The 57,671-nt window shown below is 61.3% G+C and carries 47 protein-coding genes, 1 tRNA gene and 2 pseudogenes (1 of these 50 running past the window's edge); 28 read left to right on the top strand and 22 right to left on the bottom strand.

Annotated elements, in window-relative coordinates:
• On the bottom strand, nucleotides 1-334 hold the start of the coding sequence (locus CQ041_RS00255; protein WP_105520923.1) for an ATP-binding protein. 929 nt of this gene lie to the left of the window's left edge; only the first 334 of its 1,263 coding nucleotides appear in the window; its start codon is at nucleotides 332-334; its stop codon lies off the left edge, out of view.
• 205 nt (nucleotides 335-539) lie between these two features.
• Between CQ041_RS00255 and CQ041_RS00250 the strand changes: the two genes are divergently transcribed.
• The 11 genes from CQ041_RS00250 to CQ041_RS00200 all read left to right on the top strand — a co-directional run bounded on the left by CQ041_RS00250 (nucleotide 540) and on the right by CQ041_RS00200 (nucleotide 17,513).
• Nucleotides 540-1,250, top strand: a complete 711-nt coding sequence (locus CQ041_RS00250; RefSeq protein WP_105520924.1) for an SIMPL domain-containing protein — start codon at nucleotides 540-542, stop codon at nucleotides 1,248-1,250.
• Nucleotides 1,251-1,445: 195 nt separating this feature from the next.
• Entirely contained in the window at nucleotides 1,446-4,808 is a 3,363-nt protein-coding gene (locus CQ041_RS00245; RefSeq protein ID WP_146116044.1) for a dermonecrotic toxin domain-containing protein, read from the top strand.
• Between the two features lie 97 nt (nucleotides 4,809-4,905).
• Nucleotides 4,906-6,507, top strand: a complete 1,602-nt coding sequence (locus tag CQ041_RS00240; protein ID WP_105520925.1) for an ABC transporter substrate-binding protein — start codon at nucleotides 4,906-4,908, stop codon at nucleotides 6,505-6,507.
• Nucleotides 6,508-6,765: 258 nt separating this feature from the next.
• Nucleotides 6,766-8,394 carry an ABC transporter substrate-binding protein gene (locus CQ041_RS00235; protein WP_105520926.1) on the top strand — a complete coding sequence of 543 codons (1,629 nt, stop codon included), beginning with the start codon at nucleotides 6,766-6,768 and terminating at the stop codon, nucleotides 8,392-8,394.
• A gap of 329 nt (nucleotides 8,395-8,723) precedes the next feature.
• The gene (locus tag CQ041_RS00230) at nucleotides 8,724-10,301 is read left to right on the top strand and encodes an ABC transporter substrate-binding protein (RefSeq protein WP_371923000.1); all 1,578 of its coding nucleotides are present in this window, start codon (nucleotides 8,724-8,726) and stop codon (nucleotides 10,299-10,301) included.
• 170 nt (nucleotides 10,302-10,471) lie between these two features.
• Nucleotides 10,472-11,875 (top strand): OprD family porin, encoded by a 1,404-nt coding sequence (locus CQ041_RS00225; protein ID WP_105520928.1) that lies wholly within the window; start codon nucleotides 10,472-10,474, stop codon nucleotides 11,873-11,875.
• 80 nt (nucleotides 11,876-11,955) lie between these two features.
• Nucleotides 11,956-13,554: an ABC transporter substrate-binding protein gene (locus CQ041_RS00220; RefSeq protein ID WP_105520929.1), complete on the top strand. Its 1,599-nt coding sequence runs from the start codon at nucleotides 11,956-11,958 to the stop codon at nucleotides 13,552-13,554.
• A gap of 76 nt (nucleotides 13,555-13,630) precedes the next feature.
• Complete coding sequence (locus CQ041_RS00215; protein ID WP_003171721.1) at nucleotides 13,631-14,641, top strand: ABC transporter permease subunit; 1,011 nt, start codon at nucleotides 13,631-13,633, stop codon at nucleotides 14,639-14,641.
• A gap of 10 nt (nucleotides 14,642-14,651) precedes the next feature.
• Nucleotides 14,652-15,563, top strand: coding sequence for an ABC transporter permease subunit (locus CQ041_RS00210; protein WP_105520930.1), 912 nt, complete (start codon nucleotides 14,652-14,654; stop codon nucleotides 15,561-15,563).
• 10 nt (nucleotides 15,564-15,573) lie between these two features.
• A complete protein-coding gene (locus tag CQ041_RS00205) occupies nucleotides 15,574-16,542 on the top strand; it encodes an ABC transporter ATP-binding protein (RefSeq protein WP_105520931.1) in 969 nt (322 codons plus the stop codon).
• Complete coding sequence (locus CQ041_RS00200; RefSeq protein WP_025856265.1) at nucleotides 16,542-17,513, top strand: peptide ABC transporter ATP-binding protein; 972 nt, start codon at nucleotides 16,542-16,544, stop codon at nucleotides 17,511-17,513. Before CQ041_RS00205 ends, CQ041_RS00200 begins: the two co-directional genes overlap by 1 nt.
• Nucleotides 17,514-17,693: 180 nt before the next feature.
• Here the strand turns inward: CQ041_RS00200 and CQ041_RS00195 are convergent, their stop codons facing one another.
• Nucleotides 17,694-17,939, bottom strand: coding sequence for a hypothetical protein (locus CQ041_RS00195; protein ID WP_105520932.1), 246 nt, complete (start codon nucleotides 17,937-17,939; stop codon nucleotides 17,694-17,696).
• Between the two features lie 155 nt (nucleotides 17,940-18,094).
• Nucleotides 18,095-19,678, bottom strand: a complete 1,584-nt coding sequence (locus CQ041_RS00190) for a peptide chain release factor 3 (protein WP_105520933.1) — start codon at nucleotides 19,676-19,678, stop codon at nucleotides 18,095-18,097.
• Nucleotides 19,679-20,009: 331 nt separating this feature from the next.
• On the opposite strand from CQ041_RS00190, the gene CQ041_RS00185 reads away from it, so the two are divergent.
• The 5 genes from CQ041_RS00185 to CQ041_RS00165 all read left to right on the top strand — a co-directional run bounded on the left by CQ041_RS00185 (nucleotide 20,010) and on the right by CQ041_RS00165 (nucleotide 25,101).
• Nucleotides 20,010-20,726 (top strand): ABC transporter permease, encoded by a 717-nt coding sequence (locus CQ041_RS00185; protein ID WP_025856261.1) that lies wholly within the window; start codon nucleotides 20,010-20,012, stop codon nucleotides 20,724-20,726.
• Between the two features lie 20 nt (nucleotides 20,727-20,746).
• Entirely contained in the window at nucleotides 20,747-21,643 is an 897-nt protein-coding gene (locus CQ041_RS00180; RefSeq protein WP_105520934.1) for a glycine betaine ABC transporter substrate-binding protein, read from the top strand.
• 11 nt (nucleotides 21,644-21,654) lie between these two features.
• Nucleotides 21,655-22,308 (top strand): ABC transporter permease, encoded by a 654-nt coding sequence (locus CQ041_RS00175; protein ID WP_105520935.1) that lies wholly within the window; start codon nucleotides 21,655-21,657, stop codon nucleotides 22,306-22,308.
• Nucleotides 22,305-23,462: a betaine/proline/choline family ABC transporter ATP-binding protein gene (locus CQ041_RS00170; protein ID WP_003171711.1), complete on the top strand. Its 1,158-nt coding sequence runs from the start codon at nucleotides 22,305-22,307 to the stop codon at nucleotides 23,460-23,462. Before CQ041_RS00175 ends, CQ041_RS00170 begins: the two co-directional genes overlap by 4 nt.
• A 475-nt stretch (nucleotides 23,463-23,937) precedes the next feature.
• Complete coding sequence (locus tag CQ041_RS00165; protein ID WP_105520936.1) at nucleotides 23,938-25,101, top strand: type III PLP-dependent enzyme; 1,164 nt, start codon at nucleotides 23,938-23,940, stop codon at nucleotides 25,099-25,101.
• 54 nt (nucleotides 25,102-25,155) lie between these two features.
• Here the strand turns inward: CQ041_RS00165 and CQ041_RS00160 are convergent.
• The 3 genes and pseudogenes from CQ041_RS00160 to CQ041_RS00145 form a co-directional block, all read right to left on the bottom strand.
• Nucleotides 25,156-25,353, bottom strand: a pseudogene (locus CQ041_RS00160) (type II toxin-antitoxin system RelE/ParE family toxin); the annotation flags it as partial.
• A 180-nt stretch (nucleotides 25,354-25,533) separates the two neighbouring features.
• Nucleotides 25,534-26,277, bottom strand: coding sequence for a tetratricopeptide repeat protein (locus CQ041_RS00150; RefSeq protein ID WP_105520937.1), 744 nt, complete (start codon nucleotides 26,275-26,277; stop codon nucleotides 25,534-25,536).
• A gap of 1 nt (nucleotide 26,278) precedes the next feature.
• Entirely contained in the window at nucleotides 26,279-26,959 is a 681-nt protein-coding gene (locus CQ041_RS00145; protein ID WP_105520938.1) for a Fe2+-dependent dioxygenase, read from the bottom strand.
• 205 nt (nucleotides 26,960-27,164) lie between these two features.
• Between CQ041_RS00145 and CQ041_RS00140 the strand changes: the two genes are divergently transcribed.
• Nucleotides 27,165-29,465, top strand: coding sequence for a TonB-dependent siderophore receptor (locus CQ041_RS00140; RefSeq protein ID WP_105520939.1), 2,301 nt, complete (start codon nucleotides 27,165-27,167; stop codon nucleotides 29,463-29,465).
• Between the two features lie 134 nt (nucleotides 29,466-29,599).
• Nucleotides 29,600-32,125, top strand: coding sequence for a sulfite reductase flavoprotein subunit alpha (locus CQ041_RS00135; protein ID WP_105520940.1), 2,526 nt, complete (start codon nucleotides 29,600-29,602; stop codon nucleotides 32,123-32,125).
• Nucleotides 32,126-32,162: 37 nt separating this feature from the next.
• Here CQ041_RS00135 and CQ041_RS00130 read toward each other — a convergent pair whose 3' ends face one another.
• Genes CQ041_RS00130 through ptsP form a run of 4 tightly spaced genes read right to left on the bottom strand, consistent with a single transcriptional unit; the run spans nucleotide 32,163 to nucleotide 39,249 of the window.
• The gene (locus CQ041_RS00130; protein WP_105520941.1) at nucleotides 32,163-33,704 is read right to left on the bottom strand and encodes an alkaline phosphatase; all 1,542 of its coding nucleotides are present in this window, start codon (nucleotides 33,702-33,704) and stop codon (nucleotides 32,163-32,165) included.
• Nucleotides 33,705-33,748: 44 nt separating this feature from the next.
• The gene (locus CQ041_RS00125; RefSeq protein WP_105520942.1) at nucleotides 33,749-35,458 is read right to left on the bottom strand and encodes a PTS fructose-like transporter subunit IIB; all 1,710 of its coding nucleotides are present in this window, start codon (nucleotides 35,456-35,458) and stop codon (nucleotides 33,749-33,751) included.
• A gap of 11 nt (nucleotides 35,459-35,469) precedes the next feature.
• Nucleotides 35,470-36,390, bottom strand: coding sequence for a 1-phosphofructokinase (gene pfkB, locus CQ041_RS00120; protein WP_105520943.1), 921 nt, complete (start codon nucleotides 36,388-36,390; stop codon nucleotides 35,470-35,472).
• Nucleotides 36,391-39,249: a phosphoenolpyruvate--protein phosphotransferase gene (gene ptsP / locus CQ041_RS00115; protein WP_105520944.1), complete on the bottom strand. Its 2,859-nt coding sequence runs from the start codon at nucleotides 39,247-39,249 to the stop codon at nucleotides 36,391-36,393.
• 293 nt (nucleotides 39,250-39,542) lie between these two features.
• Here ptsP and cra point away from each other — a divergent pair, with 293 nt between their 5' ends.
• Both cra and CQ041_RS00105 read left to right on the top strand, forming a co-directional pair.
• Nucleotides 39,543-40,538, top strand: coding sequence for a catabolite repressor/activator (gene cra, locus CQ041_RS00110; RefSeq protein ID WP_105520945.1), 996 nt, complete (start codon nucleotides 39,543-39,545; stop codon nucleotides 40,536-40,538).
• Between the two features lie 2 nt (nucleotides 40,539-40,540).
• A complete protein-coding gene (locus CQ041_RS00105; RefSeq protein WP_105520946.1) occupies nucleotides 40,541-41,317 on the top strand; it encodes a TatD family hydrolase in 777 nt (258 codons plus the stop codon).
• Here the strand turns inward: CQ041_RS00105 and CQ041_RS00100 are convergent.
• From CQ041_RS00100 to CQ041_RS00080, 6 genes and pseudogenes are all read right to left on the bottom strand, one after another.
• Entirely contained in the window at nucleotides 41,264-41,695 is a 432-nt protein-coding gene (locus CQ041_RS00100; RefSeq protein ID WP_105520947.1) for a hypothetical protein, read from the bottom strand. The genes CQ041_RS00105 and CQ041_RS00100 overlap by 54 nt on opposite strands.
• A gap of 125 nt (nucleotides 41,696-41,820) precedes the next feature.
• Nucleotides 41,821-42,525, bottom strand: coding sequence for a methyl-accepting chemotaxis protein (locus CQ041_RS26710; RefSeq protein ID WP_371922999.1), 705 nt, complete (start codon nucleotides 42,523-42,525; stop codon nucleotides 41,821-41,823).
• A gap of 153 nt (nucleotides 42,526-42,678) precedes the next feature.
• Nucleotides 42,679-42,882 (bottom strand): annotated as a pseudogene (locus CQ041_RS26705) (HAMP domain-containing protein); the annotation flags it as partial.
• Nucleotides 42,883-44,019: 1,137 nt separating this feature from the next.
• Nucleotides 44,020-44,856 carry a regulatory signaling modulator protein AmpE gene (ampE, locus tag CQ041_RS00090; protein WP_105520949.1) on the bottom strand — a complete coding sequence of 279 codons (837 nt, stop codon included), beginning with the start codon at nucleotides 44,854-44,856 and terminating at the stop codon, nucleotides 44,020-44,022.
• Entirely contained in the window at nucleotides 44,853-45,416 is a 564-nt protein-coding gene (gene ampD / locus CQ041_RS00085) for a 1,6-anhydro-N-acetylmuramyl-L-alanine amidase AmpD (protein ID WP_105520950.1), read from the bottom strand. Before ampD ends, ampE begins: the two co-directional genes overlap by 4 nt.
• Before the next feature lie 61 nt (nucleotides 45,417-45,477).
• A complete protein-coding gene (locus tag CQ041_RS00080) occupies nucleotides 45,478-47,613 on the bottom strand; it encodes a DUF1631 domain-containing protein (RefSeq protein ID WP_105520951.1) in 2,136 nt (711 codons plus the stop codon).
• A 190-nt stretch (nucleotides 47,614-47,803) separates the two neighbouring features.
• Here CQ041_RS00080 and nadC point away from each other — a divergent pair, with 190 nt between their 5' ends.
• Entirely contained in the window at nucleotides 47,804-48,652 is an 849-nt protein-coding gene (nadC, locus tag CQ041_RS00075) for a carboxylating nicotinate-nucleotide diphosphorylase (RefSeq protein ID WP_105520952.1), read from the top strand.
• Between the two features lie 38 nt (nucleotides 48,653-48,690).
• Here the strand turns inward: nadC and CQ041_RS00070 are convergent, their stop codons facing one another.
• The 4 genes from CQ041_RS00070 to CQ041_RS00055 form a co-directional block, all read right to left on the bottom strand.
• Entirely contained in the window at nucleotides 48,691-48,996 is a 306-nt protein-coding gene (locus CQ041_RS00070) for a DUF6388 family protein (protein ID WP_105520953.1), read from the bottom strand.
• A gap of 136 nt (nucleotides 48,997-49,132) precedes the next feature.
• Nucleotides 49,133-49,205, bottom strand: a tRNA-Thr gene (locus tag CQ041_RS00065).
• 48 nt (nucleotides 49,206-49,253) lie between these two features.
• The gene (locus CQ041_RS00060; RefSeq protein WP_105520954.1) at nucleotides 49,254-50,645 is read right to left on the bottom strand and encodes an O-antigen ligase; all 1,392 of its coding nucleotides are present in this window, start codon (nucleotides 50,643-50,645) and stop codon (nucleotides 49,254-49,256) included.
• Between the two features lie 35 nt (nucleotides 50,646-50,680).
• Nucleotides 50,681-51,094: a pilin gene (locus CQ041_RS00055; RefSeq protein ID WP_105520955.1), complete on the bottom strand. Its 414-nt coding sequence runs from the start codon at nucleotides 51,092-51,094 to the stop codon at nucleotides 50,681-50,683.
• 200 nt (nucleotides 51,095-51,294) lie between these two features.
• Here CQ041_RS00055 and CQ041_RS00050 point away from each other — a divergent pair, with 200 nt between their 5' ends.
• Genes CQ041_RS00050 through yacG form a run of 4 tightly spaced genes read left to right on the top strand, consistent with a single transcriptional unit; the run spans nucleotide 51,295 to nucleotide 54,183 of the window.
• Nucleotides 51,295-52,503, top strand: coding sequence for a type II secretion system F family protein (locus tag CQ041_RS00050; RefSeq protein ID WP_105520956.1), 1,209 nt, complete (start codon nucleotides 51,295-51,297; stop codon nucleotides 52,501-52,503).
• Complete coding sequence (locus CQ041_RS00045; protein WP_105520957.1) at nucleotides 52,500-53,366, top strand: A24 family peptidase; 867 nt, start codon at nucleotides 52,500-52,502, stop codon at nucleotides 53,364-53,366. The genes CQ041_RS00050 and CQ041_RS00045 overlap by 4 nt, the downstream gene beginning before the upstream one ends.
• Nucleotides 53,363-53,986, top strand: coding sequence for a dephospho-CoA kinase (coaE, locus tag CQ041_RS00040; protein ID WP_105520958.1), 624 nt, complete (start codon nucleotides 53,363-53,365; stop codon nucleotides 53,984-53,986). Before CQ041_RS00045 ends, coaE begins: the two co-directional genes overlap by 4 nt.
• Nucleotides 53,983-54,183 carry a DNA gyrase inhibitor YacG gene (yacG, locus tag CQ041_RS00035; RefSeq protein ID WP_003188437.1) on the top strand — a complete coding sequence of 67 codons (201 nt, stop codon included), beginning with the start codon at nucleotides 53,983-53,985 and terminating at the stop codon, nucleotides 54,181-54,183. The genes coaE and yacG overlap by 4 nt, the downstream gene beginning before the upstream one ends.
• On the opposite strand, the gene CQ041_RS00030 is transcribed toward yacG, so the two are convergent.
• Nucleotides 54,180-54,395 (bottom strand): hypothetical protein, encoded by a 216-nt coding sequence (locus CQ041_RS00030; RefSeq protein WP_105520959.1) that lies wholly within the window; start codon nucleotides 54,393-54,395, stop codon nucleotides 54,180-54,182. The two genes, yacG and CQ041_RS00030, sit on opposite strands and share 4 nt — an antisense overlap.
• Before the next feature lie 64 nt (nucleotides 54,396-54,459).
• Entirely contained in the window at nucleotides 54,460-55,149 is a 690-nt protein-coding gene (locus CQ041_RS00025) for an energy-coupling factor ABC transporter permease (RefSeq protein WP_105520960.1), read from the bottom strand.
• Between the two features lie 101 nt (nucleotides 55,150-55,250).
• Between CQ041_RS00025 and CQ041_RS00020 the strand changes: the two genes are divergently transcribed.
• The 3 genes from CQ041_RS00020 to CQ041_RS00010 are packed head-to-tail and all read left to right on the top strand — an operon-like array spanning nucleotide 55,251 to nucleotide 57,467.
• Nucleotides 55,251-55,880 carry a DUF1780 domain-containing protein gene (locus tag CQ041_RS00020; RefSeq protein WP_105520961.1) on the top strand — a complete coding sequence of 210 codons (630 nt, stop codon included), beginning with the start codon at nucleotides 55,251-55,253 and terminating at the stop codon, nucleotides 55,878-55,880.
• A 54-nt stretch (nucleotides 55,881-55,934) separates the two neighbouring features.
• Nucleotides 55,935-56,108 (top strand): DUF3094 family protein, encoded by a 174-nt coding sequence (locus tag CQ041_RS00015; protein WP_044286631.1) that lies wholly within the window; start codon nucleotides 55,935-55,937, stop codon nucleotides 56,106-56,108.
• 60 nt (nucleotides 56,109-56,168) lie between these two features.
• Nucleotides 56,169-57,467: an NAD(P)/FAD-dependent oxidoreductase gene (locus tag CQ041_RS00010; protein ID WP_105520962.1), complete on the top strand. Its 1,299-nt coding sequence runs from the start codon at nucleotides 56,169-56,171 to the stop codon at nucleotides 57,465-57,467.
• The last annotated feature ends 204 nt before the right edge of the window (nucleotides 57,468-57,671 follow it).

The raw sequence follows: 57,671 nt of genomic DNA, 5'->3' as shown, positions 1-57,671 counted from the left end.
TCAGTGGCACCAGGTAGTACGAAACAAACGGGTTGGTGGAACCACCGGAGAAATACAGCAACACACTGTGGATAAACAGGTCGCAGGCCAGTTGCAGGGCGTATTCCAGCTCGGTTACCGGCCACGTGGTGCGTAGGCGGATCGCGGTGAACGCGCACAGTACCGTTGAGAAACCCAGGGTCACGCCCAGTTGCAGCCACGGCAGCGGCAGCAGGTCGAACCAATAGGCAAGCCCCACCGAGCCAGCCTGCGCGGCCAGAACCAGGGTACGGATGAACGTCAGGCGCCAGAGGTTCTGGCGGGTGGCGGAAGTCAGTTTTACGGCGGCGAGCATGAGCTCTCCCGATGAGCGCTGCAGGCGGATCGGCACGAGTATAAACGATGCCGGCCCGCTGGCACGGCGCGTGTGGCTCTTTGCCGCAGGCCGAGCCAATGACCGTTCGTCGCCATGCCGACAACTTGTTGTGAATGTGTAAACCCGAAGAACCCGATACCACCGTCTACAGTCATATCGAACACGACTACCTCAAGGAGCTTCCATGTCTCGTTTCACTCGCAGTGCAGCCGTCATCACTCTCAGCGTCGGCACCCTGGTCAGCCTGCCTGCACTGGCCGCTGACGCACTGAACTACAACCAGATTTCCCTGCGCGCCGAGGTCAGCCAGGAGGTTGCCCGCGACAAAATGATCGTGACCCTTTACACCGAATCCCAGAATGCCGACCCGGCCAAGCTCGCGGCCGAAATCACCACCACCATGAACAAGGCCCTGGGCCAGGCCCGTGAAGTCAAAGGCGTGACCCTGCGCCAGGGCAGCCGCAACAGCTACCCGATCTACGACAACAAGAACCAGAAGATCACCGGCTGGCGTGAACGCGCCGAAGTGCGCCTGGAAAGCGCGGACTTCCCGGCGCTGTCCAAACTCACCGGCGAACTGCTGAATACCCTGAAGATGGACAGCATGGACTTCGCCATTGCCGACGCCACCCGCAAGTCCAGCGAAGACGCGCTGCTCAAGGACGCCGTCGCGGCCTTCAAGGCTCGCGCCCAACTGGCCACCGATGCACTGGGCGGCAAGGGCTACAAGATCGTCAACCTGAACTTCAATACCAACGGCTACCCGCAACCCTACGCCCGTGGCGGCATGATGATGAAAGCCGCCATGGCCGATTCAGCACCGACACCGGAAGTGGAAGCCGGGACCAGCCAGGTCAACATGAGCGCCGACGGGGTGATTGAAGTCTTGCAATAACCACCGCTCCCGCTGATAGAAAAGGCGCTCTCTTCATAGGATTGCGCCTTTTTTCATACAGAACTTTTACCCATCGCCTTCCAGATCTCGCGGCCTATTCGCCGGAATCATTCACCCGGTTTTCGCGACCCAAACAATGCCGCAGCCACAGGGAGTGCTGCCTGGGCATTCGTTTACCTCACGAGAACCGACATCATGCATACCGCTCCCGTTCACGCTGCGCCTTCTGTGCTCCAACACCAGCGTTTCTCGATCCCATCCCCCACCGTTCAGGCGCCAATCACTCAACCCCGCCCCACGGACTCACCTCACGAAACCGCGCTGCTCCATGCCTACCTTGAAGCCGTGCAACGCAAAGTGCTGCACAACAACGCCGGCCTCATAAAAGTCCCACCCGAGAGCACATTGGGCCAATGGCTTGGACTGTACCGGGCCTTCGTTGAGCACCCTGTGGTACAGGGCTGGTTGCGCGAGCAGAAAATCGATGCGTCGGCCCTGCTTTCCATCGACCCATTCAAAGGCACGTTGTCCGCCGAGGCAGACGGTAAAACAAAAACCTTCCACCTTTCGGACACATCGGGCTGGGCGCAGGTGTCAGGCCCCCTGCTGGCCGCGGCAAAGGTGATCGCCCCCGAAGACAAAGGCCCACTGCGTGTGCGATTCGGTGAGGGTTTCACACAGGTCAGCGCAAAGGACGTCGCGAATTTCCAGGGCATACCGCTTCCTTCGCGTCGCGCCCAGGCCAATGAGCAAATCAGGCACCTGGAGCAGCAGAAAGCCTTCGACCCTATCGCGGCGGACGATCGTACGCGCCCAGCCAGTAGCCGTTCAGCGCAGGCCTTGGCCGTGCACCAACAGAATGCAGCCAAGTTCTATGGCAGCGCGCCTCAAGCGTTGGAGTACAAGCGCCTGGCCGTCGGTGTTGCCACTCACCTGCCCAACACGCGGGCAGAAGCGAAGAAGTGGGCGGAGGCAATGATTTTCAAGTTGACCGGCAAACAGGTCGACGCGGACACCCTCTATTTCAATCGCTTCGACAACTACAACACCCCCCTGTATGGAGCCACCGCCTCGGGCACCGAGCATCTCGACGATGAGCCAAAATCGTCCTTGCGCCTGCCCGATGCGCTGCTGAAAAACTTCTCCGCACATGACGGAATTCCAGGTGAACTGGATACTCACTCCGGCCTGTATACCGTTGGCTACGGCGCCGGTGCTAAAGGAGGCTATGGTGCCCGCAACGAATTCCCGCTGGCCCCGTCCAAGCTCATGCACGAGAGCTGGAAAACCGATTTCCAGGGCCAGATGGACAAGAAAATCGAGAGTTTCTGGCGCACTCATACTGAAAACTATGAGGCCGCCATCAAAGGAGAATTCACCTATCAAGCCCGCAAGCAATTGAAGGCGGCCGAGGCCAGGCCCGCGGCAGAACAAGCGGTGCAGCCGCCCGAACTGCGATTTACGCGCGAAGACTACCGACTGATCATGGGCGCCGTGTCCAACCTGCCACTCGACGAAAACGCACCGCTGAGCGTCGAGCAGCTCAGGGCCAAGGCTGCGGTCAATGCAACGGTGCAAGCGCACGCCCTCGACATCCATGGGATCGCGTCCAGCGATATTCTGCGATTCAGTGCGCAGGACGGGCGCCGGCAAGTGCTCTACATACCGGGCGCCGAGCCGGCTTTTCTGAGATTTGATTCTCTGGACACGTTGAACGAGTGGCTCAGCGAACAAGCCAGGAACCCCAAAAAACGCGAGGCCTTGGCGGCTCATTTTCCGCTGGCAGCTCGGCAAGACCACGCACATAAACCTGGCCTGGCTGAAAGCATGCTGGAGGGACTTATCCCCGTTGCCTCCCTTGCGGGAATGGGAAGAAAGACGAAAGGCCTGGACACCTTACTCGACGAAATGGCGAGCGCAAGCTTGAACGCACCGGCTGTCACTGCCGGCCGTTCCAAGATCGAAGGCGATGTGTTTTCCACCCTGGCCTCCGCCACCAAGGCGCGCATGAGCAGCGATGCCGACGTCGTGATCAAATCCAACAGCGAGGTGATCCGGGACACTTGGCTGAACGACATTACCGTGGCTGCGGGATTGCTGGCCAAGCTTGCCCCCATCGCGGCCCCGGTCGCCGCTGCGGCAGTCATCACGGGTTTGACCGAAGTCGCGCTGGGAGAGGAAAAAGCATACTCAGGCGACAATCAGGCTGAGCGCAAAGACGGTGCATCCAAGGCATTTGATGGCCTGTTGAACACGTTGTTTTCCATTGGGGCCAGCGCCCGTCCTGAAGACCCTTTCGCGATCGCGCCCGAGAGCGGATCAACCCCTCTGAAGCCGCGTGTCCAACCCGAACGCCCTGTCATCGAGGAGCCGCAACCGGGGACCTCCCGCGGCAACCGCGTTATCGATGAACCGGCCAAGGCGCCCCTGCCAAGGTCCATTTCACTCATCCCCATGGCGCAATACGCCGTCGCCGACGGTGAGGCATTGATCAAGAATGCCACCCGCGATGCACAGGGGGTTTACCGAATAACGGATAGCACCGGTGCGCCGCGCCAGTTTGTGCGCTTTACCGATGAGACTGGGAAAAGCAACGTATATGAAATCTCGGGCCAATACAGATCGGGCAATCCATGGGCAAAAATCATGAATCCAGAGAATGGCGCAGGATTAATGGTGGTAACGCCTGGACGCAATGGCGAATGGGCCCGCGCCCCGGGCGACGGTGGTGCGTGGTGGAAACGCGCCGCTCCACCCTCGCCGAGCGCCGAGCCCAAAGCGCCACCACGCCTATCGGACGAATTCCTTGAACTCAATGGTTCGAAAATGAAAGGTGCCGATACGCTGGACAACTATTTCAGACTGGATGAAAACCACACCTACACCTACGGGATCACCCTGACAGAACAGGGCGAAACCGTGCCGCAAATTTCCTGGGTATCCGAGGAAAACCCGGAATGGGCAACACAGCCGCCTAAAGCCAACACGCCGGGATTCGGGACGAATGACTACAGCGACCAATTTATCAAAGATCTAAATCGAAGCAGATTGACGATAAAAAAACCTGACGGCAGCCAGTTGGAAATTGACGTCGGCGAAGATATAAAAAATTTCCAAGCGCTTAAAGGCACCCTCGCATCGGAGGAAGAAATCGATGCAATCAAACAGCAAAACATTGAAGCATTGGAGCGGTTCATGCCTGACCCGGCGCTGAGAGCGCGGGTGTCTGAAGTCGCCAACCAATGGCTGCTGGCCCCAATTCCGGAGGAGTTCAGGACACCCCGATTGAAAGAGCCGATGCTCTCCAGCGGCGGCGAGCAGCACTACTACGTCAACTATGATCCGGCCAGCGCGACGACTACCGTCACCGGTGAAACCGACTTCAAACTCTCCCGGCTCAACACGGAGAATGGCGAGCTTGAGCCGCTGACAGACATCACGACCCACACATCAAGAACGGTCACTTTCCGTGCCAGCAATGACATCGACAGCGATGGGTATGTGATGGATAAGTCCGCGCCCATACGCATACAGATCACACCTAAACTGAACGGATAACCGCTGCTCCTCTACCAGGCCTCCCTGAACGGCGGTAACCTCGGTTATCGCCGTTTTTATAGCCAGCTTATAAATGCCTGCCACTTCAGGGGTCTCCATGGAAAGAATTGCCTTAAAACCGCTCCTGCTCGCCGCAGGCCTGTTGGCCTTCATGCCTATGGCCCACGCGGCCAGCACTCTGGTCTACTGCTCTGAAGCCAGCCCTGCCGGTTTCGACCCCAGCCAATACACCAGTGGTACTGATTTCGACGCCTCTGCCGAAACCGTGTTCAACCGCCTGACCCAGTTCAAGCGGGGCGGTACCGAAGTCGAACCGGGCCTGGCGACGAACTGGGAGGTGTCCAATGACGGCCTGGCGTATACCTTTCACCTACGCGATGGGGTGAAGTTTCATACCACGGACTTCTTCACGCCGACCCGCGACTTCAACGCCGACGACGTGCTGTTCACCTTCAATCGATTGCTGGATGCACAAAGTCCGTTCCGCCACGCCTACCCGTCCGAGTCGCCCTACTTCACCGATATGGGCCTCAACACCACGATCAAGCGCGTCGAAAAACTCGACGACCACAGCGTGCGCTTCAACCTCAATAACGTGGACGCCGCCTTCGTGCAGAACCTGGCGATGAGCTTCGCCTCGGTGCAGTCCGCCGAATACGCGGCGCAGTTGATGAAGGAAGGCAAGGCCTCCGACATCAACCAGAAACCGGTCGGCACCGGGCCGTTCGTGTTCAAGCGCTACCAGAAGGACTCGCAGATTCGCTACGTCGCCAACAAGCAGTACTGGAAACCCGAGGACGTGAAGCTCGACAACCTGGTATTCGCCATCACTCCCGACGCCGCCTCGCGCCTGCAAAAGCTCAAGGCCGGTGAGTGCCAGGTCAGCGGCTACCCGCGCCCGGCCGATATCGAGGTGATGCAGCAGGACCCCAACCTGCGCGTGCTGCAACAAGCCGGTTTCAACCTGGGGTTCCTGGCCTACAACGTGACCCATCCACCGCTGGACCAACTCAAGGTGCGCCAGGCCCTGGACATGGCGATCGACAAGCCGGCGATCATCAAGGCCGTGTACCAGAGCGCCGGGCAATTGGCGCAGAACGCCCTGCCTCCGGCGCAGTGGTCTTATGACCCAACCATCAAGGACGCGCCCTACGATCCGACCAAGGCCAAGGCGCTACTAAAAGAAGCAGGGGTTGCACCTGGCACCACTCTCGACCTGTGGGCCATGACCGTACAGCGCGCGTCCAATCCGAACGCGCGCATGTCGGCGCAAATGATCCAGCAGGATTGGGCAAAGATCGGCATCAAGGCCAACATCGTCAGCTATGAGTGGGGTGAATACATCAAGCGCGCCAAGAACGGCGAGCACGACGCAATGATTTACGGCTGGACCGGTGACAACGGCGACCCGGATAACTGGCTCGGCGTGCTCTACAGTTGTGCTGCGGTGAAGGGCAGCAACTACGCCAAGTGGTGTAACCCGGCCTACGACAAATTGGTGCAGCAGGCCAAGGTCAGCAGTGACCGCGAGCAACGCATCAAGTGGTATCAACAGGCGCAAAAAATCCTTAAAGAACAGGTACCTATCACGCCCATTGCGAACTCGACGGTGTTCCAGCCGCTGCGCAAGGAAGTCCAGGATTTCAAAATCAGCCCGTTTGGCCTGACGCCCTTCTACGGCGTGAGTCTAGATAAGTAACAGAGCAGCCCCAACCGAGTGCGCCAGACGCCTCGGTTGAGCTTTTTTGGTGCGCCGTCTGCACCGAAAAAACCCTCCAAACTGTCACAATCATGTCGAAAGTTTCATAATTGCGACATTCTTGTACGCTCGTACCACTGTTTCACCCTCGCAACAGTTCAACATCTTGCAATGGGTATGGCGCCTGCATAAGTATCCGCAGGCCGGCTCACGAGGTCGCCCTCACCACCAAAAATGACAACAAATCATGAGGCCAACATGCTTAAACACGCAGTCCTTCCGTTATTAGTGAGCGCAGGCCTTTTGGCCGCCGCCCCATTCGCCCACGCGGCGACTAACCTGGTGTTCTGCTCCGAAGGGAGCCCGGCCGGTTTTGACCCAGGCCAGTACACCACCGGAACAGACTTCGATGCCTCGGCCGAAACCATGTTCAACCGCCTGACCCAGTTCGAACGCGGCGGCACCGCTGTGATTCCTGGCCTGGCGACAAAATGGGACGTCTCTGAAGACGGCCTGACCTACACCTTCCACCTGCGCGAAGGCGTCAAGTTCCACACCACCCCGTATTTCAAACCGACCCGTGCCTTCAATGCCGATGACGTGCTCTTCACGTTCAACCGCATGATCAACAAGGACGATCCGTTCCGTAAGGCCTACCCCACTGAATTCCCGTACTTCACGGACATGGGGATGGACACCAACATCAAGAAAATCGAGAAAGTCGATGACCATACCGTCAAGTTCACCCTTGGCACCGTGGACGCCGCTTTCATCCAGAACCTGGCAATGAGTTTCGCGTCGGTCCAGTCGGCTGAATACGCCGCCCAGCTGTTGAAAGACGGCAAGCCTGCCGACATCAACCAGAAGCCAATCGGCACTGGCCCGTTCGTGTTCAAGAGCTACCAGAAAGACTCGAACATCCGTTACACCGGCAACAAGGACTACTGGAAACCTGAGGACGTGAAGATCGACAACCTGATCTTCGCCATCACCACTGACCCGTCGGTGCGTATCCAGAAGCTCAAGAAAAACGAATGCCAGATCACGCTGTTCCCACGTCCGGCCGACCTCAAGGCGCTGGAAGCCGACAAGGACCTGAAACTGCCGAACCAAGCCGGTTTCAACCTGGGCTACGTGGCCTACAACGTGATGGACAAGGTCAAGGGCAGCGACCAGCCAAACCCGCTGGCTGACCTGCGCGTGCGCCAGGCGCTGGACATGTCGGTGAACAAGCAGCAGATCATCGACTCCGTATACCAGGGCGCCGGCCAACTGGCGGTCAACGCCATGCCGCCGACCCAGTGGTCCTACGACACCACCATCAAGGACGCCAAGTACGACCCTGAGAAAGCCAAGGCGCTGCTCAAGGAAGCCGGCGTCAAGGAAGGTACCGAGATCGTGCTGTGGGCCATGCCGGTTCAGCGTCCGTACAACCCGAACGCCAAGCTGATGGCCGAAATGCTGCAGAACGACTGGTCCAAGATCGGCTTGAAGGTCAAGATCACCAGCTACGAATGGGGCGAGTACATCAAGCGTTCCAAGGGTGGCGAGAACCAGGCCATGATCATTGGCTGGAGCGGTGACAATGGTGACCCGGACAACTGGCTGAACGTGCTGTTCGGCTGCGACTCGCTGGCGGGCAACAACTTCTCCAAATGGTGTGACAAGAAATTCGACGGCATCGTGAAAGAAGCCAAGGCCACGTCGGACGTCGCCAAACGCACCGAGCTGTACAAGCAGGCGCAACATATCCTTAAAGATGCAGTCCCGATGACACCTATCGCGCACTCGACGGTGTATCAACCCATGCGCAACACCGTGCAGGACTTCAAGATCAGCCCGTTTGGCTTGAACTCCTTCTACGGCGTGAGCGTCAGCGGCAAGTAAGGGCCCGTGACGGCGACGTTTCCTAACGTCGCCGTTATTGCGTCCGCCTGGGCCTTAGGAAACAGACCACATTCGCTATCGATGCTTCCTACAGCAACGAACTGCGCTTTATGTCTCCGTTGCCTACAAGGTCAGTCAGACTTTTCGCATTTACTGCCAGCGCCACGACCCATAACGTCGTAGGACGGCAGCGCTATCAGTCTGGGAAGGCATTTGCCGTATCTGGGATCAGTGATATCCCCAGCCCGGGTGGCTGGGTGATCGCTCGCTGATGACAACTAGAAATAAGGATCGGGATCGTCATGCGCCATACCACCGTTCTATCCGCAATGTTCGCCACCAGCCTGCTGGCTGTGGCCACGATGGGCCAAGCGGCCGAAAAGCAGAGCCTGGTGTTCTGCTCCGAAGGCAGTCCGGCCGGTTTTGACACCGCGCAATACACCACCGCCACCGACAACGATGCGGCGGAACCCTTGTACAACCGCCTGGTGGAGTTTGAAAAAGGCGAGACCAACGTAGTGCCTGGGCTGGCAACCAAGTGGGATATTTCCGAAGACGGCCTGACCTACACCTTTCACCTGCGTGAAGGGGTGAAATTCCACAGCAACAAGGAATTCAAGCCGACCCGGGACTTCAACGCCGATGACGTGCTGTTCACCTTCAACCGTATGCTTGACCCCGAGCACCCGTTCCGCAAGGCCTACCCCACGGAGTTTCCGTACTTCAACGGGATGAGCCTGAACAAGAACATCGCCAAGGTTGCCAAGACCGACCCGCACACCGTGGTGATGACCCTGAACACGGTAGACGCCGCGTTTATCCAGAATATCGCCATGAGCTTCGCGGCGATCCTGTCGGCCGAATACGCCGAGCAACTGCTCAAGGCCGGCAAGCCCAGCGACATCAACCAGAAGCCCATTGGCACGGGCCCGTTCGTGTTCCAGCGCTATCAGAAAGACTCGCAGATCCGCTATGTGGGCAACAAACAGTACTGGGACCCGAGCCGCGTAAAGCTCGACCAACTGATCTTCGCCATCAACACCGACGCCTCGGTGCGGGTGCAGAAGCTCAAGGCCGGCGAATGCCAGGTGACCCTGCATCCGCGTCCGGCTGATGTCGACGCCCTCAAGGCCGACCCCAAGTTGCAACTGATGAGCAAGCCGGGTTTCAACCTCGGCTATATCGCCTACAACGTGCGGCACAAGCCCTTCGACCAGCTCGAAGTGCGTCAGGCGCTGGACATGGCCGTGAACAAGCCAAGCATCCTCAACGCCGTATACCAGGGCGCGGGGCAACTGGCGGTGAACGCCATGCCGCCAACGCAGTGGTCCTACGACGACACCATCAAGGACGCCGCCTACAACCCGGAAAAAGCCAAGGAGTTGCTCAAGGCCGCCGGCGTCAAGGAAGGCACCGAGATCACCCTGTGGGCAATGCCGGTGCAACGTCCTTACAACCCCAACGCCAAGCTGATGGCCGAGATGCTGCAAAGCGACTGGGCCAAGATCGGCCTCAAGGTCAAGATCGTCAGCTACGAATGGGGTGAATACATCAAGCGCACCAAGAACGGTGAGCACGATGTCAGCCTGATTGGCTGGACTGGCGACAATGGGGACCCGGACAACTGGCTGGGCACCTTGTACAGCTGCGACGCCATCGGCGGGAACAACTACTCCATGTGGTGCGACCCGGCCTACGACAAGCTGATCAAAGAAGCCAAGGTCGTCACCGACCGCGAACAACGGACTGTTCTGTACAAACAGGCGCAGCAACTGCTCAAGCAGCAGGTGCCGATCACGCCAGTCGCCCACTCGACGGTCAACCAACCGTTAAGCGTGAAAGTCGAGGGCTTCAAAGTGAGCCCCTTCGGCCGGAACGTGTTCTCGGGCGTCAGCATCACCCCATAAGAAAATAACCGGATTGCAGGAGAGCGTAATGGGCTCTCCGGCAAACGTGCGGCCTTTTTGCGGGAATTTTCCTACGGCAAACGTTTGCAATGGCTTGAACGAGTTCCACACCCAATAGCCGGTCCACCTAAAAAGACCGGCATAAAAAAAGAACCAAAGGAGCTTCACCCATGAAACTGAGCAGCAAAGCGCTTCTGGCCCTGGCCATCAGCAGCATCACGGCCACCGCCTACGCGGAACCGGCCGGTCAGAACTTCGTTCCGACCACCCTGGCCGGCGCCAGCGCCCAAAGCGAAGCAAAAGGCTTCATCGAAGATTTCAGCCTGGGCGGCACCACGCGCAACTGGTACTCCCACGAAAGCAAATACCGTGGCGGCGTCTACGAATACAGAAAGAACGGCCAGACCCTGACCGACCGCAACCGTACCAACTGGGTGCAGGGCACCATCATCAACGCCAGCTCGGGCTTCACCCAGGGCACCATCGGCGTCAAGACCGAAGTGGCCGTGTACAACGCCCTGGTACTGGACCGCAGCCGTCGCGATATCAAAGGCGGTTCCAACCGCACCCTGGCCCACTCCAACGGTGATGCCGTCGACCAGTGGAGCAAACTGGGCCTGGCCAACGTGCAGTTCCGTGCGTCCAACACTGTCCTGACTGCCGGTCGCCAGAACTTCAGCACGCCGATTGTCGACAACATCGGTAACCGTGCCCTGCCGTCGAGCTTCCAGGGCGTGAGCTTTGACAGCAAAGAGTTCAGCAACCTGTCGTTCCAGGGTGGCGTGTTCGATCGCGTTTCCCCACGTACCGAACAGAGCCTGTCGAAATTCCGCACCGAGTACAGCGCTGGCGGCGCACGCGGCGCGACCACTGACAAGGTCTACACCCTGGGTGCCAACTACCAGCCGTTCGAGAGCCTGAAGACCAGCATCTTCGGTGCCAACGTGAAGGACTTCTGGAACCAGTACTACTTCGGCGCAACCCACGAGCTGGGCGACAGCCAGACCCTGTCCCTGACCACCGGTCTGAACTACTACAAGACCGTGGACGAAGGCAAAAAGCTGATGGGCGAAATCGACAACGACACGTACTCGCTGTCGCTGGGCCTGGCTCACAAGGCCCACAGCCTGACCTTCGCCTACCAGGAAGTGAACGGTAACGAGTACTTCGACTACCTGCACGAAACCAACGGCATCTACCTGGCCAACTCCCTGACGTCGGACTTCAACGGCCCGAACGAGAAGTCCTTCCAGGTCGCCTACGCCATCAACATGGCCGAATACGGCGTGCCAGGCCTGAAGTTCAACGTCTACTCGGCACGCGGCTGGGGCATCGACGGTACTCACTACCGCAGTGGCAACGGCGCACTCGGCTACGGCGCTGACATCTTGAAGCAGGACGGCGAGAAGCATCAGGAGTACGGTGTAGGCGCAGGCTACGCGGTTCAGAGCGGCCCGCTCAAGGCCACCGCGATCCGTGCCACGTATGTTGAGCACCGCGCCAGCGCCAACCAGTCCGACGGCAGCATCAAAGAGTTCCGCCTGGTCACCACCATCCCGTTCAACATCCTTTAATCACCACCCGCTGGACGCAGGGCTCATGACGAGCCCTGCGTCTACGCTTGTCTGGCCCTATGGATTTCGGAGGTCTGCGAATGAAAATGCTCCCACTACAAGCCGCCATGGCTGCTGCGCTGTTAAGCGTGGCGGTCGGCATTTCGGCCAAGCCGCTGGTGGTCTGTACCGAAGCCAGCCCGGAGGGTTTCGACCCGGTGCTGTACACCACGGCCGTGACCGCTGATGCCGCTGCCGAAACCATGTTCAACCGCTTGGTGGACTTCAAGCCTGGCACCACCGAAGTGGTTCCTGCACTGGCCAAGGATCTGCCCGAGATCAGCGCCGATGGCCTGACCTACACGTTCCATCTGCGTGACGACATCAAGTTCCACACCACCGACTATTTCAAACCCACGCGTAACCTGAATGCCGACGACGTGCTGTGGAGCTTCCAGCGCCAGCTGGACCCGAATCACCCGTGGCATAAAAAGTCCCTCGTGGGTTACCCGTACTTCGAAAGCATGGGCTTCAAGGAACTGCTCAAGAGCGTAGAAAAGACTGACGATCACACCGTCGTTTTCAACCTGACCCGTCCTGAAGCGCCGTTCCTGGCTGACCTGGGCATGGCATTCTCTTCCATCCATTCGAAGGAATACGCCGACCAGTTGCTCAAGGCCGGCAAGACTGAAGACCTCAACGCCAAGCCCATCGGCACTGGCGCGTTCATCTTCACCCGTTATCAGAAAGACGCCCAGGTGCGGTTCAAGGCCAACCCGGACTACTTCCGTGGCAAGCCGCAAGTCGACCCGTTGATCCTGGCGATCAGCACCGACAACAACGTGCGCCTGCAGAAGCTCAAGGCCAACGAGTGCCAGATCGCGTTGTTCCCCAAGCCGGATGACATTCCTAGCATCAAGAAAGACCCGAACCTGAAAGTCGACGAACTGGCGGCGATGACCACCAGCTACACCGCAATGAACACCACCCATAAGTACATGAGTGATGCGCGGGTCCGTCACGCGATCAATATCGCGTTCGACAAGGCCGGTTACACCGAAGCCCTGTTCGGCAAAGGTAATGCCGTGGTGGGCACCGGCCCTTATCCGCCGACCTTGCTGGGTTTCAGCGACAAGCTTAAAAACCCTCCCCGCGACCTGGACAAGGCCCGTGCCCTGCTCAAGGAAGCCGGTGTACCGGAAGGCACTGAGTTCAGCCTGTTCACCCGTAACGGTGGCGGCCCGACCAACCCCAACCCGATGCTCGGCGCCCAGCGCATGCAGGCCGACCTGGCGCAGATCGGCCTGAAAGTGAATATCAAAGTCATGGAATGGGGCGAGATGCTCAAGCGTGCTAAAAACGGTGAGCACGACATGGTTTCCGCGGGCTGGGTGGGCGATAACGGCGACCCGGACAATTTCCTCACGCCGATCCTGAGTTGCGATGCGGCGAAAAACGGCGAAAACTACGCCCGCTGGTGTAACAAAGAGTTTCAGGACTTGATCGACAAGGCGCGCGCCGTCGCTGAACCCGCCCAGCGCGCTGCACTCTATGAACAAGCACAAGACGTTTTCGAAAAAGACCAACCATGGCTTCCCATGGCTTACCCGAAACTGTTCACAGCAATGCGCAAAAACGTAGAAGGCTTCAAACAAAGCCCTCTAGGTACAAATAACTTCGCCACCACCCAGGTGAAGTAAATAAGAAAAACGCTCGGCGCCGTCGACATGGACGGTGCCGGACCTGCCTAACCGGCTGATTGAGGTACACCACAAGATGTTTAGTTTTATTGCCCGCCGATTGGGGTTATTGATCCCCACGTTTTTCGGCATCACGTTGCTCACGTTTGCGTTGATTCGCATGATCCCTGGCGACCCCGTCGAAGTCATGATGGGCGAGCGGCGCGTCGACCCCGAGATGCACGCACAGGCAATGGAGCGCCTTGGCCTTAACAAGCCGCTGTATGCGCAATACCTGGACTATGTCGGCAAGCTCGCCCAGGGCGATCTTGGCGAGTCCCTGCGCACCCGCACCAGCGTGTGGACCGAATTCACCGCCCTGTTCCCCGCGACCCTGGAATTGTCCATGGCCGCCCTGTTGTTCGCCGGCATCCTGGGCCTGTTGGCCGGGGTGATCGCGGCCTTGAAGCGAGGATCCCTGTTCGACCACGGAGTGATGGGCATCTCCCTCGCGGGATATTCGATGCCGATCTTCTGGTGGGGCCTGATCCTGATCATGTTCTTCTCGGTCAGCCTGGGCTGGACGCCAGTTTCCGGGCGCATCGACCTGCTCTACGACATCGAGCCGCGCACCGGCTTCATGCTGATCGACACCCTGCTGGCTGACGAGCCGGACGCGTTCTGGGACGCACTGCACCACCTGATCCTGCCGGCCATCGTGCTCGGCACTATCCCGCTGGCGGTAATTGCGCGGATGACCCGTTCGTCGATGCTCGAAGTGCTGCGCGAAGACTACATCCGCACCGCCAAGGCCAAGGGCCTGTCGCCGGCGCGCGTGGTGTTCGTCCACGGCCTGCGCAACGCGTTGATTCCGGTACTGACCGTGGTCGGCCTGCAAGTCGGCACGCTGCTGGCCGGTGCGGTCCTGACCGAAACCATCTTCTCGTGGCCCGGCATCGGCAAATGGCTGATCGAAGCCATTGGCGCGCGGGACTACCCGGTGGTGCAAAACGGCATCCTGTTGATCGCCTGCCTGGTGATCCTGGTGAACTTCGTGGTGGATATCCTCTACGGCTTCGCCAACCCACGCATCCGTCATCAGCGCTGAGATCAAGACCATGACCACACCTACTCCCGTGTCAGCAGTCGATCAAAGCCTGCTGTATCCGTCCCCGTACAAAGAATTCTGGCAAGCCTTCTCCAAGAACAAAGGCGCGGTTGCCGGCCTGGCGTTCATGTTGCTGATCGTGTTCTGCGCGATCTTCGCCCCTTGGGTGGCACCGCATAACCCCAGCGAGCAATACCGCGACTTCCTGCTGACCCCGCCAGCCTGGCTGGAAGGTGGGCAGATCCAGTTCCTGCTCGGCACCGATGAACTGGGCCGGGACCTGCTCTCGCGCCTGATCCAGGGATCGCGCCTGTCGCTGCTGATCGGCTTGTCGTCGGTGGTGATGTCGCTGATCCCGGGCATCCTGCTGGGCCTGTTCGCCGGGTTCTTCCCGCGTCTGCTCGGCCCGACCATCATGCGTCTGATGGACATCATGCTGGCCCTGCCCTCGCTGCTGCTGGCCGTGGCCATCGTCGCAATCCTCGGCCCTGGCCTGATCAACACCGTGATCGCCATCGCGATCGTTTCGCTGCCGTCCTACGTGCGTCTGACCCGTGCTGCGGTGATGGGCGAACTGAACCGTGACTACGTGACTGCCGCCCGCCTCGCCGGTGCCGGCCTGCCACGCCTGATGTTCATCACCGTGCTGCCCAACTGCATGGCGCCGCTGATCGTTCAAGCGACCTTGAGCTTCTCTTCCGCGATCCTCGATGCCGCGGCCCTGGGCTTCCTCGGCCTTGGCGTACAACCGCCAACCCCGGAGTGGGGCACCATGCTGGCCTCGGCCCGTGACTACATCGAACGCGCCTGGTGGGTCGTGAGCCTGCCGGGTCTGACCATTTTGCTCAGCGTGCTGGCAATCAACTTGATGGGTGACGGCCTGCGCGATGCGCTGGACCCGAAACTCAAGAACGCCGCCTGAGGAGATTCCCATGTCACTGTTAGAAATCAAGAATCTCAACGTTCGCTTCGGCGACAAGACCGCCGTGCCAGTGGTCGACGGCCTCGACCTCAAGGTCGACAAAGGCGAAGTCCTGGCCATCGTTGGCGAGTCGGGCTCGGGTAAATCCGTGACCATGATGGCGTTGATGGGCCTGATCGAGCACCCCGGCATCGTCACCGCCGACGCGCTGACCTTCGACGGCAAGGACATGCTCAAGCTGAGCAACCGCCAGCGCCGCCAGATCGTCGGCAAAGACCTGGCGATGGTGTTCCAGGACCCGATGACCGCGCTGAACCCCAGCTACACCGTGGGTTTCCAGATTGAAGAAGTGCTGCGCCTGCACCTGAAGATGTCAGGCAAACAAGCGCGCAAGCGTGCCATCGAGCTGTTGGAAAAAGTCGAAATTCCGGGCGCTGCCAGCCGTATGGATGCCTACCCGCACCAACTGTCCGGCGGTATGAGCCAACGCGTCGCCATCGCCATGGCGATTGCCGGCGAGCCAAAGCTGCTGATCGCGGACGAGCCGACCACAGCATTGGACGTGACCATCCAGGCCCAGATCATGGAGCTGCTGCTGGCCCTGCAAAAAGAGCAGAACATGGGCCTGGTGCTGATCACTCACGACCTCGCCGTCGTGGCTGAAACCGCCCAGCGCGTGTGCGTGATGTACGCCGGCCAGGCCGTTGAGGTTGGCCAGGTGCCGCAACTGTTCGACATTCCGGCGCACCCGTACAGCGAAGCGCTGCTCAAGGCAATTCCCGAGCACAGCCTCGGCGCCACGCGCCTGGCCACGCTGCCGGGGATCGTGCCGGGCCGTTATGACCGCCCACAGGGTTGCCTGCTGTCGCCGCGTTGCCCGTACGTGCAGGACACCTGCCGCACCCAACGCCCAGGGCTCGATCCGAAAACCAACAGCCTTGCACGCTGCTTCTACCCCTTGAACCAGGAGGTGGCGTAATGGCCGTCGTTCTTACCGCCCGCGACCTCACCCGTCACTACGAAGTGTCCCGTGGCCTGTTCAAGGGTCACGCCACCGTGCGCGCCCTGAATGGCGTGTCCTTCGAGCTGGAAGCCGGCAAGACCCTAGCCGTGGTGGGCGAGTCGGGTTGCGGCAAATCCACCCTGGCCCGTGCGCTTACGCTGATTGAAGAGCCGTCTTCAGGCTCATTGAAAATCGCCGGCCAGGAAGTCGCCGGCGCCGACAAGGCCCAGCGCAAACAACTGCGCAAAGACGTGCAGATGGTATTCCAGAGCCCATACGCCTCGTTGAATCCACGGCAGAAAGTTGGTGATCAACTGGGCGAGCCGCTGCTGATCAACACCAACCTGTCCGCCGCCGAACGCCGCGAAAAAGTGCAGGCGATGATGAAGCAAGTGGGCCTGCGCCCTGAGCATTATCAGCGCTACCCGCACATGTTCTCCGGTGGCCAGCGCCAGCGGATCGCGTTGGCCCGGGCGATGATGCTGCAACCTAAAGTGCTGGTGGCGGATGAACCGACCTCGGCACTCGACGTATCGATCCAGGCCCAGGTGCTCAACCTGTTCATGGACTTGCAGCAGGAATTCAACACCGCCTACGTGTTCATCTCCCACAACCTCGCGGTGGTGCAACACGTCGCCGACGACGTGATGGTGATGTACCTCGGCCGCCCGGTGGAAGTCGGTCCCAAGGAAGACATTTACGCACGTCCCCTGCACCCGTACACCCAGGCGTTGCTGTCGGCCACCCCGACCATCCACCCGGACCCGAACAAACCGAAAATCAAGATCGTCGGCGAACTGCCCAACCCGCTGAACCCGCCGCCGGGCTGTGCGTTCCACAAGCGTTGCCCGTATGCGACGGCGCGGTGCAGCACCGAGGAGCCGCAGTTGCGCGCGTTGGATAACCGCCAGGTGGCGTGCCACTACGCGGAGCAATTCGTGGCCTGATCGCCCTGTAGGAGCGAGCTTGCTCGCGAAGAACGCAAGGACGCCGCGTTAGATCAGGATGCACGCGTTATCGTTGACGTTTTTCGCGAGCAAGCTCGCTCCTACAGTAAACAGCGTTCTACAGCCCCTCCCGTCAGGTTGCGCATCAGCCTGGAGGGAGGGGCTTTCTTTTGGGCGCCGTTAACTGTCGCCGTCATCGTAAGTTTCGCTGTCTTCCCCTTCGTTGTAGGGGTTTTCGGCGTCTTCCTTCGGCGCAGGCTGGGCCTGGGGCTGCCAACTACCGGAGTTGACCTCCTGCTGTTTTTTCTTGGTGACGGGGCCGGTGTCTTTCCACTGGGGCGTTCCGGCGTCGGCCATGGCGGAGGCGGTGGGTAGCGCCAGGCCAGCGAGCAGTATCAGGCGGATCAAGCGTTGAACACTACGCACGGCAGCCTCCTTCTTAGTGATTGGGTAAAAACTAGACCTGATGTACGGTTCTCGCCAATACATCGACGTATGGAGCTCCCACAGTTTTGATCTGTGTTGGACATAAAAAAGGGCGAAGCCATCACAGCTTCGCCCTTCTCTCTACCGCTCAGACCTTAGTGGTGTTCACGCGTCGCGCGGAATTTCACATCCGGCCAGCGCTCTTCCATCAACGCCAGATTCACCCGCGTCGGTGCCAGGTAGGTCAGGTGACCACCGCCGTCGACCGCCAGGTTTTCCACGGCCTTGTTGGAGAACTCTTCCAGCTTCTTCTTATCGCTGCAATCGATCCAGCGCGCGGAGTACACGGTGATCGGCTCATACGAGCACTCGACCTTGTATTCCTCTTTCAAGCGGCTCGCGACCACGTCGAACTGCAGCACACCGACGGCGCCGAGGATGATGTCGTTGCTGCGCTCGGGGAAGAACACCTGGGTGGCGCCCTCTTCTGCCAATTGCTGCAGGCCCTGGCGCAGTTGCTTGGATTTCAGCGGGTCGCGCAGGCGGACGCGGCGGAACAGTTCCGGGGCGAAGTGCGGGATGCCGGTGAAACCCAGCACTTCGCCTTCGGTGAAGGTGTCACCGATCTGGATGGTGCCGTGGTTGTGCAAACCGATGATGTCGCCGGCGTAGGCTTCTTCGAGCTGTTCACGCTCGGAGGAGAAGAACGTCAGGGCGTCGCCGATGCGCACGTCCTTGCCGGTACGCACATGGCGCATCTTCATGCCTTTTTCGTATTTGCCGGAGCAGATGCGCATGAAGGCGATGCGGTCGCGGTGTTTCGGGTCCATGTTCGCCTGGATCTTGAACACGAAGCCGGAGAACTTCTCTTCCACCGGTTCCACGGTGCGCTCGTTGGCCACCCGTGCCAGCGGGCGCGGCGCCCAATCGACAACGGCGTCGAGTACGTGGTCGACACCGAAGTTGCCCAACGCAGTACCGAAGAACACCGGGGTCAGTTGGCCGTCGAGGAATTCCTGCTGATTGAACTCATGGCAGGCGCCCTGCACCAATTCCAACTGGTCGACGAAGCGGTCGTACTCGTCACCCAGGTGGGCGCGGGCTTCGTCCGAATCGAGCTTCTCGATGATCTTGGTTTCGGTGCGCTCGTGACCGTGGCCGGCGGTGTAGACAATGATGTAGTCATCGGCCAGGTGGTACACGCCCTTGAAGTCACGGTAGCAACCGATCGGCCAGGTGATCGGCGCGGCCTTGATCTTGAGGACGGCTTCGATTTCATCCAGCAACTCGATGGGGTCGCGGATGTCGCGGTCGAGTTTGTTGATGAAGCTGACGATGGGCGTGTCACGCAGGCGGCACACGTCCATCAGCGCGATGGTACGTGGCTCGACGCCTTTACCGCCGTCGAGGACCATCAGCGCCGAGTCCACCGCGGTCAGGGTGCGATAGGTATCTTCGGAGAAGTCTTCGTGGCCCGGGGTGTCGAGCAGGTTGACCATGTGGTCGCGATACGGGAACTGCATGACCGACGTGGTAATGGAAATACCCCGTTGTTTTTCCATTTCCATCCAGTCGGAGGTGGCATGGCGGTCGGATTTGCGGGATTTCACCGTGCCGGCCACCGCGATTGCCTTGCCCATCAGCAAGAGTTTCTCGGTGATGGTGGTTTTACCGGCATCGGGGTGGGAAATAATGGCGAAAGTGCGGCGTTTCGCGACTTCGGCGGCCTGGTGGGTCATGGGAAATCGCCTGGCAGGTGAGTCAAAAAAGGGCGGCGAGTATAGCGCAAACCCCGGGGGCCGGACCACCGTTCACCCGATTGGGGGTGGCTAAATGCTGCCAAGTGTGGAACCTTTTAAAAGGTCGAGACGTCCACTCCCCTGCTACCGCACTCGGAACAGGGGCTGATAAATCAGCAAGTTAGCCTGACGAGGCTGCGCTCATGGCTCGGATTGATACCGCGTTGCCGGTATGGACGAGCTGCTTTTCGCGAACTCATTCGCCGACAGCCAGGAATGGCATTGCCGCTCGGAAATGTGTTCGCCGACAAAAGAAAAAAGGAGTCCGCCTGTGGCTATTCGCTATGGCAAAGGGCTGATAGGAGGAGCGGTTGTCGTCGCCCTCTTGGCCCTGCTGGTCCACTGGATCGGCATCAACACGATCGAACTGTACCGCGACGATTTGTTGTTTTACCTGCAAGCACATTTGATCCTCGTTCTAGTCTCCATGCTGGCGGCCCTCGTTGTGGGCATCCCCGCCGGTATCCTGCTCAGCCGACCGAACATGGTCGGGCGCGCAGAACGCTTCATGCAGATCTTCAACATCGGCAACACCGTCCCTCCCCTGGCTGTACTGGCCATCGCCCTCGGCGTCCTTGGCATCGGCAGCGGCCCGGCCATCTTCGCGCTGTTCCTCGCCTCCCTCCTGCCCATCGTGCGCAACACCTACGAAGGCCTGAAAAACGTCCAGGGTTCCCTCAAGGAAGCCGCCACCGGCATCGGCATGACGCCGCGCCAGGTGCTGTTTCGCGTGGAATTGCCCAACGCCGTGCCGATCATCATCGGCGGTGTGCGCGTGGCCCTGGCGATCAACGTCGGCACCGCGCCGCTGGCGTTCCTGATCGGCGCCAACAGCCTCGGCAGCCTGATCTTCCCTGGCATCGCCCTGAACAACCAGCCGCAATTGCTGCTCGGCGCCGCGTGCACCGCGTTGCTGGCCTTGCTGCTTGACGGCCTGGTGACCATGGCCAGCCGCCTCTGGCTGGAACGCGGGTTGCGTCCGTCTTAAGGCTTGGTAAAGGAATTCACATGAAAAAGCTGACATTGATACTGAGCTGCGTCCTGCTGTTCGCGGGACTGACGCAAGCCGCTGAAAAACCGGTGATCCGCATCGGCGCCCGGGTGTTCACCGAACAGACCCTGCTGGCCGAAATCACCTCCCAGTACCTGCGCGCCAAGGGCTATGACGCCCGTGTGACCGGCGGCCTGGGCAGCAACCTGGCGCGCAGTGCCCAGGAGAGCGGGCAGTTGGACCTGATCTGGGAATACACCGGCGTGTCGCTGGTGGCCTATAACCACATCGACGAGAAACTCGACAGCGCACAGTCCTACGCTCGGGTGAAAGAAGTCGATGCGAAAAAAGGCCTGGTCTGGCTCTCCCCGTCGCGCTTCAGCAACACCTACGCCCTGGCACTGCCAGAAAAGGTTGCCGCCGAGCATCCCGACATCAACAGCATCAGCGACCTGACCAAAGCCATGGCACAGGACGTCAAGGAAAACCGCCTGGTGGCCCTCGACACGGAGTTCGCCAACCGCTCCGACGGCCTGGCCGGCATGGTCAAGCTGTACGACATGAACCTGACCCGCAAGAACACCCGCCAGATGGACGCCGGCCTGGTCTACACCGCGCTGCGTAATGGCCAGGTGTTTGCCGGCCTGGTCTATACCACCGACGGTCGCCTGAACGCGTTCAAGTTGAAGCTGCTGGAAGATGACAAGCATTACTTCCCGGACTACACCGCCGCCCCGGTGATCCGCCAGCAGTACCTCGACCAGCACCCGCAGCTGGCCGCCGAGCTCAAGCCGCTGGCTGACCTGTTCGACGACGAAACCATGCGCCAGCTGAACGCGCGGGTCGACGTCGACCATGAAAGCCCTTCCGCTGTTGCCGCCGATTTCCTGCGCCAACATCCCATCAATCAATAAGAGGAGAAGACATGGAATTCCTGAACGCCTTTTCCCATCTTGATTGGGCACAAGTCCTGCACCTGACCTGGCAGCACATCACCCTGGTGGGCATTGCCGTGGTCCTCGCGATCCTGATCGGCGTGCCGCTGGGCATCCTGATGACGCGGTTTCCCACCCTGGCCGGCCCACTGCAGGCCAGCGCCACGGTGTTGCTGACCGTGCCGTCCATCGCCCTGTTCGGCCTGCTGCTGCCGTTCTACTCCAAGTTCGGCCAGGGCCTGGGACCGATGCCGGCGATCACCGCCGTATTCCTCTACTCCCTGTTGCCGATCATGCGTAACACCTACCTGGCCCTCACCGGCGTGGAACCGGGCATTCGCGAGGCCGCCAAAGGCATCGGCATGACCTTCGGCCAGCGCCTGCGCATGGTCGAGCTGCCCATCGCCGTGCCGGTGATCCTCGCCGGCGTGCGCACCGCCGTGGTGATGAACATCGGTGTCATGACCATCGCCGCCACCATCGGCGCCGGTGGCCTGGGTGTACTTATTCTGGCTTCCATCAGCCGCAGCGACATGTCGATGCTGATCGTCGGCGCCGTGCTGGTCAGTCTCCTGGCCATCTTCGCCGACCTGCTTCTGCAATGGCTGCAACGCTCGCTGACTCCAAAAGGATTGCTCAAATGATCGAACTTCAAAACCTGTCCAAGACCTTCCAAAGCAACGGCAAGACTGTCACCGCCGTGAACGATGTAAGCCTGACCGTCAATGAAGGCGAAATTTGCGTGTTCCTCGGCCCATCGGGTTGCGGCAAAAGCACCACGCTGAAAATGATCAACCGCCTGATCAAGCCGACCTCGGGCAAGATCCTGATCAACGGCGAAGACACCACCGACCTCGACGAAGTGACCCTGCGTCGCAACATCGGTTATGTGATCCAGCAGATCGGCCTGTTCCCCAACATGACCATCGAGGAAAACATCGTGGTGGTGCCCAAACTGCTCGGCTGGGACAAGCAGAAATGCCACGACCGTGCCCGCGAACTGATGAGCATGATCAAGCTGGAGCCCAAGCAGTACCTGCATCGCTACCCGCGTGAGCTGTCGGGCGGCCAGCAACAGCGGATCGGGGTGATCCGTGCACTGGCGGCCGATGCGCCACTGCTGCTGATGGACGAGCCGTTCGGCGCCGTCGACCCGATCAACCGCGAGATGATCCAGAACGAATTCTTCGAGATGCAGCGCGCGCTGAACAAGACTGTGATCATGGTCAGCCACGACATCGACGAAGCCATCAAGCTGGGTGACAAGATCGCGATCTTCCGTGCCGGCAAGCTGTTGCAGATCGATCACCCGGACACCCTGCTCGCGCACCCGGCCGACGAGTTCGTCAGCAACTTCGTGGGCCAGGACAGCACCCTCAAGCGCTTGCTGCTGGTGAAGGCCGAAGATGCGGCGGACAACGCCCCGTCGGTCAGCCCGGAAACCCCGGTGGCCGATGCGCTGGAGCTGATGGACGAACATGACCGCCGCTACGTGGTAGTCACCTGTGCCGAGAACAAAGCGCTGGGTTATGTACGACGTCGCGACCTGCACCGTCAGACCGGTACCTGCGGCCAGTACCTGCGCGAGTTCAACGCCACGGCGGCGTATGACGAGCATCTGCGCATCCTGTTGTCGCGCATGTACGAGTTCAACCGCTCGTGGCTGCCGGTGATGGATGCAGAGCGGGTGTTCCTCGGCGAGGTGACACAGGAGTCGATTGCCGAGTACCTGAGTTCCGGCAAGTCGCGTGGGGGCAAGACCAGTATCGTCTCGCCTGCCGAGACGGCGCTGGCCTGATCTGACACCGCGCGGTTAAACATGTGGGAGGGGGCTTGCCCCCGATAGCGGCGTGTCAGCTACAGATAAGCTGACTGACACACTGTAATCGGGGGCAAGCCCCCTCCCACATTTGGCTCTAGGGTGGGCCAGGAATTCCCACCGATTTGCCCCCTCCGGGGAACATCATTCCGTCACACCTGTCGGTTACATAAGTAGCTGCACGGGTTCGCGCGACGAACGCGTGCAAAAACGCGACATTTTTAGTTGATCTCAAGCCCCTCACGCCCTAAAGTTCGCGCCGAACGTCCATGCTGGAAACGATCCATCCGGCTCAAGTACTGACGACGAGACAGCAGGCCAAGGGAGCGGTTATTCCCGTGGCCTTTTTGCTTTCGGCGACATGCCTTGGGAAGTAGGCGAACCAAAGTGGGGATACGGAGGACGTTCATTTGCACCCATTGATCAATTCAGTTTGCCAGTAGGAGTTCCCAGCATGTCGATCAAGGTCGAAGATTATTTCGCGCGCGCCACATTTGATAAAATGAAGGCGTTCGCCGACAAGCAAGAAACCCCGTTCGTGGTGATCGACACCGCAATGATCAGCCAGGCCTACGATGACCTGCGCGCCGGTTTCGAATTCGCCAAGGTTTATTACGCCGTCAAGGCCAACCCGGCCGTCGAGATCATCGACCTGCTCAAAGAGAAAGGCTCGAGCTTCGATATCGCCTCGATCTACGAGCTGGACAAAGTGATGGACCGTGGCGTCAGCGCCGACCGCATCAGCTACGGCAACACCATCAAGAAATCCAAGGACATCCGCTACTTCTACGAGAAGGGCGTGCGCCTGTTCTCCACCGACTCCGAGGCCGACCTGCGCAACATCGCCAAGGCCGCACCGGGCTCGAAAGTGTATGTACGTATCCTCACCGAAGGCTCGACCACGGCTGACTGGCCGCTGTCGCGCAAATTCGGCTGCCAGACCGACATGGCCATGGACCTGCTGATCCTGGCCCGCGACCTGGGCCTGGTCCCTTACGGCATCTCGTTCCACGTCGGCTCGCAACAGCGCGACATCAGTGTGTGGGACGCGGCCATCGCCAAGGTCAAAGTGATCTTCGAGCGCTTGAAAGAAGAAGACGGCATCCACCTGAAGCTGATCAACATGGGCGGTGGCTTCCCGGCCAACTACATCACCCGCACCAACAGCCTGGAAACCTACGCGGAAGAAATCATCCGCTTCCTCAAGGAAGATTTCGGTGACGACCTGCCGGAAATCATCCTGGAGCCAGGCCGTTCGTTGATCGCCAACGCCGGCATCCTGGTCAGCGAAGTGGTACTGGTGGCACGTAAATCCCGCACCGCCGTCGAGCGTTGGGTGTACACGGACGTGGGCAAGTTCTCCGGCCTGATCGAAACCATGGACGAAGCCATCAAGTTCCCGATCTGGACCGAGAAGAAAGGCGAGATGGAAGAAGTGGTCATCGCCGGCCCTACCTGCGACAGCGCCGACATCATGTACGAAAACTACAAGTACGGCCTGCCGCTGAACCTGGCGATTGGTGATCGTTTGTACTGGTTGTCCACCGGTGCGTACACCACCAGCTACAGCGCGGTTGAATTCAATGGCTTTCCGCCACTGAAGTCGTTCTACGTGTAAGACGCCAGCGAATAAAAAACCCATGACATGTCATGGGTTTTTTATGGGCAAAAGTCATCGATCTTCACGGACGTGCCACAACCGCAAGATATAGAACGTGGATGCTTGAATCTCATACCGTATTTCGTAGTGCCCCACTAAAAGCCGTCTTACGTCGCGCGGCTCAAATTCTTCGACTCGCTCGCCTATCCGCGGATTACGCAGCAAACTCAAAGGCGCTTGGGACAGTGACTGGACTGTGCGTGCATTCGCGCCGCCATCTGATCAACTCTATGCGCCAGGGCCGTAGGAACGTGAGCAGTCAGGACTTTGGTATCAGCACCCCTAATTCCTCTCTTCGCAGCATTGCGAAACACATGATTAAAACTGAATCAGCTCTAATCACAGTGATTTTGGCTATGTCAACATCCGCAGCACCCTATCGCTCATCGCTTAGTTGAAAATCCGTAATTCAAACTGCTGCGCAAAGGATCGGATCTGTGGCTGCGCGGCGCTCAACAGTGATTTGTACGCCGTGCGCAGAAACTTCAAATTCCCCCCCGCCAACGCCTTGCGCAACCATTCCAATGCCACGTCGACCTGGCCGCTGTCCGCCAGCACCGCCGCATAGCTGAACTGCCCGCGAAAATCTCCGCCTTCGGCCGAGCGCCGATACCAGTCCACCGCCGCCTCCAGATCCTGCGCACAGAACCGACCGTCTTCCAGATAACGCCCCAGCAGGTTCATCGACTTGGCATGGCCTTGTTCCGCTGCCTGGCGGTACAGGCTCAGGGCTTGTTGCTGGTCTTCGGCCACACCGCGTCCGGTCGCCAGCAGGTTGGCGTAGTTGTATTGCGCCCAATCCAAACCAGCCTCGGCAGCCTTGCGGTATTCACGCGCCGCGGCTGCTTCATCAGGCGCGCAGCCCCAGCCGTGCTCCAGGCAACGGCCGGCCATGTTGCGCGCCATCGAGTGTCCGCCTTGGGCGGCAATCTGGAACCAGCGCAAGGCCAGGGCCTCGTCCTGCGCAATGCCACGGCCTTCCAGCAGGATCTGCCCGAGCAGGGCTTGGGCGTCCACCACACCCTCCTTCGCCGCGACGAGGATCGCCTGGGCGGCGCGCACCGGGGAGTCGTCCAGCATGGCTTGCAGTTGCTCGACGTTGAGCACTTCTTCGCGGCGCAATAAAAAGCTCATGTCAGACCTCGACCCAGCGGCGCAGCAAGTTGTGGTAGGTGCCGGTGAGCTGGATCAGGGCCGGGTGGTCAGGCACATCCGCCGTCAACTGCCGGATTGCGCCGTCCATCTCGAACAGCAACGTGCGCTGGCTGTCTTCGCGGACCAGGCTTTGGGTCCAGAAGAACGAGGCATAACGCGCACCCCGGGTGACGGCGTTGACTTTATGCAGGCTGGACCCGGGATACAGCACCATGTCTCCGGCCGGCAGCTTGACCCGCTGTACGCCGAATGTGTCCTGAATCTCCAGCTCGCCGCCCTCGTATTCGTCCGGGTCGCTGAAGAACAGCGTGGACGACAGGTCGGTGCGCACGCGCTCGTGGCTGCCCTTGGGCTGGCGCACGGCATTGTCGATGTGAAAGTCGAAACTGCCGCCTGCGGTGTAGCAGTTGAGCAACGGTGGGAAGACCTTGTGAGGTAACGCCGCTGACATAAACAGCGGGTTTTTCCACAAGCGTTCCAGCATCGCCTCGCCGATTTCCTTGGCCAGCGGGTGGCCTTCGGGCAATTGCAGGTTGTGCTTGGCCTTGGCGGACTGATGCCCGGCGGTCATTTTTCCGTCGGCCCAGTCGGCATTTTCCAGGGCTTGGCGGATGCGCTGCACTTCCTCACGAGAGAACAGGCCGGGGATATGCAGCAGCATGGGCAATACCTGAAAACACAAAGACGTGAATGGTATTGATTCTTATCCGAGCTGTAAAACGCAGGAGACGAATGACTTCGTAAAAACCGTAAGCAAAAAGTGTAAAGAATGTAAATTCAGTGCAATTAGCAATGTATCGCAATTGATAGAAATACTTGTTCACCCTATATTCCGCGGCCTCACATCCTTGGGGAAGGACACTTTCATGTCGCGCAATTCAATAAAAGCACCTGCCAGTTCACCGCGTCTGCTGGCTTCGGCCATCGGCGTGGCGCTTACCGCCGGCTCTGCCTCCCACATGGCGCAAGCGGCCGAAGACACTGAGCAGAAAGGCGAGCGCAACAGCATCGCACTCGGGGCCACCAGCATTACCGGTGAAGAACAGGACGGCACGTCCTACCAGGTGGAAAAGGCCTCGTCGCAGAAGTACACCGCGCCGCTGGTGGACACGCCGCGCTCGGTCACCGTCGTGCCACAGCAAGTGCTCAAGGACACCGGCGCCACCTCGTTGCAGGATGCCCTGCGCACCGTGCCAGGCATTACCTTCGGTGCCGGTGAAGGCGGCAACCCCCAGGGCGATCGCCCGTTCATCCGTGGTTTTGACGCCCAGGGCGACACCTACCTAGACGGCGTGCGCGACACCGGCGGCCAGAGCCGCGAGATCTTCGACATCGAATCGATTGAGGTCAGCAAAGGCCCGAACTCCTCGTTCGGCGGGCGTGGCTCGGCCGGTGGCAGCCTCAACCTGGTGAGCAAGACCCCGCAAGCGCGGGACTTCACCAATGGCGGCTTCACCTACGGCTCGGACCAGACTCGCCGTTACGTGCTCGACGTCAACCGCCAATTCCTCGACAGCGCCGCCTTCCGCCTGAACCTGATGAGCCACGAACAGAACGTGGCCGGCCGCGACGCCGTGAATTACGACCGCTGGGGCGTCGCGCCGTCGCTGACCTTTGGCCTGGGCACACCGACCCGTGTCAACCTCAGCTACTACCATATGGAAAGCAACGACCTGCCAGACTCGGGCATTCCCTACGGCTACGCATCGGCGACCGCCACCGTCCACGGCAACGACAAGCCCAACGACGGCGGCGACAGCAACAACTTCTACGGTCTCAAAGACCGTGATTTCCGCAAGACCCGCGCCGACATCAGCACGTTCTCCATCGAGCATGACCTGAGCGACACCATGACGCTGAAAAATACCCTGCGCCATGGCAGTACAGGCCAGGATTATGTACTGACCCAGCCGGATGACAGCACTCGCAACCTCAGCCGCTTTGGTACAGTGTGGCGCCGTGCCAACACCCGCGTCTCCACCACCACGACCACCACCAACCAGACCGATCTGTTCGGCAGCTTCCAGGCGCTGGGCTTCAAGCACAGCTACTCCACCGGGCTGGAATTTACCGGTGAAGAAACCCGTGTGAGTGGCTACACCGTCACCCCGAACACCAACCCGACCTGCACCGTGGCCGGTGGTGGTCGCGGCGGCCAGTGTACGTCGTTGAGCAACCCCAACCCGGACGACGCCTGGACCGGCAGCGTGGCACGCAACTACATGGGCACCAATACCAAGGCCACCAGCCGCGCCGCCTATGTGTTCGACACCATCGAACTGGACCCTAAATGGCTGCTGAACGTCGGCCTGCGCTACGACACTTTCGATACCGAAGCCAACATCAACGCAGCCCCGACCCAGACGGTCAGGGCGCGTACCAAGGTCAAGGACGACAGCCAATTCTTCAACTGGCAAGCGGGCCTGGTGTGGAAGCCGCTGGAAAACGGCAGCATCTACACCTCCTACGCCACATCGGCTTCGCCAGCCGGCGGCCTGGTGGGTGAAGGCGTCGACAACAATGCGATCCCCACCGGCATCAACACCAGCGACTTGCAGCCGGAAGAAACCGTCAACTATGAGCTGGGGACCAAGTGGGACCTGTTCCATGACCGCCTCTCCCTCACCGCCGCCGTGTTCCGTACCGAGAAGAAAAACACGCGTATCCTAGTGAGCAACAACACCTACGAAACCGCTGGCGAATCCCGCGTCGACGGTATGGAGCTGTCAGCCAGCGGCAAGATCACCGAACACTGGCAAGTGTTCGCCGGCTACAGCTTGCTTAAAAGCGAGCTGGTCGACCCCGGCAGAAACGGTAACCGTCAGGCGATCGTCCAGACCGGCTCCAACAAAGGCAACCAGATGCCCAATACCCCGGAGCGTTCCTTCAGCCTGTGGACCACCTATGACGTGACCCCGAAACTGACCATCGGTGGCGGCGCCTTCTATGTCGACGAGGTCTACGGCGATGCGGCCAACACCGTGTACGTGCCGGCCTACACCCGCTACGACGCCATGGCCAGCTACAAATTGACCAAAAACGTCGACCTGCAACTGAACGTGCAGAACCTGACGGACAAGACCTACTACGACAAGGCATACGCCTCGCACTTCGCCAACCAGGCGGCGGGCCGCACGGCGTTGGTGTCCACCAGCTTCCACTTCTAAGGCAGTCGATAATCGCCCCAAGCCCCACGCATCGGATGCGTGGGGCTTTTGCGTGTTAAACAGAATATTTCTCGATAGCCCACGGCATAATGCGCGCCGTGTCCTACATACCCAGATAGACGAGGCGGTCAGACGTGTTGAAGAAAACCCTGTTCCAGTTGCACTGGTTTTTCGGCATCACCGCCGGGCTGGTGCTGGCCTTGATGGGGATCACCGGCGCGGCGGTGTCGTTCCAGGATGAAATCCTGCGGGCGCTCAACCCCACCGTGCTGACCGTGGAAAAACGCGAAGCCGGCGTACTGCCGCCTGCCGAACTGGTGCGCAAGCTCGAAGCCACCGAAGGCAAGGCCGTGGCCATGCTGTTCGTAGAGAGCGAAAGCGGCAACGCGGCCCGTGTGTTCTTCACCCCGCCGCCCGGCGAGCGCCGTGGGCAATTGCGCTATTTCGATCCTTACACCGGCGACTACATGGGCGATGTGGTGGGCCAGGACGTCTTCGGTTTCTTGCTGCAATTCCACCGTTTCCTGGTGATGGGCGATACCGGGCGCAACATCACCGGCGCCTGCACGCTGATCCTGGTGTTCTTCTGCCTCTCCGGCCTGTACCTGCGCTGGCCGCGCCAAGTGGCTAGCTGGCGTGCCTGGCTGGCAGTGGACTGGCGCAAAAAGGGTCGCGCCTTCAATTGGGACCTGCACTCGGTATTCGGCACCTGGTGCCTGCTGGCCTACCTGCTATCGGCATTGACCGGTTTGTATTGGTCCTACGACTGGTACAGCCAGGGCCTGACCAAACTGCTGTCGGACGCACCGCAAAACGAGCGCGTTCGCAAGCGCGGCCCCGCGCCCGAGGGAGCGGCGCCGGTGGCCAACTACGACGCGATCTGGAGCAGCATCTACAGCAACGCCGGCCCAGGCTTGAGCGCCTATAACATCCGCATGCCGGGCGTCGCCGGGCAACCGGCCACCGTCTACTACCTGCTGGAAAACTCGCCCCACGACCGTGCGCTGAACCAGATCAACCTGGACCCAGCCACCGGCGAGGTCAAATCCCACGACCGGTATGCCAGCAAAACCCTCGGCTCGCAGCTGCTCACCAGCGTCTATGCACTGCACACCGGCAGTTACTTCGGCCTGGTCGGACGCATTCTCCTCACCGTCAGCTCGGTGCTGATGCCGCTGTTCTTCATCACCGGCTGGCTGCTGTACCTGGACCGCCGCCGCAAAAAACGTCAGGTGCGCGACGCCCGCAAAGGCCTCGGTGCCAACCACAGCGATGCCCCGGCGTGGCTGATCGGCTTCGCCAGCCAGAGCGGTTTTGCCGAACAGCTGGCATGGCAAACGGCCGGCCAGTTGCAGGCCGCCGGTTTGCCGGTGAAGGTGCAAGCCTTGGGTAGCGTCAGCCAGGACGACCTGCGTCAGTCAGAAAATGCACTGTTCGTGGTCAGCACCTTCGGTGATGGCGAAGCCCCCGACAGCGCCCGGGGGTTCGAGCGCAGCGTGCTCGGCCAGGACCTGTCCCTCAAGGGCCTGAACTATTCGGTGCTGGCCCTGGGCGATCGCCAGTACGCACACTTCTGTGGCTTTGCCCGCCGCCTGCATTTCTGGCTGACCCATCAAGGCGGCAACGCCTTGTTCGCCCCGGTGGAAGTGGACAGCGGCGACACCGCTGCCCTGCTCCACTGGCAACAACAACTGGGCCAGCTCACCGGCCAGGCGCCGACCGCCGCATGGCCCACCGCCCAGTACGAAAACTGGACCCTGGCCCAACGCCGCCTGCTCAATTCCAACAGCAGCGGTTCCGACGTCTACCTGCTGGGCCTCACTGCGCCGTCCCCACACACCTGGCACGCCGGCGACCTGGTGGAAGTGCTGCCACGCAACTGCCCGTGGGCCATCGAGCACTTCCTCGAAGGCCTGGGGTTGTCAGGCACCCAGGGCGTAGTGATCGACGGCCTGGCGCAGACCCTCGACCAGGCCCTGGCCACGCGCCAGCTGCCGACCCATCGCGCTCACCTGGTGGGCCTGCACGCGCAGGCGCTGGTGGATGCTCTGGTGCCCTTGGGCATGCGCGAATACTCCATCGCCTCGATTGCCAGCGATGGCGTGCTGGAGCTGATCGTGCGCCAGGAGCGCCACCCGGACGGCAGCCTCGGCCTGGGTTCCGGTTGGCTCACCGAACACGCGGCCATCGGTTCGGCCATCAGCCTGCGCCTGCGCCGCAACAGCGGTTTCCACCTGCCCGACGCGCCGGTGCCAATGATCCTGCTGGGCAATGGCACCGGCATTGCCGGCCTGCGCAGCCTGCTCAAGGCGCGAATTGCCGATGGCCAGCAGCGCAACTGGCTGCTGTTCGGCGAACGCAATATCGCCCACGACTTCCTCTGCCAGGACGAGCTGCAAGGCTGGCTGGCCAGCGGCGATCTGGCGCTGCTGGACCTGGCGTTTTCCCGCGACCAGGAGGAAAAGATCTATGTGCAGGATCGCCTGCGCGAATCGGCCGAAGTACTGCGTAAATGGCTGGGCGAAGGCGCGGCGATTTATGTGTGCGGGAGCCTGCAAGGGATGGCGGCTGGAGTAGACCAGGCGTTAGTGGACATCCTCGGTAGTGACGCCGTGGAGCGATTGATCGAACAGGGCCGCTATCGCCGGGACGTATACTGACTAACACCTGTGGGAGCTGGTTTGACTGCCTTTCAGGTTAAGTCGGCTGGAGTTTTTGCTGGAACACCGAGACACCATCCAGATCCCGCAACGTCACCGTCAACTCCGCCGTCTGCCCATCGATATTCACCTCGCCAAAAAACTGAAAACCGGCAAATGGCGAGGTGTTCTGCGCCGCAGGCGCCTTCTCGAACACCACCTCGGGCCCAAAGGTTTTATCCAGCGGATTGGGCCCGAAACTCCCCGCATTCAAAGGCCCGGCAACAAACTCCCAGAACGGCTCGAAATCCTGGAATGCCGCACGATCCGGGTGGTAGTGATGCGCCGCGCAGTAGTGCACATCGGCGGTCAGCCACAGGTGGTTGCGTACCTTCTGCGCCCTCAGGAATCCCAGCAGCTCGGCGATTTCCACTTCACGGCCCTGGGGCGCACCCGGATCGTTGTTGGCGATGGCCTCCCAACGCGCCACGCCGGGGCTGACTTCGCCGTCGGGTACGCCAAGGCCGATGGGCATGTCGGCGGCGATGACTTTCCACTGCGCCTGGGAGCCCTTGAGTTCACGCTTGAGCCAGTCCAGTTGCTCACGACCGAGGAAGGGCTTTTCGCCACCCAGATTGTCGTCATTCGGTCCGCGATAGCTGCGCATGTCCAGCACGAACACATCCAGCAGCGGGCCATAGCTGAGCTTGCGATAGATGCGCCCGCCACCATCGGCGGCTTGTCGGCGCATGGGCGAATATTCCAGCCAGGCCTGGCGAGCGCGGCCCACCAGGGTGTTGATGTCCTTGGTCTGGTAGCGCTCGTCCAGTTGCTTGCTCGGCGACCAGTTGTTCACCACCTCGTGGTCGTCCCACTGCCAGATCTGCGGCACCTCGGCATTGAAGCGGCGCACGTTTTCGTCCAGCAGGTTGTAGCGGTAGTTGCCACGATATTCATCGAGGGTTTCGGCGACTTTGCTCTTGGCTTCGGTGGTGATGTTGCGCCAGATGCGACCGCCTTCGGTGGTCAACTGCGCGGGTACCGGGCCGTCGGCGTAGATGGTGTCGCCGCTGTGGATAAAGAAGTCTGGCAGGCGCAAACGCATGGCTTCGTAGATGCGCATGCCGCCGATGTCGGGGTTGATGCCGAAGCCCTGGCCGACGGTGTCGCCGCTCCACACAAAACGGATATCGCGACGCTGTTGCGGGGCACTGCGCAGGTGGCCGAACCAGGGTTCGCTGGCGACGCCAGTCTGGGCGTCTTCGAAGAGCACGCGGTAAAAAATCGCCTGGTCGGCGGGCAGCCCGGTGAGGTCGACGCGGGCGGTAAAGTCGGTGCGGCTGTCAGCCAGGGCGGAGACGAGTTTGCGCGGGTTACTGAATACGCTGCGGGTGTCCCACTCCACCACCATCCGCGCCGGTCGGTCGGCACGGCTCCAGACCATGGCGCGGTCGCCCAGCAGGTCGCCGGACTGCACGCCATCGGTGAGTTGCGGCCGATCCTTGACCGACGCGATCACCGCCGGTGCCAGCCCCGGTAGCAACAACCCGGCGCCGACGGCTTGCATCACGCGGCGACGGCCGAGATCGAAGTGGCTCATGCAGGTGCCCTCTTGAGTATCAAAAGGGCCACTAAAGCATGGAGTTATGACACCGGTGCGACAGTCAGCTCGACCGCTTCCGGGCGCTTGATCAGCGCATACACCAGGCCGGTCAGCACACTACCGGCAACAATCGCCAGCAAGTACAGCAGCGCATGGTTCATCGCATTCGGAATCACCAACACAAACAACCCGCCGTGGGGCGCGGCCAGTTTGCAGCCGAAGTACATCGACAACGCGCCGGTCAACGCGCCGCCTACCACGCTGGACGGGATCACCCGCAGCGGGTCCTTGGCGGCAAACGGGATCGCGCCTTCGGAGATAAAGCACATGCCCAGGATCATCGCGGCCTTGCCCGCCTCGCGTTCGGTCTGGGCAAACTTGCGGCGTGCCAGGAAGGTCGCGATGCCCATGCCGATTGGCGGCACCATGCCGGCCGCCATCGTCGCCGCCATCGGTGCGCCGCTGTGGGCCGCCAGCAGGCCGACCGAGAACGCGTAGGCCGCCTTGTTGATTGGCCCGCCCAGATCGACGCACATCATGCCGCCCAACAAGATGCCCAGCAGCACCGCGTTGGTGGTGCCCATGGTGCTGAGGAAGTCGGTCAGGCCCACCAGCATGCGCGCCACCGGTGGCCCCACCAGGTAGATCATCGCCAGGCCAGTGAACAGGCTCGCCAGCAACGGGATGATCAGGATCGGCTTGAGCGCATCCAGGCTCTGTGGCAAGCGCACGCCACGGGTGATCAACTTGACGCAATACCCGGCGAGGAAACCGGCGAAGATCCCGCCGATGAAGCCTGCGCCCAGGGTCGTCGCCAGCAACCCGCCGATCATCCCTGGCGCCAGCGCGGGGCGGTCGGCAATGGAGTAGGCGATGTAGCCGGCGAGCAACGGCACCATCAACATGAAGGCCTGGTCGCCAACCGATTTCAGCGCCGCCGCGAGGGTCCCCGGCTGTTCAAACGCCTGGATGCCGAACACAAACGACAAGGCGATCAACAACCCGCCCGCCACCACCATCGGCAACATGAACGACACGCCAGTGAGCAGGTGTTTGTACACGCCGGTCTTTTCCGACTTGGCCACTGCCACGCTGCCGGTGCTTTCCACCACGCCTTCGGCCAGGGCCTTGTTCAAGGTGGCTTCGGATTGCTTGAGGGCAATGCCGGTGCCACAGCGATAAATCTTCTTGCCAGCAAAGCGCTCGGTCGCGACCTCGATATCCGCCGCCAGCAGCACCACGTCGGCCTCGGCAATCGCCTGCGGACTCAATGGCGTACGCGCCCCCACCGAGCCCTGCGTCTCGACTTGCAGGTCGTAGCCCAGGCGCTTGGCGGTTTGCTGCAACGCCTCGGCGGCCATGAAGGTATGGGCCACGCCGGTCGGGCACGCGGTGACAGCGACGATGCGCGGCGCATTCTTCGCGGCCTGCTCAGATGCAACCCACACCTGGGCCTCTTCGGCGCCACGGCGCAACACGGCTTCCACATCCGCCAGCGCCAACGCCGGGGTGCTCTGGAACACACGTTTGCCGACAAAGCGCTGCATATCCACCGGGGTGCTGCTGACCAGCAACACCCATTCGGCCGCATCGATAGTGGCCTGGGACAGCTGACGCTCCGGGCGCTGCACGTCGACCACTTCGACGCTGGTGCTCCAGCCCTGGCGTTGCGCGGCGGCGTCCAACAAGCGGGCGCACAGCACACTGGTGACCATCCCGTTCGGGCAGGCAGTAACAATGGCTAACTTCATCACAAACCCTCTTATTGTTCTGTCAGCGCGCGCACTGCGACGCCGCTTTCGAGACGCGCCAACTGCGCGTCATCGCTGATGCCAAAACCGATCTGCGTCACCGCCATCGCGGCAATTGCAGTGGCACGGCGCAGGGTCTGCTCGGGTGTGTCGCCACTGAGCAATCCGTGAAGCATGCCGGCCAGCAACGAGTCGCCCGCGCCCACGGTACTGGCGACTGTCACCTTGGGCGGCGTGGCATGCAGCGCGGCACCCGCGCGGTACCAATTCACCCCGGCAGCGCCGTCGGACACCACCACATGTTCAACGCCTTGTCGATGAAGCTGGCTGATTGCGTCCGGGGCATTACCCAGGGCATCGGCCAGTTCTTCGGTATTGGGTTTGACCAGCCACGGGCCGGCCTTCAGGCCGGCGCGCAGGGCTTCGCCGCTGGTGTCCAGGGCGACTTTCAAACCGAGGCTTTTCAGTTTTTCCAGCAAGCCTTGAAACCACTGCGGGCTGACACCGCGCGGCAGACTGCCGGCGACGACCACCGCGTCGAATTCAGGGCCGACGATCGCGACCATCTCGAGCAGTTCTTGTTGCGCCCGCTCATCCACAAACGGCCCCGGGGCATTGATGTCGGTGACCCGCCCATCCTGTTCGGCAATCTTGATATTGCTGCGGGTTTCACCCGCCACACGGATAAACGCATCGCCAAAACTACGGCGGTCGATCAGGGCGTTGAACGCCTGCGGATTTTCCGCACCGAGAAAACCGCCAACACTCACCTGATGCCCCAGATCAGCCAACACCTGCGCCACATTCACGCCCTTGCCGGCAGCGTGGGTCAGCACATTTTCACTGCGGTTGACTGCGCCCGGTTCCAGACGCGCCATGCATACCGTCACGTCCAACGCAGGGTTCAGCGTCAGGGTCAGAATCCTTGCCATTTACACGGCCTCCACAAGGGCGCGCACGTCGGCGGGCGAGCCCACCGCCAGTGCGTGTTGCGCCAGGTCCCGGGCCTGGCTCAGACTGAATTCGCGCACTCGCGCCTTCACTTCGGGAATGCTGCGGGCCGACACGCTCAACTCATCCACTCCCAGGCCGACCAGCACGGGCACGGCCAGTGGGTCGGCCGCCAGCTCGCCGCACACACCGACCCATTTGCCATGGGCATGGGCGGCGCGCACGGTGATGTCGATCAATTGCAGCACCGCCGGGTGCAGGCCATCGGCCTGCGCTGACAGGGTCGGGTGGCCACGGTCGATGGCCAGGGTGTACTGCGTCAGGTCGTTGGTGCCGACACTGAAGAAGTCGACCTCCTTGGCCAGCACCGGCGCGAGCAGGGCGGCGGACGGCACTTCGATCATGATGCCCAGTTGCAAGTCGGCCACCGGGATTTCCAGGCGCAGGCGCTCGGTCATGTCGCGGGCGGCGCGCCACTCATCGACGCTGCCCACCATGGGGAACATGATGCGCAGCGGACGGTTATCCGCCGAGCGCAGCAGCGCACGCAACTGCGCTTCCATGATCTGCGGGCGTTGCAGGGTCAGGCGAATGCCGCGCACACCGAGGAAGGGGTTTTCTTCCTCTGCAATCGGCCAGTACGGCAACGGCTTGTCGCCGCCCACGTCGAGGGTGCGTACCACCAGCGGGCGCCCACCGAGGCCGTCGAGCACGCGGCGGTACTCGGCTTCCTGGGTGGCTTCGTCCGGCGCTTGCGGGTGGGCCATGAAAATCAGCTCGGTACGCAGCAGGCCAATGCCTTCGGCGCCCTGCTCCACCGCGCTGGCCACCCCGGCGCTCTCGCCGATGTTGGCGAACACTTCCACCGCGTGACCGTCGCGGGTCAGCGCCGGTTCGTGGCGCTGGGCCGAAGCGGCCTGCAGGCGTTGCTCGCGGGTGTCGCGCTCGACGGTGGCACGCTGCAGGGTGGCGCCGTCGGGGTCCACGTGCAGGCGACCGCGCTGGCCATCCAGCAGCAGCGGCGTACCCGACGTCAGCAGCAATACCGCCGCGCCAGCGCCAACCAGCGCGGGGATGCCGAGGGCACGCGCGACGATGGCGCTGTGGGCCGTCGCACCGCCACGGGCAGTGAGGATGCCAGCAACACGGGTCGGGTCCAGACGCGCAACGTCCGACGGGCCAACCTCGTCCATCACCAGAATGTAAGGCTCGCTCGGCTCTTGGGCGGTTTCAACACCGCACAGTTGCGCCAGCACGCGGCGGCCAATGTCACGCAGGTCGGCGGCACGCTCGGCGAGCAGGGCGTCCTGCAACGATTCCTGCTGCTTGGCGGCGGCTTCGATGACGCTCATCCACGCCGCCTCGGCGCTCTCGCCCTGCTTGAGGCGGGTGTCGACTTCGTCGGTGAGTTCCGGGTCGTCGAGCATTTCCTGGTGGGTGATGAAAATCTCGCGGATCGCCTTGGCCTGGCTGCGTTCGATCAGGCCGTGGATATCACGGCGCACTTCGGCGAGGGCGTCTTGCAGGCGCTGGCGTTCGATGGCGGCGGACTCGCCGCGCAGCGGGTAGTCGAAGGTCTGCTGAACCTGAATATGGGCCGGGCCGATGGCGATGCCCGGTGCCGCAGCGATGGCCTGGAGCTGGCTGCCGGACGGTGGCGCGCTGATGACCGGCTCGCGCTCAACCGGGGTCGGTTGGGTGCTGACCGTCGGCAACGGCTCGACCTCTTCGCCAAGGCCTTCTTCCACAGCCGCCAACAACGCGGGCAGTGCATCGCCCGCAATCGTCGGCTCGGCCACAAACTCCAGCACCTGGCCGCGACGCGCGCCGAGGCTCAGCAGTTTACTCAGGCTTTTCACCGACACCGCGCCCACCGGGCCGTCGACAATGCGCACGCGGATATCGCCGTCAAAACTTTTTGCCAATTGCGCGAGGATCTTCGCCGGGCGCGCATGCAGGCCGTGGGCGTTGGCGAGGGTGATGCGGGCATTCGGCCAGTCGGGCGGCAGCTCGCCGCCGAGCACTTCCAGCACCGCGCGGCTGCTGGTGGCGCGACCGAGTTCCTGGCCACGGCCTTCGATCAGCAACGCGCACAGGCGTTCAAGCAAGGCCTGGTGGGCTTCACCGAGGCTGGCCAGGCAGAACAGGCCATTGAGCGGCTGGCCGAGGTAACGCATGGGTTTGTCCGGTGTGACGAATGCCAGGCCCGGGCGCTTGACGGTTTGCTCGCTGTGCAGCCACCACAGGCCATCGCCCAGGGGCAGCGCATCAACCTGCTGCAGCACGGCAGCGAAGCCATTGCTCACGCAGTCGGCCTGGCGCAACAGGCGGGCGCCGCGCCACACCAGCTCTTCGAAATCGTCGGCGGACACGCCAAGGCTGATCATCTGTGCATCCAGCGCCAGTTCCTGCGGCGCGCCTTGCAGCAGTTTCAGCAAGGCTTCGGCCGTGCCGGCGCGGCGCAGGGCCTGGCCGAGGTCGGTTTCACCGAGGGCGCGGGTGAGCAGTTGCAGCAGGCGCAGGTGTTCGTCGGATTTGGCCGCGATGCCGATCGCCAGGTAGACGATCTGACCGTCGCCCCAGTCCACCCCTTCGGGGAACTGCAACAGGCGCACGCCGGTGGAAAACACTTGGTCGCGGGTTTCGGGGGTGCCGTGGGGGATGGCAATACCTTGGCCGAGGAAGGTCGAGCCTTGGGCTTCACGGGCTTGCAAGCCACTGAGGTAACCCTCGGCGACCAGGCCATCGGCCACCAGTTTTTCAGCGAGCAGGTGCAAGGCAGCAGATTTATCCACAGCCACCTGGCCCATGGAAATCTGCTCTACAGTGAGCTCAAGCATGCCGTTCTCCTAGTTAGTGCGAATGACGCACTAGGTATTGTTTTGAATAAACAGTGTAATGGCGATTCGGAATAACTGACTGAGTAGTCAATTGGCAGTAACCACTCGGCAGCGAAAGTCGTAAAAATACGCCTGCTGAAACGTTTAATCTAGAATTTATGGCAGATTACGCGTTAATTGTGCAACGTTGAAGAACCACTCGGCGCTTGAGCTTGGACATTGGTCGTGTGCAGGAATCGGTTACGATTGGACAAAATGTCGGGGCGAGCTCCAAACAACAAGGAAATCCCGGTTTGAAACTCAGTGATATCGCACGTCTGGCCGGTGTGTCCGTAACCACCGCCAGCTACGTCATCAACGGCAAGGCCGAACAACAACGCATCAGCAACGCCACCGTCGAACGGGTGCGAGCGGTCGTTGAAGCCCATGGTTTTACGCCCAATCCCCAGGCCGCCGGGCTGCGCAGCCGGCACACGCGCACCTTGGGGTTTATCCTGCCCGACCTGGAAAACCCCAGTTACGCACGCATCGCCAAGCTGTTGGAGCAAGGCGCACGGGCACGTGGCTATCAACTGCTGATCGCCAGTTCCGACGACGAGGCCGACAGCGAGCGCCAGTTGCTCAAACTGTTCCGCGCCCGGCGTTGCGATGCGCTGTTCGTCGCCAGTTGCCTGCCGCCCGACGATGACAGCTACCGCGAGCTGCAAGCCAAGGGCCTGCCGGTGATTGCCATCGACCGGGTAATGGACCCGGCACAGTTCTGCTCGGTGGTCAGCGACGACCGTGAAGCCAGCCGGCAATTGACCGCCAGCCTGCTGCAACCCTTGCCCAAACAGATCGTACTGATCGGCGCACGGCCGGAGCTGAGCATCAGCCAGGCGCGGGCGGCGGGTTTTCGTGAAGCCTTGCAGGGGTTTGGCGGTGAGGTGATGGTCGAACACGCGGAGTCCTTCAGCCGCGACTGTGGCCGACAACTGATGGAGCAGCTTCTTCAACAATTGGGGCATTTGCCCGACGCACTGGTGACGACGTCCTACGTGCTGTTGCAAGGCGTGTTTGACGCATTGCACGACTTCCCGCTCAAGTCGCGCCCGCTGCGCCTGGGCACCTTTGGTGACACCCAGTTGCTGGATTTCCTGCCACTGCCGGTGAACGCCATGGCGCAGCAACACCAGTTGATCGCCGACACGGCCCTGAAGCTGGCCCTCGCGGCCATCGAAGCACCGCAGTATCAACCGGGTGTGCATGCCATCGGCCGTACGTTCAAGCAGCGTATTCACGAGGCCTGAGCGTGGAGCTGATCGACACCCATACCCACCTCGACTTCCCGGACTTCGACACTGACCGCGCGCAAGTCCTCGCCCATAGCCGCGACCTCGGCGTGGGTCGCATGGTGGTGCTCGGGGTGTCTCAGCCCAATTGGCAACGGCTGTGGGACCTGGTGCAAGCCGACGCAGGCTTGTTCGCCGCCTTTGGCCTGCATCCGGTGTACCTGAATGACCATCGGCCCGCCGACCTGATCGAGCTGGGCGACTGGCTGACCCGCCTGCACGGTCATCGGCAACTGTGCGCGGTGGGTGAGATCGGCCTGGACTACTTTCTCGAAGACCTGGACCGTCAACGCCAACACGAGTTGTTCGAGGCCCAACTCAAGCTGGCCGTGGATTTTCAACTGCCAGCCCTGCTGCATGTGCGGCGCAGCCACGCGGCGGTGATCGCCACCCTCAAGCGCATTCGAGTGCCACGGGGCGGCATCATCCACGCGTTTGCCGGCAGCCAGGAAGAAGCCCGCGAGTACATCAAGTTGGGCTTCAAGCTCGGCCTGGGCGGCGCCGCGACCTGGCCCCAGGCCCTGCGCATGCACAAGGTGCTGGCCCAATTGCCGCTTGAGGCGGTGGTGCTGGAGACCGATTCACCCGACATGGCTCCCGCGATGTACCCCGGCCAGCGCAACAGCCCGCAACACTTGCCGGCCATCTGCGCCGCCTTGGCCGAGCGCATGGGCATCAGCCCCCTACGGCTGGCTGAGGCGAGCACACGCAATGCGTGCGAGTTGTTCAATTGGTAGGGCCGGCGAAACCACTTGCAGATCCAGTGTCATGCGCTGCCGATAACGGACGTAACGCAGCACCAGGAAATGCGTCAGCAGCACCAGCACCGACAGGTTCAACTGAGCGATCACACTGATCAGCCCTACCCATTCCGCCACCATCGCCACTGCCAGCACCACGCAGGTCAGTGCCACCATGCCTGGACGCACCACCGCCCATTGGCTCAAGGCCTGGAACTGGCGCAGTTGCCGGGGGCAGCCCAGCTGCAGCACCCGCTCGCAATAGGGACAGTCGAAGGGTTCCTGGATAGCGATGGCATTGAGTTGCCAAGGCTTGAGTTCGAACGTGATGTCGCAATGGGCGCAATGCCCTTTGACGCCGATGGCAGCGGTCATCGCTGTGCTTCCCTGGACTGGAGTTGAGTGAAATAAATTCTGACTCATTGATGCGACCCGAAGTCGTCTTCAGGCAAATCCAGAGATACACCACGCTGATCCGAAACTATTCCTACGCTCACCCCCTACACGCGGAAGGCGCCAATCAAGCGCTTCAACTCGATCACCTGCAGCGACAGCTGACGGCTCGCGGCCTCGGTCTGATGGGCGCCCTCGGCCGCGTGCTCCCCGGCGCGATTGATTGCGACGATGTTCTGGTCGATATCGTGGGCGACAGCGGTTTGTTGCTCGACGGCGGCGGCGATCTGCTGGTTCTGATCAACGATCATGCCGACGGCACCCAGGATGTTTTCCAGGGCCTGCTGGACCTTTTCCGACTGACCCACGGTTCCATTGGCCATTTCATGGCTGCTGCCCATCGCCTTGACCGCAGCGTCGACACCGCCGTGCAAACGGCTGATCATCTGCTCGATTTCTTCTGTGGAATGCTGGGTTCGCCGCGCCAGGGTGCGCACCTCATCGGCCACCACGGCGAAACCGCGGCCCTGCTCACCGGCACGGGCGGCCTCGATGGCAGCGTTGAGCGCCAGCAGGTTGGTTTGCTCGGCAATGCTTTTGATCACTTCCAAAACGCTGCTGATGGACTGGCTGTCGGTCGCCAACTGGTTGATGACGCGCACCGACTGATCGATCTCCAGCGCCAACCGCGCAATGCTGCCCTGCTGGGATTGCACCAGGCTGCGCCCGCTGAGGGTTTCATCGTTGACACTGTGGGCACTGCTGACCGCGGCCGCGGCACTGCGCGCCACTTCCTGGGCTGTCGAGGACATCTGGTTCATGGCGGTCGCCACTTGCTCGATCTGGGTGCGCTGGCCAGACACTGCCTGGTTGCTGTGGGCCGAGACCGTTTCCACCTGGCCGGCCTGCAGTTCGACCTGGCTCACGGTGTGCCCGACACGCTCGATCAAGTCATGGATCTTCGCCACGGTGCCGTTGAATACCTGGCCGAGGTCGCCCAGTTCATCACGGCTGTGGGCGACGAACTGCACGGTCATGTCGCCGGCGGCCACCTTGCCCATCATCGCCCCCAAGCGGCGCAGGGTCGTGCGTGTGGAGACATAGAAACCGCCATAGAGATAGAAGATCAGCAGAAACACCGCCGTCAAGGCCGAGACCAGCAGCACCATGTGCTGGCGGTTCTGCGCCAGGCGCTGCTCCAGTTGCTGGCCGATAAAGGCCAGGGTCGCGTCGTCGAGCCGATAGGTGGTGGCCATCAATTGGCTGACGCTGTCGTAGAACCCCTGCCAGGGTGCGTCGAGGGTTTCGGCCATCACCACCTGCTCTTCGAACAACTCGCTGCCTTGCTTGAGGCTGGCATTGCTGGCCTTCGCCAGGCTGTCGAGCGCAATGTTCGCCGCCGGGCTGGAACCCAAGGCGTCGTGCAACTTCAAGCTGTATTCGCCGTGGAGTTTTTCCAGCTGTTGCAGCAGTTCGTCAAAACGCGTGCTGGAAGATGAATTGAGGAAGCCCTGGCCCAGGGAATACGCGCCCATCGCCCTGCCCTCGCCCAGGAGTTGGGTGACCTGGGGGGTGACGCTGGTGATGAGCTCGCTGAGTTGACGCACATCGCTTTGGCTATCGCGACTCAAACCTGCCTGGCTGGCGATGATCTGGCTGAGCATCTGGGCCTTGTTGAGCAACTTGGCGATCAGTGCGCTTTTGCTGAGCAGCGAGGTTTCCTGTTGCTGGGTTTTGAACGCGGCGATCAGTTCGTCGCGCTTGGCGTCAAAGGCGGCCACCTGTTCCGGCTCGGTCGCCATGGCGGTGAGGCCTTGCAGGCGGTTCAGCACGCTCTGCTCAAGGGCAGCGATCTGGGTTTCCAGGTCACCGGCCTTGGCGGATTGGCCAAGGGTGGCGTTGATCTGAACCTGGTTGTTGAGGGTTTCCAGGTCGCGGCGCAGGGCCAGGCTGCTGCCGAGCAGATCCAGGCTCTGCAATTCGACACGCGTGCCCTGGAATTCCCGCCAGGAATCGCGCACCAGATAGTAGTTGGTTGCCAGCATTGGCAGCAGGAACAGCACACTGATCAGGCTGAACTTCATGCCGAAGCTCAGGCGGTTCATCAGCGCGACGGCAGGATAGAGCAAGCTCTTCACAGGTGAACTCCCTTTCTTTTATTTTTATTGAGGCGCAGGGCGGCAGTTAGCCATCACCTGTATAGCTCAATTTGAAAAGGAGTTTTGTAACTTAAGGTTAACGCAGTGAGGGCGCCGCCAAGAAAACCGTGGGAGAAAGCGCCCACAGTTTTCGAGCGCCTTCGCGGGTTACGGCAGCACGGTCCAGATGGCGAAGCCGGCGTACCACAGCACGGCGGCGCGCAGCAGCAGTTCCCACAGCCGGTCGAGACTGTTGATGCCATCGGCGCCCACCACCGGCGGCGGGATTTCCGCAGCCACCAGCCCGACTTTTTCCATCAGTTGGGCGGCGCTGATATCCCAGCTGAGCAGTTCGTGGAGCATCACGCGGCTGACCGCGACGAAGTTGCCCACCAAGGCAAAACTGGCCGCCAGCAGACGTACCGGTAGCCAATCGAACGCGTGCCGCAGCTGCCCGGCGCGCTCGGCCACCAAGGGGTTCTGGCTGTGCTCACTGGCCAGGGCCAGCAGTCGATACGCGAGGGCCGCTACCGGTCCCAACAGGAAATACCAGAAAATCACCGCGAAAAAGCTCTGGTAGGCCTGCCATAGCAAATAGCCCTGAACGCGTTCGAGCAGTTGCTCGCCACTGTCGGCGCCCAGGTCAAGGTCGCGCTCGGCCACATGTTCGGCGGCTTGCAGGTCGCCACGGCGCCAGGCATCACGGAATGGGCCGAGCCCGGCCAACAGATCACCACGGCCCAGGCTGTAGATCAGCACCAGCAGGTGCACCGGCAGGGCCAGCAAACCGTAGGCCACCGGCTCCAGCACCAACAGCAACAACGCCAGCACGGCCACCGGCAACAGCACCAGCAGCGCCATAATCAACCACGGTCGCTTGCCCATGCGCGGGCTCGCTTCCAGCTTGGCCAACTCACGCAGCCAGCCACCGTCGCGCTGCAACCGCCGACGCAGGGCCGAGAACTTCTCGATCCAGACCGCCAGCACCAACACCAGAAAACTCATTGTGCCTGCCCTCCATCCTGCAGTGCGCTGCGAAAGCGCGTCCAATCAAAAGCCGGGCCGGGGTCGGTCTTGCGTCCCGGCGCGATATCACTGTGACCACATATCCGTTGGGGTGTGAGCCCCGGATAAGCCGCCAGCATCTGGCGGGCCAGGTCGATTAACGAGGCGTACTGGGCGTCGGTGAACGGCACGTCATCGGTGCCCTCCAGTTCGATGCCCAGGGAAAAGTCATTGCAGGTTTCACGCCCCTCGAAGTTCGACACGCCGGCATGCCAGGCGCGGTCGATGCAGGACACAAACTGCGTCACGGTGCCGTCGCGCTCAATCAGAAAATGCGCGGACACGCGTAGGTCGGCAATCCCTTCAAAGTAGGGATGTTCCGTGACATCCAGGCGATTCTGGAAAAACTCCTGCACCTTGCCGGTGAGAAACTGTGCCGGCGGCAGGCTGATGTTGTGCACCACCAACAGTGAGATTTCGCCGGTCGGGCGCTCGTTGAAGTTGGGCGACGGGCAATGCCGGATGCCCTCGCACCAACCGCTGGTGGGGTCCAACTGCATACAGGTTCCTTGATCGAGACAACGTGTGACCAGTATGCCGCGTTCAACCCCCTCGACGCGATCATCTGGCGTGATTGAGTTGACGCAGCCTGCCAAGCACCGCCGCCAGCGCACGCTCGAACAAAGGGCCGTCGTCCAGCGTATGCAGCGCGCCGCGCTTGAACGCCCGCGCAAGCTGGCCGACGGATTTTTCCAGGACCTTGAGCCCCGTGCGGCTGACGAAGATGTAGGCAGTCGCCGGTGCCATGATGGCCGTGAGCTTGCAACGCACGGCGCCCATTTGTTCGTCCTGGTAGGCCACCCAGCCGCCGATGCGCAATTGGCGGGCCTTGAGCAGGTCGGGGTCATCGATCGGCAGGTCATCGGCCGGATCAGTCGGCACGGCGCTGAACACGAATGGCTCGCGAACGTCGATCATCTCATCCACGCTGTGGGGCGCTTGCACATGCAGGGCCTGCAAGCGCACGAAGAATTCACGGCTGCTGAACGGGTCGAACGCGGCACTGGTCAAGCCCTCGCGCAGGGACTTGAGCAAGCCCGGCAAGGGCTCCAGCAATTGCTCGCGGCCATCGCCGAGGCTGACACTCCAGAGCAGCTCATCCAGCGTGCGCAGCCCGGTCTGCCATTGCACGGACTGTTCGCCGTGCTTGAGGCAGGCCAGCAGCAGTACTTGGCTCCAGGCCTGATGCGCGAACTGCACGATGGCCGGTGGCAGGCGCATGCCCATCAGCCGCCGATTCAGCACATCGGCAACCCGCAAGCGGGCGGCTTCGGTTCGCACGCGCCCTTCTTCGGTCATTCGCGTGTGCTGCTCGAGCAGCTCGCTGCGTTGGCGCTCCTCGGCGGTAAAGGCGGCGAACTCGGCGAGCAACTGGGAAAAAATGGCCGCGTCGTCGACGAACTCGTTGAGCAAGCGCTGCACCACCTGCTCGATTCGCAGGTACAGGCTGTCGCGGCGATAGTCATCGCGAGGGCTCCAGCCCATCGCCGCCGCCGCGATTTCATTCAAGAGACAGCGGGCCGGGTGGCCGCTGTGACTGAAAAAACTCTTGTCCAGCAAGGCCACTTTCAGCAACGGGATCTGCAAGCGCGCGATCACCACCCGGAAGGCCTCCGGTACGCTGGGATCCTTTTGGATGCATTCGAAGAGCATGGCGATCAGGTTGATCACGTCTTCATCTGCGCCCTCAACCACACGGGACTTGCCGCTCTTGACACTGACCCGGGTGAGCAATTGTTCAAGCTGGTTGCGCAGGTCGAAGTCGTCTTCCAGGTCCGGGTCCGGCACATATTGCTGCAGGTGAGACAACAGCCGCAGCAGGTCGCGAGAGGCAATGGGCAGGGGTTCGGAACAGGCTTCAAGGGTGGGCGCCACGCTGCCGCGCACGCTTGCCAGCAATCTCTGCAAGGCGACAAAAGCTGCCTGGCCACTTTCATCCGGGGGCGGGCTGGACAACGCCTCCTCATCCGCACCTTCACGAGTTGCGCGCCCACCGGGCCGGCGCGGCGGGACGGCCTTGAGTTCGGGTAGCACGCCGGTCGCGAGCAGCAACAGGTTGGCTTCGCCGTACAACGGATCGGCATCACTGAGCACGTATTTTTCGAACAGCTTGAGCATGATCAACTTCACGCGGATTTCCACGCCCAGGCTGCGTCCGGCCCGCAGGAAAAACTCGCACAGCATGGCCGGCCCCAGCGGGTTTTCACGCGCATCCAAGGGATTGCCCAACAGCGCACTCAGGCGTGCGGTGAGTTGCCCCAAAGCCACGCCGTCGCGGTGCTGCACCCGCCCCAGCATGGCCTCCAGCGCCACGGCTTTTTCCAGCTCGTCCCGGGAGGAACCCGCGGCCGCGTCGTAGGAAACCACCGGCACCCAGTGCTGCTCGCCGCGCCCCGCCTGGCCGAGGCAGGCGAACGCCTCGAACAGTTGCTCCATGAACACGCGCTCGAAATTCTTGCGCTTGAGACGCAGGTCGCGCATGGCTTCGAAAAAAATATGATGATCAAGGTTGTTGCGGGCCTTGTCGGCCATCTCGAACAGGGTGTCGTCGGCGTTATCGAACAGGTCCTGCAGGCCTTGTTGCAGCTGTTGCGCCGCCCTGTCACGCACCTGCAGCAGTACCACCGGCAGCCGAGCGAGCGGCGATGGCGTGGCATGCGCCTTTTTGAAAGGCACCACCTTTCCGTCATTGTGCATCCTGGCCTCCTGAAACGGCGGTACTGTGGAAGACGTCAAAGCTATGACGCCAATTGCAAGGCGCGAGATTATCTTGCAAAGCGGGCCCGTTGCGCCAGCCCACTCTGTCATTTGGCGGTAAATGAGCAGGTCGCTGGGTTCAGCCGCGCACAACCCCTATAATCGGGCCACTTTGTTTGTGGAGCCTGTTATGCCGAATCTCCGTCTTGCCGACCTCACCGCCGAAATCGAAGCCAATGTGCGCCGTGCACTGCTGGAAGACATCGGCAGCGGCGACATCACTGCGCAATTGATCCCGGCTGAACGGCTGGCCACAGCCACGATCATCACCCGCGACGCCGCCGTTATCGCTGGGACCGCCTGGGTCGATGCCGTGTTCCGCCAGCTTGACCCCCGGGTCGCCGTGCATTGGCAGGTGGCGGACGGCGACCGCGTCACACCCAACCAGGCGCTGTTTCACCTTGAAGGCCCGGCCCGCTCGTTGCTCAGTGGTGAACGCAGTGCGCTGAACTTCCTGCAACTGCTGTCTGGGGTCGCGACCCGCGCCCAGTTCCTGGCGGATTTCGTCGCCAGTACCCAGGTCAAGCTGCTGGATACCCGCAAGACCCTGCCAGGCCTGCGCCTGGCGCAGAAATACGCAGTAACCTGCGGCGGCTGCCATAACCACCGCATTGGTTTGTATGACGCGTTCCTGATCAAGGAAAACCATATCGCAGCCTGCGGTGGCATTGCCCAGGCGGTTAACGCCGCGCACAAGATCGCGCCCGGCAAACCGGTGGAGATCGAAGTGGAAAGCCTGGACGAGCTGCGCGAAGCGCTGGCGGCGGGCGCCGACATCATCATGCTGGATGAATTGAGCCTGGACGATATGCGTGAAGCCGTGCGCCTGAACGGCGGCAAGGCCAAGCTGGAAGCCAGCGGCGGGATCAACGAAAGCACCTTGCTGCCCATCGCCGAGACCGGAGTGGACTACATCTCCATTGGTGCGATGACCAAGGATGTGAAGGCGGTAGACCTGTCGATGCGACTGAGCATCTGATCCAACAGCCAGGAGCCGGCAAGCCGGCTCCTGCAGGGTTAGACGACGAGGTTATTCATCTCGCAATACTCGTCCCACTCCACACCCAGCACCTCCGCCGCTTCTTTGTGCAAGGCCAGTCGTGCCGCTTCGAATTCTTCCGGAGTGGAGGTGTACTTGAGGGTCAGCTCCCAGGGCTGGTAGCCCTGGCTTTCTGCCTCGTCCTCGAATGCCCACTGAATCTGGTCGCGCTGATCATCAGCACTCAGGTCCTTGATCTCTTCTTTGAGCTGCGGCGACTCCCCGAGGTATTTTTCGAGGGCTGCTTGGTGCCGAACTTCCTGGGTCATTTCAGTCGTGGTCATGGTGTTCTCTTTGGATCGAGGAATGGGGATGCATCTGGGACATCAGGTTGCGCAGATACAAAAGAACAGGCACGGATGCCGGCTCGTCTGGCCTTCAGAACCATTCTGGGATCATCTGAAAACGGTGCTGCCTTTTTGCCCGAGACAGGAATCGAACCTGCGACCTTCGCGTTACGAGTGCGCTGCTCTACCGGCTGAGCTACACGGGCGGTGGGCTAAAGCTAGCACCGCATCGGGCGTCCGGCAACTTGCGCCCCTCAACGGGCAATCACGCCCTGGGCCCAGAAACGTGGTTGCAGCAGCGTGTCATGGCTTTGCACGTATTGCTGCTGGGCTTGCTTGATGTGAGGGACGTCGCGCACAGCGATAAAGATCAGCAGACCAACGGACAGCACACTCAAGGTTTTCCACAGGTTCCATGCCAGGGGCCACGCAGGAGTTGCCGGTGATCGCCACACATGCAGCGCCATCAGCCAACCCACCACCAACGCCAGCCACACCTGCGAGTTGGGCATCACAAGGACACCGTCGACCATCGACTGCACCAGCGCACCGATCAACGCGGCAAACAGGCACAGGCGAAGCAGATTGACGCGCTCGCCGGATGGCACTCGCACCTCACCGAGGGTGGCCCAACCCGCGCGCCACGCCAATACCGCCACGCACACCGTCGACGGCACACCCCACTCGCTGGCCCATTGCAGAACGGCCTGATGAGGATGGGCGGCAATCTTGTTGGCAATGTCGGCAAAATGCATCGGCCCGTAGCCCAGCAGCGGCCGCTCGGCGAGCATGTGCCAGGCCTGCCACCAGATCGGGCCACGGCCGGAGAGCGACGTGGTCAGCCGATCACTGGCGCCATTGGCAATGTCGAGCCCCAGGTAGCCGGCGATGACCGTGAACGCCAGCCAGTACAGCAGCAACCCGCCCAGCACAGCGCCCAGTTGCCATCCCAGCCAGCGTCGCCCCCATGGCCCGAGCAGCGCCAATACTGCGCCGGCGGCGCCCATGCCCAGCCAGGTGCCGCGCGTCCCGCCGCTGATCGCGATGAGCCACCAGACACACAGCAACGCAAACACCGCGCCTTTGAGCGACCGGGAAAGCGTGGGGAGCAGCAAGGGCAGCGCCAGCAACGGCAAGGTGAAGGTCTGGAACTGGCCGTAGAAACGCTTGTTGGAGAAGCCGGCCAGCAGCAGGTCCGGGTCCATTGCCTGCTCGCCACTGGTGAACGCCAGTGTGCCGGCATACAGGTACTGGGCCGATTTGATCAGGCACAGCAGCACCACCATCAGGATGAGCGCACGGTCCAATGGCTCGCCACCGTGACGACGCAACAGGGCAAACGCCACGGCGATGGCCCCACAGCTGACAAACACCGCCACTTCGGTGAGCGCCCAGAGGGGTTGCCGGGCCAGCGCCGAAGACACCAGGCCCAGCACGACAATCAGCGCCAGGCCGACGGCGGTAGGTCGATCCACCAACCGTACAGGGCTCATCGACAACCCGTACCCCACCGCACACAGCCCGATGGCAATCTGCACGACACGCTGCAGGTCATGCCCGCTGAACGGCGCACTTACGCCAAAAACCAACAGACACACCGCTGCTACCAGAAAACTGCTACCGCGCTGCTGTACGGATAACGACATCGGCCACCTCTACGTCCCTGTGGATGGTTTAGCAGCTATGCCCCGTCGGCGCCGCAGCCCTTGGCAACATATTTAGCCTCGGCGGTGGTCACGCACTTCCAGCCCGTGGTGGCGTTGCGGACCAGTGTGATGGTCTTGCCCAGCACGGGCGCTGGCGCGTCCAGTATTTCGCAACTGATGGAGCCGGCGCCGGTGGCTGCATCGCCCGTCACGTCGATCTTGCAGTTGGCCGTGGGGCTGGTGCCGCCGATCAACGGCAGGGTCGGTACGGTGCCCTGATTGATGACGTCCTCATACCCGGCCTTCAAGGCCGCGACTTCGGCAAGCCCGGCAGTGAACTTCGCCTTGGCCTGGTGGGTGGTGTACATGGGCAGGCCGATAGTGGCCAAAATGCCGATGATTGCCACGACGATCAACAACTCGATCAAGGTAAAACCTTTTTGACGCATCACATTCACCCTCCAGAATAGAACCCGTATCAAGGCGCTTCCTGCGCCCCGTGCTGTACAGCGGCGCCAGTGTACTCATCCGCACGCATTCCAGCGCCAGCAAGACGCACATTCTGACATTTTATCCATCATCCCCGGCCTGCCCGCCGCCCTGCCCTGACTAAGCTATAAATCTTCGACGACCTCTGCGGAACCGTGACATGGACAACGCTACGACGCTCTACGCCTGGGAAGGCATCAACCGCAAAGGGCAACGGGTGTCCGGGCAGGCAAGGGGCTCCAACCCCGGCCTGATCAAGACCCAACTGCGCCAGCAAGGGATCTACGCTGAACAGGTGCTCAAGAAACCCCCATTGCTGCCCAGTCTCACGCGGCCGGCCACTGCGGCGGACATCACCCTGCTCACCCGTCAATTGGCCACGTTGCTCGAAGCCGGCATCCCCTTAATGCAAGCACTCGACATCATCGGCGCGGGCTTCGACAGCGCCGCAACACAAGCACTGGTGAAGACGTTGAAGCAAGAGATCGCCGCGGGCTGCAGCCTAGCCGATGCACTGCGCAAACAACCGCGCTGCTTCGATGAGCTGTATTGCAACCTGGTGGCTGCCGGCGAGCAGGCCGGGAAGCTGGAAACCCTGCTGGAGCGAATAGCCCTACACCGGGAAAAAAGCGCGCAACTGATCACCCGAATCAAAAAAGCCATGACCTATCCGTTGGCGGTCCTGGTGGTCGCCAGCCTGGTGACCAGCCTGCTGCTGATTCACGTAGTGCCGCAGTTCCAGACGTTGTTCGACGGGGTCAATGGCACGCTGCCTGGGTTTACATTGCGGGTCATCGCCCTGTCGGCGTTCATGCAGCAAGCCTGGTGGATGCTCGCATTGGTGCTGGCGGCAGTCACCCTTGGAGTGCGCCATGCCTATCGGACGCTGCCTCGGTTTCGTTTCTGGCTGGACGCCGGTTTGTTGAAAACGCCCCTGGCAGGCAAACTGCTGACGAAATCGGCCGTGGCCCGCTACGCCCGCACCTTGTCCACCACCTTTGCCGCCGGCGTTCCGCTGGTACAGGCGCTGGACTCCGTCGCCGGCGCCACAGGCTCCGGACCGTTCAAACAGGCAATCGAGCATATGCAACGCGATGTATCCACCGGCATGCAGTTGAATCAATCCATGGCCAGCAGCGGCCTGTTTCCCGGCATGGCGATCCAGATGACCGCCATTGGCGAAGAGTCCGGAACCCTGGAGCGGATGCTGGAAAAAGTCGCCAGCCATTACGAGGCGCAGGTGGATGACCTGGTGGATAACCTCACCGGCCTGATGGAGCCGGTGATGATGGTGGTTTTAGGCTCGGTTGTCGGCGCATTGGTGGTTGCCATGTACCTGCCGGTCTTCCAATTGGGGAGCGCGTTTTGAGCCTTCTGTTGATCGAGCACCCGTGGGCCTTTGCGATGATGGGCCTGGTGCTGGGCCTGATCGTTGGAAGCTTCATCAACGTACTGGTATGGCGCCTGCCCAAGATGCTCGAGCGGGAATGGCGCGCCCAGGCCCATGAGGTGCTCGGCCTGCCCGCTGAACCTGCCGGCGCCACGTATAACCTGATGCACCCGAACTCCTGCTGCCCCCACTGCAATCACGCGATTCGTCCGTGGGAAAATATCCCGCTGCTCAGCTACCTGTTGCTACGAGGGCGCTGCGCCGAATGCCAAGGCTCGATCAGCCTGCGCTATCCGCTGACCGAACTGGCGTGCGGCCTGATGTCGGCGTGGGTGGCCTGGCATTTCGGCTTCGGCTGGCAGGCAGGGGCCGTGCTGCTGTTGAGCTGGGGGCTGCTGGCGATGAGCCTGATCGACGCAGACCACCAACTGCTGCCAGATGTGCTGGTCCTGCCATTGATGTGGCTGGGACTGATCGTTAACAGTTTCTCATTGTTGACCACATTGCCCGACGCCGTGTGGGGCGCAGTCATCGGGTACATGAGCCTGTGGACCCTGTTCTGGGTATTCAAACTGGTCACTGGCAAGGACGGCATGGGCCACGGTGACTTCAAGCTACTCGCGCTGCTCGGCGCCTGGGGCGGCTGGCAGATTTTGCCGATGACGCTGCTGATGTCGTCCTTGGTGGGCGTGTTCATGGGCCTGATCCTGATGCGCCTGCGCAACACCCAGGCGTCCACGCCAATGCCGTTTGGCCCCTATCTGGCAATTGCCGGCTGGATTGCATTGCTGTGGGGTGGTCAAATAACCGACTTCTATTTGCAGTCTGTCGGTTTCAGATGACCACTTCTGACGCAACACCCTGGATTCTTGGCCTCACCGGCGGCATCGGCAGCGGCAAAAGCGCGGCGGCCCAACACTTTATCGACCTGGGTATCGACCTGGTCGACGCCGATCATGCTGCTCGTTGGGTCGTAGAACCTGGCCGGCCGGCACTGGCGCGCATCGTCGAGCATTTTGGCGCGGGCGTACTGCAGCCTGACGGTCAGCTGGACCGGGCGGCGCTGCGCAAGCGGATCTTCGAAGTCCCCGAAGAACGCCTCTGGCTAGAAGCTTTGCTGCACCCGTTGATTGGCGAGGAGATTCGCAGCCACTTGGCGCGGGCCAAATCCCCTTACGCGATCCTGGTGTCGCCGCTGCTGATTGAATCCGGCCAGTACAGCATGACCCAGCGCATCCTGGTGATCGACGTACCGCAAGCGCTGCAGATTCAGCGTACCCTGCAGCGTGACGGCATCAGCGAGCAACAGGTGCAGGCGATCCTCAAGGCCCAGTCCCCCCGTGAAGACCGCCTGAAACATGCCGACGATGTGCTGGTCAATGACAGAGACCTTGCCTGGCTGCACAGCGAGGTCGAGCGACTGCACCACTTTTACCTTACTTTGCGTGGAGGCCGATCATGAGCCAACCCTTGACCGTCGACTGCCCAACCTGCGGCGCACCCGTGGAATGGAAAGCGACCAACCTCAACCGGCCGTTCTGTTCGGACCGTTGCAAACTCATCGATCTGGGCGCCTGGGCCGCTGAAGAACACAAGATTCCAGTGGCGCCTGACGCCGAAGACGAGCTGTTTTCCGAAGACCTTCCGCCGCGCCACTAAGGGCGCATAAAGGCATATACCTGCTGGTCGTCGAGGTTTTCTGCGAGGTATTGCAGCTCGTCGGCCAGGTCCTCGAAGGTGCGTACGCCCTTGCTCTGCTGCACCACCGCACTGAGCATCGCGCGCAAGGTCAAGCCTGGGTCGAATCCGATTTCCTGTGCCGCGTCCTGGCTTCTACGCAACTCCTGCCGTGCCCACTCATACACACTCATGATTCGTGCTCCCGAAAATTTGCCAGAGCATGATCCTGCGCGCATGTCCGCGATTTGACCTGGATCAACGCTGCGAGTCGTCGTCCTTCCAAGGGGCCGAGAGGTAGCGGGTGCGGTTGAAGGTTTCCAGCCATTCGGGGCAAAACACCACCAAGGCACTGATGACCACGCCGTTGATAAAGGCTTCGGGAAAGATGATCAGCCACAGGTAACCGACAAAATCTTCCAGCCATTCCGGCATCGCGAAAAGCCCATCGAACCACAGCAACCCAAGCCCCACCAGCAGGCAAAGCAACGCCGACAAGGCGGCGGCAAAAAAACCGGAGCAGAAGATATAGACAAAGGGATTGCGTGGCTGGGCGCGCTCCACCAGCATCGCGCAGCTTTCGGTGACCAGCACTGGCAGCGCAACCAGCAACAGGCCGTTGATCCCGAGCGCCGCGAGGTCTTGTCGCCCCAGCAGCATGAGGCCGAGCTGGGCGGCAACGCCCCCGACGATTGCCAGGGGCCAGTCCAGCAGCAGGGTCACGGCGGTCATGCCGATGAAGTGGTAGGACACGCCGGTATCAAAGTCACGCCGCACCAGCCACAGCATGAACAACGCGAACACGGTGCCAAACAGCAGATGCTGGCGCCGTCGGTCGGCAAACAGTTCGACCCACGGCGCGCGCAACACAGCCCATAGCACCAGCGGTGCAAACAACAACCAGCCGACGCCAAGGGTTAGCGGTGCGAGCACGGCGGCACTGATCACGGCGGCACTCCATTCTTTGAGTAACAGTCGAGCGGCCAGTCTACACCGACCTTTTGCAGCAGGACTTCCTGCGGTCATCATTTGGACGCTAAGCTGCAAGCATGGATGACTCAGACTACTTGCGCCTGCTCACCGTAGCAGCCGAACAAGCCAACGCGTTTTTATCCAATGCCCGCAAATGGGAGCGTGAGCGTTGGGTCTGCCAGCGCCTGCTGCAAGGCTTGAATGTGCCCTACCGTGCCGAAGAATTTCATGCCGCCGGTCAAGAACCACCGGATGTCCTGTTTCGTGACGCCAGTTTCGAGGTGTTTTTCGTCCTTGATGAAGGACGGCGACTGAATGATGAATGGCGCGATGAGCTGTTGCGCCGACGCAGCGCCTTCTCCTTGAGCCAATTGGTGCGGCGTGAGGCCAAGCCGCGGCGCATCCCGGCCCATGAGTTTTTGTTGCGCCTGGCGCCGACGCTGCGCAAAAAAGCCCACAACTATAAAGAACGCGGCATGGACCTGGGCGAGCTGGACTTGATTGCCTTCAGCAGCCTCAAGCGCGAAGTGCTCGACCTCAACAGCCATTTCCCGCCGCCTACCGAATACCTGCGCCAGGGCTGGCGCTCGCTGTCGCTGGTGGGGCCGACGTTTGCACGGGTGCTGTTTGCCCATCCGGATGCGCCGGATTTCTTGCGCAACAACCTGGGTCGCAGCATAGTGTTCGATGTGGGTATCAGCCTCTGAGCCCCCGGACTGTAACGTGGCGCCCTTTTGCAACGTCTACCTGACGAGGCCTTTATGACCAGCCGCCTGAACCCCGATGACCAACAGCATGTCGAAGAGTACCTGCAACTGTCCCAACACCGAGTCGAGCGCAAGCCTTTCCGGCCGTGGCTGCTCCTCGGCGTGGTGCTGGTTGTGGTGATCGGCCTCGGTCTGCTGAGCCGCCTTTTGAGTTACCTGACGCTATGAGCTGCCTGGCGCTCGCGAAGGTAACTGCTCCGATTTCTTTTAGCCTTGCGAGATATCCCCATGACCCATCGTATTATTATCGTCGGCGGCGGCGCCGGCGGCCTGGAGTTGGCTACACGCCTGGGTAAGACTCTGGGCAAGCGCGGTACCGCCAGCATCACGCTGGTGGACACCAACCTGACCCACATCTGGAAGCCCCTGCTGCATGAAGTGGCAGCCGGCTCGCTGAACTCTTCGGAAGACGAACTCAATTATGTCGCCCAGGCGAAATGGAACCACTTCGAGTTCCAACTGGGCCGCATGAGCGGACTTGATCGTGAGCAGAAGAAAATCCAGTTGGCCGCCACCCTCGATGAAGAAGGCCGTGAGCTGGTACCTGCGCGCGTGCTGGGTTACGACAGCCTGGTGATCGCCGTCGGTAGCACCACCAATGATTTCGGCACCGAAGGCGCAGCCCAACACTGCCTGTTCCTCGATACCCGCAAGCAGGCCGAGCGCTTTCACCAACAATTGCTCAACCACTACCTGCGCGCCCATGCCGGGCAAACGGATGCGGTCGAGCAGATCAGCGTCGCTATCGTGGGTGCCGGCGCTACCGGTGTGGAGCTGGCCGCCGAACTGCATAACGCCGCCCACGAGCTCGCCGCCTATGGCCTGGACCGGATCAAGCCGGAAAACATGCACATCACCCTGATCGAAGCCGGCCCACGGGTACTGCCTGCCCTGCCTGAACGCATCGGCGGCCCTGTGCATAAAACCCTGGAAAAGCTCGGCGTGACTGTGCTGACCAATTCGGCGGTGAGTGAAGTAACGGCCGACGCACTGATCACCAGCAGCGGCCAAGTCATTCCAGCCAGCCTCAAGGTGTGGGCTGCCGGGATCCGCGCACCTGGGTTCCTGAAGGACATCGACGGGCTGGAAACCAACCGGATCAACCAGCTTCAGGTGTTGCCGACGCTGCAGACCACCCGCGACGAAAACATCTTTGCCTTTGGTGACTGCGCCGCCTGCCCGCAACCCGGCACCGACCGCAATGTACCGCCACGCGCCCAGGCGGCTCACCAGCAGGCATCACTGCTGGCCAAGTCGTTGAAGCTGCGGATCGAAGGCAAGGAGCTGCCTTCGTACAAATACACCGACTATGGCTCGCTGATCTCGCTGTCGCGGTTTTCTGCTGTGGGTAACTTGATGGGCAACCTCACCGGCAGCGTGATGCTGGAGGGCTGGCTGGCACGGATGTTCTATGTGTCGCTGTACCGGATGCACCAGATGGCGCTGTATGGCTTCTTCCGCACGGCAATGCTGATGCTGGGGAGCAAGATTGGGCGTGGGACCGAGCCGCGTCTCAAGCTGCACTGAAAACGGGGCCCAAGTCGGGCTCGGCCAATGTGGGAGGGGGCTTGCCCCCTCCCACATTGGCCCTGCGGTGTTTTTCAGATTTTTGCAGGCAAAAAAAATCCCCGTATCTTTCGATACGAGGATTTTTAATATGGTCGGGGTAGGGGGATTCGAACTCCCGACATCCTGCTCCCAAAGCAGGCGCGCTACCGGACTGCGCTATAC

Origin of the sequence: Pseudomonas sp. MYb60 (assembly GCF_002979555.1) — a bacterium.
In the GTDB taxonomy this organism is placed as follows: domain Bacteria; phylum Pseudomonadota; class Gammaproteobacteria; order Pseudomonadales; family Pseudomonadaceae; genus Aquipseudomonas.
This window is presented reverse-complemented; position numbering and strand designations above follow the sequence as displayed.

Coding starts and splice junctions, on each gene's coding strand:
- CQ041_RS00230 (WP_371923000.1), top strand. CDS start 8,724: ATGTTCGCCACCAGCCTGCTGGCTGTGGCCACGATGGGCCAAGCGGCC.
- CQ041_RS00125 (WP_105520942.1), bottom strand. CDS start 35,458: ATGAAGTTAGCCATTGTTACTGCCTGCCCGAACGGGATGGTCACCAGT.
- yacG (WP_003188437.1), top strand. CDS start 53,983: ATGAGCCAACCCTTGACCGTCGACTGCCCAACCTGCGGCGCACCCGTG.
- CQ041_RS00030 (WP_105520959.1), bottom strand. CDS start 54,395: ATGAGTGTGTATGAGTGGGCACGGCAGGAGTTGCGTAGAAGCCAGGAC.
- CQ041_RS00205 (WP_105520931.1), top strand. CDS start 15,574: ATGTCACTGTTAGAAATCAAGAATCTCAACGTTCGCTTCGGCGACAAG.
- CQ041_RS26710 (WP_371922999.1), bottom strand. CDS start 42,525: ATGTCCTCGACAGCCCAGGAAGTGGCGCGCAGTGCCGCGGCCGCGGTC.
- CQ041_RS00190 (WP_105520933.1), bottom strand. CDS start 19,678: ATGACCCACCAGGCCGCCGAAGTCGCGAAACGCCGCACTTTCGCCATT.
- CQ041_RS00215 (WP_003171721.1), top strand. CDS start 13,631: ATGTTTAGTTTTATTGCCCGCCGATTGGGGTTATTGATCCCCACGTTT.
- CQ041_RS00015 (WP_044286631.1), top strand. CDS start 55,935: ATGACCAGCCGCCTGAACCCCGATGACCAACAGCATGTCGAAGAGTAC.
- CQ041_RS00210 (WP_105520930.1), top strand. CDS start 14,652: ATGACCACACCTACTCCCGTGTCAGCAGTCGATCAAAGCCTGCTGTAT.
- CQ041_RS00050 (WP_105520956.1), top strand. CDS start 51,295: ATGGACAACGCTACGACGCTCTACGCCTGGGAAGGCATCAACCGCAAA.
- CQ041_RS00235 (WP_105520926.1), top strand. CDS start 6,766: ATGCTTAAACACGCAGTCCTTCCGTTATTAGTGAGCGCAGGCCTTTTG.
- CQ041_RS00170 (WP_003171711.1), top strand. CDS start 22,305: ATGATCGAACTTCAAAACCTGTCCAAGACCTTCCAAAGCAACGGCAAG.
- CQ041_RS00145 (WP_105520938.1), bottom strand. CDS start 26,959: ATGCTGCTGCATATCCCCGGCCTGTTCTCTCGTGAGGAAGTGCAGCGC.
- ampD (WP_105520950.1), bottom strand. CDS start 45,416: ATGCAGTTGGACCCCACCAGCGGTTGGTGCGAGGGCATCCGGCATTGC.
- nadC (WP_105520952.1), top strand. CDS start 47,804: ATGCCGAATCTCCGTCTTGCCGACCTCACCGCCGAAATCGAAGCCAAT.
- CQ041_RS00180 (WP_105520934.1), top strand. CDS start 20,747: ATGAAAAAGCTGACATTGATACTGAGCTGCGTCCTGCTGTTCGCGGGA.
- ptsP (WP_105520944.1), bottom strand. CDS start 39,249: ATGCTTGAGCTCACTGTAGAGCAGATTTCCATGGGCCAGGTGGCTGTG.
- CQ041_RS00165 (WP_105520936.1), top strand. CDS start 23,938: ATGTCGATCAAGGTCGAAGATTATTTCGCGCGCGCCACATTTGATAAA.
- coaE (WP_105520958.1), top strand. CDS start 53,363: ATGACCACTTCTGACGCAACACCCTGGATTCTTGGCCTCACCGGCGGC.
- CQ041_RS00150 (WP_105520937.1), bottom strand. CDS start 26,277: ATGAGCTTTTTATTGCGCCGCGAAGAAGTGCTCAACGTCGAGCAACTG.
- CQ041_RS00020 (WP_105520961.1), top strand. CDS start 55,251: ATGGATGACTCAGACTACTTGCGCCTGCTCACCGTAGCAGCCGAACAA.
- CQ041_RS00245 (WP_146116044.1), top strand. CDS start 1,446: ATGCATACCGCTCCCGTTCACGCTGCGCCTTCTGTGCTCCAACACCAG.
- pfkB (WP_105520943.1), bottom strand. CDS start 36,390: ATGGCAAGGATTCTGACCCTGACGCTGAACCCTGCGTTGGACGTGACG.
- CQ041_RS00220 (WP_105520929.1), top strand. CDS start 11,956: ATGAAAATGCTCCCACTACAAGCCGCCATGGCTGCTGCGCTGTTAAGC.
- ampE (WP_105520949.1), bottom strand. CDS start 44,856: ATGAGTTTTCTGGTGTTGGTGCTGGCGGTCTGGATCGAGAAGTTCTCG.
- CQ041_RS00010 (WP_105520962.1), top strand. CDS start 56,169: ATGACCCATCGTATTATTATCGTCGGCGGCGGCGCCGGCGGCCTGGAG.
- CQ041_RS00100 (WP_105520947.1), bottom strand. CDS start 41,695: ATGACCGCTGCCATCGGCGTCAAAGGGCATTGCGCCCATTGCGACATC.
- CQ041_RS00140 (WP_105520939.1), top strand. CDS start 27,165: ATGTCGCGCAATTCAATAAAAGCACCTGCCAGTTCACCGCGTCTGCTG.
- CQ041_RS00060 (WP_105520954.1), bottom strand. CDS start 50,645: ATGTCGTTATCCGTACAGCAGCGCGGTAGCAGTTTTCTGGTAGCAGCG.
- CQ041_RS00240 (WP_105520925.1), top strand. CDS start 4,906: ATGGAAAGAATTGCCTTAAAACCGCTCCTGCTCGCCGCAGGCCTGTTG.
- CQ041_RS00175 (WP_105520935.1), top strand. CDS start 21,655: ATGGAATTCCTGAACGCCTTTTCCCATCTTGATTGGGCACAAGTCCTG.
- CQ041_RS00055 (WP_105520955.1), bottom strand. CDS start 51,094: ATGCGTCAAAAAGGTTTTACCTTGATCGAGTTGTTGATCGTCGTGGCA.
- CQ041_RS00250 (WP_105520924.1), top strand. CDS start 540: ATGTCTCGTTTCACTCGCAGTGCAGCCGTCATCACTCTCAGCGTCGGC.
- CQ041_RS00070 (WP_105520953.1), bottom strand. CDS start 48,996: ATGACCACGACTGAAATGACCCAGGAAGTTCGGCACCAAGCAGCCCTC.
- CQ041_RS00130 (WP_105520941.1), bottom strand. CDS start 33,704: ATGAGCCACTTCGATCTCGGCCGTCGCCGCGTGATGCAAGCCGTCGGC.
- CQ041_RS00080 (WP_105520951.1), bottom strand. CDS start 47,613: ATGCACAATGACGGAAAGGTGGTGCCTTTCAAAAAGGCGCATGCCACG.
- CQ041_RS00200 (WP_025856265.1), top strand. CDS start 16,542: ATGGCCGTCGTTCTTACCGCCCGCGACCTCACCCGTCACTACGAAGTG.
- CQ041_RS00225 (WP_105520928.1), top strand. CDS start 10,472: ATGAAACTGAGCAGCAAAGCGCTTCTGGCCCTGGCCATCAGCAGCATC.